The sequence below is a fragment of the Bradyrhizobium sp. RDI18 genome, from assembly GCF_043203335.1.
GTDB lineage: Bacteria > Pseudomonadota > Alphaproteobacteria > Rhizobiales > Xanthobacteraceae > Bradyrhizobium > Bradyrhizobium retamae.
The window spans coordinates 1-56,374 of the sequence record NZ_JBICRN010000009.1 but is presented as its reverse complement, the minus strand read 5'-3'; the positions used below and the strand labels follow the sequence as shown (position 1 = coordinate 56,374).

Here is a 56,374-nt window from a genome sequence, read left to right as displayed (position 1 = left end):
GCGAATTGATTTTCAAGTAGTGTCGCGTCTGAACCTCCGCACTTCGGTGCGGAGGTTCTGTTTTTCAGCCCTTGGTCGATCTCGTTCCACGCTAGGCACGCTTATCTCGTGGAACGCGCTATCTCATGCAAACCTGGCTATTCAAATCCGAGCCCGACGTTTTTCCTGGAGCGACTTAATCGCTGCGTGGGACTAAAGGCGAAGCCTGGGACGGCGTCCGCAATTATCAGGCCCGCAACAATATGCGCGCTATGAAGATTGGCGATCTCCGGGTTCTTCTACCATTCCAATGAAGGTAAGGAGATCGTCGGCATCGTGCGCGTCATCGCTTCCGCACATCCCGAAGCAAAGGACGAAACTGGCAAATGGGAATGCGTCGACGTCGCAGCTGTGGTGCCGGTTCCCTCGCCCGTAGGCCTTGACGCGGTCAAGGCCAATCAGCTGTCCGGTATGGTTCTCGTTAACAATTCCCGGCTGGCGGTTCAGCCGGTCGCCGCCGACGAATGGAAAAGAAATCTGCAAGATGGGCGGCGTCGACTTGAAGAACCTTAAGGGCTCATGACCGGCGGCAAACTCGATCTCACCGATCCGCGCGACGCCGGGCGTTTCATCCTTGAAAATACCAGACCGATCGCCCCGCCTCTGGTCCCCCGAAATCACACTGCGGCTCGCGGAAGAATCTTTGCCGATTTGGCAGAAGACCGAGGACGAACTGGGCGAATTGAACGTTCCGCCGCCCTATTGGGCGTTCGCGTGGGCCGGCCGACAGGCCGTCAGCCGGTACCTTCTCGACAATCAGGACGTCTGCCGCGGTTTTGCCCGTGCTCGATCTCGGTAGCGGGTCAGGCATCTCGGCGATCGCTGCCGCCAAAGCCGGGGCATCCCACGTCGTGGCAGCAGACATCGACCTGCTCGCGCTCGCGGCATGCGCCGTCAATGCGGCCGCCAATGCGGTGACGCTTTATACCACCGATCGCGACATGCTGTCGGCGGCGCCACCAGAAAAAGCATCATCATTGTCGGCGATCTTTTCTACGAGCGAGAACTGGCCAGCCGCGTGCTGCGCTTCATCGACGATGCCAAGAACGAGGGATGCTCCGTCTACCATCGGGGACCCTCGCCGCAGTTACTTTCCGGAAGGAAAGTTTACGCCGCTTGCCGAATACCAGGTACCGGTAACCCGCGAGCTTGAAGACTTCGAAATCAAACGGACCACCGTCTGGCGGGCTTAAGAAAATCATGTCGCGGTGCGAGATTGATTTCGATCATTTTGGTTGCGAACCCCCTTCCCCCACCATCGAGCATGTTGTGGAGCGGGGCTCGTCGCCGCATAATGGCAGTAAATGGCCGCAACTCAGATGGCCAAACGGAGGTGCGCTCTATGTCGGATAAAGTTTATGCCGTCCCCCAGGCGTGGGCGGAGCGGGCGTACGTCAATGAACAGTCTTATGACGCAATGTATCAGCGGTCGGTCAGCGACCCCGAGGGCTTCTGGTCGGAAGCCGGTAAGCGGTTACACTGGATCACACCCTATACGCGCGCCAAGAACACGAGCTTCGCGCCGGGCAACGTTGACATCCGCTGGTTCGAAGACGGGACGCTGAACGTCTCGGCGAACTGCATCGACCGTCACGTTGAATCGCGCGGCGATAAGGTTGCCATCATCTGGGAAGGCGACAACCCAAACGAGAGCGAGCAAATCACCTACCGCCAGCTCCACGAGCGGGTTCAGCGTTTCGCCAACGTTCTAAAGAAGCTCGGCGTCAAGAAAGGCGACCGCGTCACCATCTACCTGCCGATGATCCCTGAAGCAGCCTATGCCATGCTCGCCTGCACGCGGATCGGCGCCATCCATTCGATCGTGTTCGGCGGCTTCTCGCCCGACAGCCTTCAGAACCGGGTTGAAGACGCCAGATCGAAGCTCATCATCACGGCCGACGAAGGCCTCCGCGGTGGCAAGGCCGTTCCGCTCAAAAAAATTGCGACGCGGCGCTGGCGAAATGCAAGGGTGACGAGAAGTTCTCGTTGTCCGCCGCACCGGCAATCCGTGCCTTGGACGCCGGGCCGCGATTTCTGGCTGCACGAAGAGCTCATCACCGTCCCAGCGGAGTGCGAGCCGGAGGAAATGCGCGCCGAGGATCCGCTGTTCGTGCTTTACACATCGGGCTCGACGGGTAAGCCGAAGGGCGTCGTCCACACGACGGGCGGCTATCTCGTCTACGCTTCGATGACACATCAATATGTGTTCGATTGCCGCGACGACGATGTTTACTGGTGCACCGCCGACGTCGGCTGGGTCACCGGCCATAGCTACATCGTCTACGGCCCGCTCGCGAACGGCGCCACGACGCTGATGTTTGAAGGCATCCCGACCTACCCATCGGCTTCGCGCTTCTGGGACGTTGTCGACAAGTGGAAGGTCTCGATCTTCTACACCGCGCCAACCGCCATCCGTTCGCTGATGGGCGCGGGCAATGATCTTGTAAACAAATCGAACCGTGCATCGCTGCGTCTGCTGGGTTCGGTCGGCGAGCCGATCAACCCCGAAGCTTGGGAATGGTATCATAACGTCGTCGGCGAGGGCCGCTGCCCGATCGTCGATACGTGGTGGCAAACGGAAACCGGCGGCATTTTGATTGCACCGCTTCCCGGCGCCACGCCGCTAAAACCTGGCTCTGCTACGAAGCCGTTCTTTGGCGTGAAACCGGCGCTTGTCGATGACAAAGGCAAGATCCTCGAAGGCGACACGCAAGGAAACCTCGTCATCCTCGATAGCTGGCCGGGCCAGTCGCGCACCGTCTACGGCGATCACGATCGCTTCGTGCAGACCTACTTCTCGGCTTATCCCGGCATATACTTCACGGGCGACGGCTGTCGCCGCGACGCCGACGGCTATTGGATTACCGGCCGCGTCGACGACGTCATCAACGTGTCGGGCCATCGCATGGGCACGGCGGAAGTCGAAAGCGCACTCGTTTCGCATCAAAGGTCGCGGAGGCGGCTGTCGTGGGCTACCCGCACGACCTCAAGGGCCAGGGCATCTACTGCTATGTCACGCTCAACACGGGCGAAAATGGCGATGACGCTTTGAAAAAGGATCTGGTCGCTCACGTTCGCCGGGAAATCGGCCCGATCGCATCGCCCGATCTCATCCAGTTCTCACCTGGTCTGCCGAAGACGCGCTCGGGCAAGATCATGCGGCGTATCCTCCGCAAGATCGCCGAAGACGATTACAGTAGCCTGGGACACATCGACCCTCGCCGATCCGGCCGTGGTCGACGACCTCATCACAAACCGTCAGAACCGGCGCATGATCTGACCGCGAACGTTAACTCTGTCGTCCTGGGCGTCGGCGCTTTCCGGCGCCCAGGATGTTGTCGCGTTCGCCGGCACCTCGATTTCACTGACGCCGAACAACCGGCTGACGGTCATCGCGACCGTCCTTTCGCGCCCACGGTAACTGTATGAGCTTCACGGTCGATCCGGATGGTGGGCGGATCGATTGTCCCAACATGACGAGCGAACGTCACGTCCTTGTCGAAATGAGACAACGCTGTTGTCTCGATCTGGACATCCCCTGGCGTGCCATCGCGCACCGCTCCGGCGCCTGCCTCGGACGCAGCCCGGACCGCCGCTTCGACACCTTCCCGCATGTTCGCAACCCGCGCATAGTCAAGCGCAGCGCCTGCTGCCAAGACCAGGGCGACGATCATCGATACGAAGATGACAATTGCTGAATATTGTTCACCGTGGTCGAACGGTAGAACGGCCGCGGTTCGTCGCTTGAGCATCTGTCCCTCCTTGAAACACCCCTTCCCGATTACGAGTGCGGCCATGCAACTCGGATGCCGGAATAAAAAAGGCGTTCCGTGGGCGGACAGTTCGATCAACACGTAATTAAAAACGCATCGCCCGGAACGGAGGTCGGGACAGGGAATGACGCTCAGAAATCGGACGTAATGCCGCCCTTCTCCCAATCGCCGAAACGCGTCGGTTCCGGCCCCTCGCGACCGCCGACTTCGGCAGGACGTGCCTGCGCAGCATCACGCCCCTTTCGACGCGCCTCAGCCTCGGCGAGCGCCCGCTGCGCCTCCGGCGTCAGGACACGCGGAAGAGGCTCGTTATCGGTCACAGTGTCGTCTTTGGCGGTCATCGCACGTCGGGACTCCAGGGGGCAATCGCTACCTTTTTCGGCGCGTCACCTTTATGAATGGTTGGGACACCATATACGCGGCTGCAAGGTTGTAGACCAGTTGACGGACCAAGTGTCGCGAGTAACCCCATGCCCATGAACTACCTCAAGACTGCAATGCTGCTTGCATTGCTGACCGGCATCTTCCTTGTGCTCGGTGCGCTTGTTGGCGGCAAAACCGGCCTCGTGTTCGCGTTTTTCATCGCGCTTGCGACGAACGCGTTCAGCCTTTGGAAGTCCGACAGCGTCGTCTTGCACATGTTCAACGCGCGGAAGTGACCGGCGCCACTGCGCCCGAACTCGTCGGCATCGTCCGCGATTTGGCGCACCGTGCCGAACTGCCGATGCCCCGCGTCTACATCATGAACAATCCGCAGCCGAACGCCTTTGCAACCGGCCGCAGCCCATCCCACGCCGCTGTCTGCGCCTCGACTGGCCTGCTGGAATCTCTCGACCGGCGAGAATTGTCCGGCGTCATCGCGCACGAACTCTCGCACATCAAAAATCGCGACACGTTGACGATGGCCGTTGCAGCGACCATCGGCGGCGCTGTTTCGATGTTTGCGCAATACATGCAGTTCGGCATGATTTTCGGAGGCAATCGCGATGGCGACCGCGGCGGCCTCGGCATGATCGGCACGCTTGCGGCGATCATCATCGCACCGATGGCCGCAGGTCTCGTGCAGATGGCGATCAGCCGTTCGCGCGAATATCAGGCCGACCGCATGGGCGCGATGATCTGCGGTAATCCGCTTTGGCTTGCATCTGCGCTTCGTCAGATTGATGGCGCCGCCCGCCGCATTCCGAACGAAGAAGCGGAAGCGATACCGGCCGCTGCGCATATGTTCATCATCAATCCGTTGAACGGCCACGGCGTCGATAACCTGTTCTCCACCCATCCGAACGTCGAAAACCGCATCGCGGCGCTTGAAGCGCTGGCGCGCGAGATGGGTGTCAGGAGCTGAAATTCCGGCATGACGAGCGCGCCGGGTTCCGCGCCAAGTGGCGGCGCGACAGGAGAAGTCTGGATCGGCGGCAAAAACTATACTAAGCCTCCGAGCCCTTGGGGCTAACGTGCAAGATCATACAAAATCAAAAATTCCGCGCCGCGACCGCCTCGTGCGCGCGCCGGCGGCCGTCGTCGCCCCGAGGCGGCGCATCCCGTCCCCGACCGGCGCAAAGCCCGGACGGGCTGAAAACGCGCGACGTCGCCGTCTCCGCGCTCTACACTGTGCTTGTCGAGCGGCGCCCGTTTGACGACGCCTTTGCGAGAGCCGCCGCAGCGCGCGATCTCCCGGGCCGCGACCGCGCTTTCGCGCGTCTCATCGCCACCACGGCGCTCCGGCATCGCGGATCGCTGCAAGCCGTCCTCAGCACCTATCTCGCCAAGCCGCTGCCCGAACGCATGGGCCGCCTCGACGAGATTTTGCTCGCAGCCGTGGCGCAGCTTCTGCTGCTGCAGACGCCGCCGCACGCCGCAATCTCGCTCGCCGTCGATCAATGCCGTGCGGACAGCTCCGCCAAGCGCTTCGCCAGCCTCGCCAACGCCGTTCTGCGCCGCGTCAGCGAAAGCGGCCACGGCCGCCTGGCCGACCTCGATAATATCGCGCTGACCTTTCCCGATTGGCTGCTGACGCGTTGGAGCGACGCATACGGCGCGGCCGCCGCCCGCCAGATCGCCCGCGCGTCCTCGCTGAGCCCGCCCTCGACCTGACGGTCAAATCCGATCCCGAGCGGTGGGCAAAGAGATTGGTGCCGTTGTCCTGCCGACCGGCTCGATCCGTTGCGCGCAGGCCGGACGTATCGAAGAGCTGCCCGGCTATCTCGACGGCGCCTGGTGGGTGCAGGACGCTGCCGCCGCGCTCCCCGTCAAGCTGATGGGCGACGTCGCCGGATTGTCGGTGCTCGATCTTTGCGCCGCGCCCGGAGGAAGACGGCCCAGCTTGCGACCACCGGAGCCGACGTCACCGCCGTCGATAAATCCGCGGGCCGTCTCGGCCGCTTGAGCGAAAACCTTGCGCGCCTCGGGCTAGTCGCGACCACCGCCGTTTCCGACGCCTTGACCTTCAGCGCCGACCGGCAATTCGACGCCGTCCTTCTCGATGCCCCCTGCACGGCGACCGGCACGATCCGTCGTCATCCCGATATTCTCTATCTGAAGCGGCCCGAGGATGTCGGTGCGCTGGCGGCCCTCCAGAAACGGCTCCTCGACCACGCGGCTAGCCTTGTGAAACCCGGCGGCATGCTCGTCTACTGCACCTGCTCGCTCGAACCGGAAGAAGGCGGGAAATGCAGGTCGAAGCCTTCCTCGAGAGCCACCCCGATTTCGTGCGTCGCCCGATTACCCTCGACACCGACACGATCCCGATGTCGTGGCGCACGCCCGCCGGCGACCTGCGGACGCTGCCGACGCAATTTGCCGATTTACCGGAAGGACTTCAGGGCCTTGACGGATTTTTCGCGGCATCTCTGGTGAAGACCTGTTGAGCGCTAGTGCGTGTGACGCCTGTCCGCCTTGTTTTGACTGAGGTCGGGGGCTAGTCCATTCTGAGGTGGTACGACCATCTCTGGACGGGGAGCCAGACTTTGAGTCTCAATGTTTCGGAACGGCTGAAAATCCGCTCGCTCTCGGTCGAGCGATTGCGCCGTCGTGCCGTGACGTTGACGCTCTCATCCCCATTCCTGCGGTGGCGATACGCCGGCAACGGCGCCGATCAGATCCTGATCGTCCCCCAGGAACTGCGCGCTGCCGATCCAAGCTTCTGGACCGAAGTTTCACACGGCTACTTTGGACTAGCCGCTGAGATTGCGGATCTCAAAGGCGCGTCCGTCTTTCGCATCACGCCGCCCAGCGTCGCTTGGGAACGTGAACTGCATGGCTTCGGTTGGCTTCGTCACCTCGCCGCAACCGAAGAGGACGAAGCCGCAGCCGCCGCACGTGGGCTTGTGCTCGAATGGATCGCCCTCAAGCGCATTTCTCACGGCATCGCCTACGAGCCCGAGGTCGTCGCCCGCCGCCTGATCTCCTGGATCTCGCAGGCAAACATGCTGCTCGAAGACCTCGACGCGCGCCTACACCCAGATCATGTCCAGCATCGGCCAGCAGATCGGCGCGCTGCGGACGACGTGGCGCAATGCACCCGACGGCGTACCGCGCATCGTCTGCCTGATCGCACTCGTGCTGACAGGTCTCGCCATCTCCGGCCACGACAAACAGTTGAAGGATGCCGAGGCCGCGCTCATCGTTGAGTTGAAGCGGCAAATCCTCGAAGACGGCGGCCACATCAGTCGCAGCGCCAGCGTGCTCGAAGATGTCGTTCTTGATCTGCTGCCGCTCGGTCAGTGCTTCGGCTCGCGGGCCCTCGTCGCGCCGGACGAGATCAACGCAGCGGTGAGAAAATCGCTGCGTTTCTTGCGTTTTATGCGTCTTGGAGATGGCATGCTGGCCCGCTTCAACGGCGTCAGCACGGGTTCACCGGCCGCCCTCGCTACCGTGCTGGGCTACGCCAGCGGCGGCGATTTTGATATCATGCCGGTGGCTCGCGCCTCCGGCTACGCCCGCCTCGAACGCGGCACCACGATCGTTATGACTGATGTCGGCTCGCCGCCACCGCTCGAACTTTCAACGGAAGCGCAGGCGGGCGCGCTATCTTTGAAATGACGTCGCGCCAGTACCTGATCTTTGCCAACGGCGGTTTCCCGGTCCGGCAGATCACGACTGGGATTCGGTCGCCCGCGCCACCGCCAGCCACAACACGCTCTGCCTCACTGAGACATCATCCTCGCGCCTGATCCGCCACGAACAATTGGAATCGATGGTCGCCGGCCTGCCGATCCGCGGCCCCGACACCGTTTCATTCGAATTCCACGACAGCCCGTCACAGGCAGAAATCACCGCAACGCACGACGGCTATCTGAAACGCTTCGGCTTGATCCACGGCCGACGCTTGGCGCTTGCGCCCAAAGGCGACAAACTCGAAGGCGTCGATACGCTCGAGCCGCCCAAGGGAACGCTGCGACTGAAGCAGGACCTCCTACGCAATCCATTTTCATCTGCATCCGGATTGCCGCTGTCAGTCCGTGGGCCACGGTCAATGCCGCCTCACCCTTCCCGACGGCGAGGTCTGGATTTTCGCCGCCGACGAGACGGCACAGATGTCGATCGAGGAAAGCCTTTACTTTGTCGACAGCGCCGGACCGCGTCCAAGCCTGCAAATCATGCTGCGCGGCACGACATTCGGCGAGACGTCTGTTCACTGGTCCGTGCGAGCCGAAGCGGCTGAGTCCGCCCCGAATTCGTAAATAACCAAATCCTCTTGCGCGTCACAATCGCGCGCTCGTCCTGACGCGGGATGGCCACGCCCGGCGCGCCGTGATAACGGCCAAACCGAAAAAAGCTGGGGTGAACATGGCTGACCAACGCATACGCCGAGCACTTCTCTCGGTCTCCGACAAAACCGGGCTCATCGACTTCGCCGCCGCACTAAAAGCCCGTGGCATTGAACTCGTCTCGACTGGCGGCACCGCTGCTGCGCTGAAAGCCGCAGGCCTCGCGGTGATGGACGTTTCCGAACTGACCGGCTTCCCCGAAATGATGGACGGCCGTGTGAAAACGCTGCATCCGAAAGTCCACGGCGGGCTGCTCGCCATTCGCGGCAACGCCGTCCACGACAAGGCGGCAAGCGAGCACGGCATTCTGCCCATCGATCTGCTGGTCGTGAACCTCTACCCCTTCGAAGCAACCGTTGCTAAAGGCGCAACGTATGACGATTGCGTCGAAAACATCGACGTCGGCGGCCCGGCGATGATCCGCGGCGCTGCGAAAAACCACGACGGCGTCACGGTCGTCGTCGAGCCCTCGGATTACGAACGCGTGCTGAGCGAAATTGCAGCTAACGATGGCGCAACGACGCTCGCGACCCGCAAAGCGCTTGCCGCCAAGGCGTTCGCCCGCACCGCGGCTTACGATGCCGCAATCAGCAACTGGTTCGCCCGCGAGCTTGACAACAATGCTCCGGAATGGCGCGCCTTCGGTGGGCACCTCGGGCAAGCGCTACGCTATGGCGAAAACGCCCACCAGACGGCGGCACTTTACCTCTCTGCGGACACGCGCGTCGGCGTCGCGACGGCGAAACAGCTTCAGGGCAAGGAATTGTCCTATAACAACATCAACGATACCGACGCCGCTTTCGAGCTTGTCTCGGAATTCGATCCGAAGACACCCGCCGTTGCCATCATCAAGCACGCGAACCCATGCGGTGTCGCAGTGAATGCCTCTCTCGCCGAAGCCTATCGCCAAGCCCTAGCCTGCGATCCCGTCAGCGCCTTCGGCGGCATCATCGCGCTGAACAAAACGATCGACGCCGCCACCGCCGAGGAGATGACGAAGATCTTCACTGAGGTCGTCATTGCGCCCGACGCGACCGATGAAGCCAAAGCCGTCTTCGCCACAAAGAAAAACCTGCGCCTTCTTTTAACGGGCGGACTCGCCGATTCACGCGCGCCGGGCCTCAACTTTAAATCCGTGGCGGGCGGCTTTCTCGTCCAGTCGCGCGACGCCAGCAACGCCGACGATCTCGATCTGAAAGTCGTCACCAAGCGCGCGCCGAGCGAGCAAGAACTGAAAGACCTGCGCTTTGCGTTCAAGGTCGCAAAGCACGTCAAGTCGAACGCCATCGTCTACGCCAAGAACGAAGCAACCGTCGGCGTCGGCGCCGGGCAGATGAGCCGCGTGGAGTCATCGCGCATCGCGGCATGGAAAGCTGCCGAAGCCGCCAAAGCGCTCGGCCTCGACAAGTCGCTGACGATCGGTTCGGTCGTTGCCTCCGACGCCTTCTTCCCCTTTGCCGACGGCTTGATTACGGCGGCGGAAGCAGGCGTTACGGCGGTCATTCAGCCGGGCGGTTCGATGCGCGACGACGAGGTCATCAAAGCCGCTGACGAACGTGGCCTCGCGATGGTCTTCACCGGCGTCCGCCACTTCCGCCACTGAGGCAGCCACCCGTCATCGCGCCGGGCGCGTCCGCACGAACATCATCATCACGACGCCAATGGCGAGGAAGGCGAGAACGGCGGCCATGCCGATGCGCTGGCTGCCGGTCTCCTGCGTGATGAGCGCCACGCAGAACGGCGCCAGGAATGCCGTGACCTTGCCTGAGAAGGCGAACAGCCCGAAAAACTGCGTGATCTTGTCGGCGGGCGCGATGCGCGCCAGCAACGACCGGCTGGCGGCCTGAACCGGCGCCGACACGACGCCGACCAAAATCGCAAACGCTAAAAAAACCTGCTCGCCCGGCGCTGAAAACGGCTTTGACCCGACAATCTTTTCCGCCACCTCGGTCGTGAAGAAGATGTGCGTCTTGTCGACTGAAAGAATGCCGAGCGCGCCGACGATCAAAGCCAGAAGCGCCAGGATGATCACCGCTTTCGGGCCGATGGCGTCGTCAAGCCAGCCGCCGAACAGCGCACCGAACGCGCCGACGAGCGTCAGGATGATGCCGAACATGCCCAGTTCGAGCGGACCCCATCCGAACACCGATGCGCCGTAGATACCGCCGAACGCGAAGATCGCCGACAACCCGTCCGTGAACAGCATCCGCGCGACGAGAAAGATCAACAGGCTCGGCATCGACGGCAGCGACTTGATCGTCTCCCAAAGTTCCGCCGCCGCGGATCGCTCCGGATGTGCCGTCGATGCGCGGTGCCGGTCCGGCACGAACAGGAAGAACGGAATAATAAAGATCGCAAACCAGATCGCCGCAAACGGCCCGGTGATGCGATCGCTCTGATGCGTCGCGCCGTCGAGATGCAGAAGCGGCTCAAGCCCCAGCAGAGTTTTTGGCTCGCCCGGCATCGGCACCAATAGTCCCGCGACCACCGCCAAGCTGACGAGTCCGCCGAAATAGCCGACAGCCCATCCGGTGCCGGAAAGCCGCCCGAGTTCCTCCTTTGGCGCCAGGCCCGTCATGATGGCGTTTGAGAAGACGCTCATCAATTCTGCAGCGAGCGTCGCACCGACGAATCCAGCAAGCACGATAAGGATCGTCGTCATGTTGGCATCGGGAACGCCAAGCCACAGGCTCGAAAGGCTTGCGAGAAAGAGCAGCGACAACATCGCCATCCACGGCTTGCGCGATCCGCGTCCGTCGGCCGCCGCACCAAGTAGCGGACTGATAATCGCAATCAGAAGGCCCGCCACCGCAGCTGCATAGCCCCATAGCGCCTGCCCGCAGGCCGCTTTCTCACTTCCGGCAGCAAGTCCGCAAACCGGATTCTGCACAATGGCGTTGGCGAAGTAGGGTCCGAATAAGAAGGTCTGCACCAGCGTGTAGTGCGGTTGCACCGACCAATCGAACAACATCCAGGAAACGCGAGCGCGGAGCGGCGCGCGCTTGACGGCGCCGTCGGTCGCCATTGCGGCTTGCTCGGCGCCCTCGCCGATGTCCAAGGTCGACATGCCTTCCCCCTTTTCGTGTGACCGTCTCGTCGCGCCAGCGAGATAATCAGCTTCGCAAGACGATAAGATGATCGGGCAATTCGTTGGGATCGACAGCGCCCGGCGGAAAATGCTGCGCGAGCAGATCCCCGATCCGCGCAATCGCCCGCTCGAAACCGTCCGCCACCCGCCCGGCGCCGATATCGGCCGTGAAATCGTTGACGATCTTCTGCCAGACGCCTTTTTCAACGAGCGCGTCGATGCTGCTGTCGGCGATGATCTCGACGCGCTTTTCCGCAACGGAAACGAAAATCAGCACGCCCGTTCGGCCGGTTGTCGTGTGTAAATTCTGCGCGAGAAATTGCTCGCTGGCACGCCGCCGCGTGTTGGCATGAAGGATCGACTTCGGAACGAGCGATATTCGCACCTTGGGGTGCCAGGCGAGCGCCAACAGCCCGAGGAAGACCAACAGTTGAATAAGAAAGATCCACTGCACCTTCATCCACGTGAAGTGGATGAGCGGCCACGGAATGACCAGCGCCAGCAGCGCCGCCCACATGAACGGAATGTGCTGATACCGGCTGCTCTGATCGGCGACGACGGCCACGATCTCACCCGAGGTATTGCGCTCGGCCTTCGTGATCGCCGCCGAAATCCGCTCGGCGTCCTGGGCGCTGATGAAGCTCATCGTTGAATGCCGCCTGCTTGCGTTGATCTCGACATTGCTACCACCCTCCCGATGCGCCCCCGCCGCCGAAGTCCCCGCCGCCGCCCGACCAGCCTCCGCCGCCGCTATCGCCGCCACCGCCTGACCACCCACCGCCCCAGTCGCCCGATCCGCCCGGAATAACGACGATGCCACCCCGGCGTCGCGGCGCGCCCGGCATGCCGGCCCGCATCGCCTGCGCGTTGCGATAATTGACCCAGATGATGAAGGCTACGATCGCGAGAAACAGAATGATGTGAAAGATCACCGTCGGATCGTTTTCCGGCGTGCGCGGTCCGGCAGCGCGCCGCTTCACCTCCTCGGCATCACCAAGCACCACCGACTTGATATCGCGGACGCCATCCTTGATACCGCCCGCATAATCGCCGCGCCGAAACTTCGGCAGAATAGCATTCTGAATGATGAGCGCCGCCATCGTGTCGGTCATGAACGGCTCAAGCCGGCGCCCGACTTCGATGCGCACCTTGCGATCGTTCGGCGCGACGATCAGCAGAATGCCGTTGTCCTTGCCCTTCTGGCCGATCCCCCACTTGCGCGCGAGGCCGATGCCGTAATCCTCGATGGAATAGCCCTGCAGCGACTTGACGGTCACGACCGCAAGCTGATCGGTCGATGTCTGCTCAAGTGAGGCAAGGTCGCCTTCGATGTCGGCCTTCTCGGCTGGCGTCAGCAGTCCCGCTTCATCCGTGACGCGGCCGGCCAATTCCGGATAGACGGGATCTGCAAAAGCCACGGAGAAATGCGCCGACAGCACAAGAACAAGCGTCGCCAGCAAACCCGGCAGCGCCTGCGCCATGCCGCGCCATGGCGAAACCTGAGCGGCGTTGATGGCGCCAGCCATATCAAAGGCTCCCGGCCAAAAGCGATGCGCGCCGCGGTTCAAGGCTTGCTGAAATCGACTTTCGGCACCTTCTGCTCTTCAGGCGAAATGTCGAACGTCGCCATGTCTTTGGCCTGCGGATAAAGCACCGTCTTCCAAAGCCGGCCAGGAAAGGTGTTGATCTCGGTATTGTACGACTGCACCGCCGTGATGTAGTCGCGCCGCGCGATGGCGATGCGGTTCTCGGTGCCCGCAAGCTCGCTTTGCAGCGCCAGGAAGTTCTGCCCGGACTTGATATCGGGATACCGCTCGACGACCGCCATCAACCGCCCGAGCGCGCCCGAGAGCGTCGCCTGCGCATCCTGGAATTTCTTCATCGCATCGGGGTTCGTCAGGATATCGGGCGGCAGTTGAATGTTCGTCGTCTGCTCGCGGGCTTTCGTGACTTCCGTCAGCACGCTTTTTCCTGATCGGCAAAACCCTTCACCGTCTCGACGAGATTGGGAATGAGATCGGAGCGGCGCTTGTACTGGTTCAGCACCTCGCTCCAAGCGGCTTTCGCCTGTTGCTCCTTCGTCGGAATTGTATTGACGCCGCAACCCGCCATCGACAGGGCAGCGACGACGATCGCAAGGAATGCGATCGGGCGAACAATGAGAGTTTGCATGCTGGCGGTCATGGCGCTGGCGATCCTCATGTCTGGTCCGTAAGCGGTGCAGGATTGGAAAGCGAAGAGAGTGCCCTCAGGAATCGGACGTCTGTGGTATGATTTTCATCTGTGACGTTCAAGCGACGCCTTCGCCGTTCGTCGCAATTCGGTGGCCAACCGACCGCGATCTCAGGGCTGATCGATTTCGATCTGAGGAATTGCCGACCGGAATTTTTCTGCGCGAAATGGAATTGTTGTGAAGAGATAAACACCTCATTCACCTGGCGTTCATTTTATCGGCAAGTGTTAAAAATTTCCGGCTGCGAATTTGGTTTGTGCCGCGCATACAAACGTATCGAACCCGTTCGTATTCGTACTTAAGGTCTGGCGCAAAACGTCCTTCCAAAGACCAAATCCAGGCGTGTCCCTCGCTTGCAAAGTGCCGGGGCGAAAGCTGCCCCACGCATAAAAATCCCATGAAATGCGGTCGTTTTTGAAAGACGCCACCCCGCTCCGCGGTCAGTGTTTGCATCGCACACGCGACGGACCAAGCGACGGCAAAAGGGCTCGACCTGCCATGCGCAATTGGCAGGAGGACGTTGGAAACGATGTTTAGTGACACCACGTTATAGCCACCGGCGGTCGCGCAGAGAGACGCGATTTTGTTTCGTATGGAGCACAAAATGCAGAATTGGAAAAATGCGGTGGTGAGCGCTCTCGCAGCCTTAGCCGTGGGCGGTTTCTCCGCAGCCGCTGAAGCTCATGGCGGCGGCTTTCACGGTGGCGGAGGCTTCCACGGAGGCGGCTTCCACGGTGGTGGTTTTCACGGTGGCTTTCGTGGTGGCGGCTTCCGCGGTGGTCACTGGGGCGGCGGTCGCTTTGCGGGCGGCCACTGGGGTGGCCGCGGCTGGCACGGCGGCGGATGGCATGGCCACGGTCATCACTGGCGCGGAGGCTACGGATGGGGCTGGGGTCCTGGCATCTATTACGGCGGGCCGTACTATGACGACTACGCGTACGACGATGGATACCTCTGCGGCGACTATTGGTATCGTCGCCATCATCCCTATTGCTACTACTGACAAGCAGTCCGACACCGGCCCCTCACGGGGCCGGCTTCGTTTTTGGGGTTACGGAATAAGTGGAGCGACCGCGCCGTCAGCGTGTTGCGGCGCCGTCAGCGGGCGGTCCGGACTAGAGAACGAAATGCCGAGGTGGATTGGCGTCGAAGCCATGACAACCGGAATGCTGAAGATCAAAGCTACCAGGATTGTGCAGGCAAGTGCCGCCTGAAGAAACTGCACGAAGCGTTTCAAGTGAGTTGCACCCTTTCAAAGTCCCAGCCGGGTGCAATTATTCTCCCCGATGGCGGCATCGAGTCTGAAGCGCGGCGGCGCTGCGTCAAATGCCGCAGAATGCGATACGGCGCCCGCTTGGGCGCCGCAAAACACTTCACCACCAGCGGCAGAAACGATGGCCATGCCGCCACCAGCAATGGCGGTGACGATGATGCCAACGGCGCCAATAAACATCCTGTGCCGCCGAAGAGTGAGCCGTAAGCAATTTCAGCGCATGCACATCGCTGCTGACCGTCGCTGCGTTCGCGAAGCCAGCGCCCAGAACCACCGCCGCAGCGGCGATGGCCACTCTCAATGTCGTTTTCATGAGGTCTCCCCCTTGCTTGTGAGAACAAAAATCACGCCAAGTGAGGGCACACCTATAGTCGGGGCTAATCGGGCGCCGTCCATACCATTTCGTAAAGGCAGGGTCTACGCCATATAGGCGCGTCGAGTGTTGCGGAGAATCCGCCGAGGGCACCGATCTCAAGAAGGAATGGCCAGTCCGCCGAAGCGGCCTTTGGCCGAGACGATTTCAGGAGGTAACTGAAATCCGATTGGTGCCTGGAGCGGGCGAAGGGATTCGAACCCTCGACCCCGACCTTGGCAAGGTCGTGCTCTACCCCTGAGCTACACCCGCATGTCCAGAAAGCTTACGCCGCCTTGCGGCGGCGGAAGACCCGCCTTATGGCGCAAGTGATCGCCCAATGCAAGCCCCTCAATCAAAGCGGCGAAAATGTCCAATCGCCCTTATATATCAGGGGCGGCCAGGGTATGGATGCGCCGCCCCCCGACAGGAAAGCCGGAGAAAAGCCTCGACCGATGCCCGTAACGCGCCAACAGCTCTTTCAGACCCTCACCGATCTTGGAATTGAGACGGAAACGATCGACCATCCGGCCGTTTTTACCGTCGCGGAAAGCGACAAGGTCGAAATTGCCCTGCCGGGCGCCCACACCAAGAATTTGTTCCTGAAGGACGACAAGGGCGCGCTTTTCCTCGTCATCGCCAACACCGAAACTCGCGTCGATCTCAAAGCCTTGTCGAAACGCCTGGGCGCCGGGCGATTTTCCTTCGGCAAGCCCGAGTTGCTGATGGAAACGCTCTGCGTGACGCCGGGCTCCGTCACAGCCTTTGCAACGATCAACGATACCGGCAATCGCGTGAAGATCATCTTCGACGAGGCTCTGATGGCTGCCCCTTCGGTCAACTGTCATCCGCTTGAAAACACAGCAACAACAAACATTGCACGCGACGACCTTTTGCGGTTCATTCGGTCCACCGGCCATGAGCCTCAGGTCATGGTATTGACCGCATCTTGAGGTTCGAACGGCGAGGAGATTGGTCCAATGGAATTTGGCGCTAAAGGCACGGAGTTCGGTGCACCCGGTGCCGCCGACATGATCAAGGACGCGACCACCGCATCGTTCAAGGCTGACGTTCTCGATGCCTCGAAGACGGTTCCCGTCATCGTCGATTTCTGGGCGGCCTGGTGCGGCCCTGCAAGCAGCTCACGCCCGTTATCGAGAAGGTCGTACGCAGCTACAGCGGCAAGGTCCGCCTGGTGAAGGTCAACGTCGACGAGAACCAAGCGATCTCGGCGCAACTTCGCATCCAGTCGCTGCCGACCGTCTACGCCTTCCGCGACGGCCAGCCGATCGACGGTTTCGTCGGCGTGCAGCCCGAAAGCGCGATCAAAGCTTTCGTTGATCGCCTTGTTGCCGACGACGCCGAGATCGGCATCGCCGAGGTTCTGAAAAACCGGCGAAGAACTGCTGGAGCAGGACGATCTGCAAGGAGCAGCTGAAGTTTTCGCGAGCATCCTCCAGGAAGATCCGGCCAACGCCGAAGCCATCGCGGGTCTGACTTCCTGCTATATGAAGAGCGGCGACATTGCCCGCGCCAAGCAGACACTGGCGCTCGTGCCGCCGGACAAGCGCGAGCTTGCTGCCGTCAAAAGCCTCGAAGCAGCGATCGAGCTTGCGGAAAAAGGCGCCGACACCGGCGAACTCGATGCGCTCAAAAAACGCGTCGCCGAAAACCCCCAAGATTTTCAAGCCCGTCTCGATCTCGCCGTCGGCCTCGGCGCGAACGGCGACCGGCAGGAGGCACTTGAGCTTCTGCTTGATCTCATCAGGACGGACCGCAAATGGAACGACGAAGCCGCACGCAAGCAGCTTCTGCAGTTCTTCGACGCGTGGGGCCCCAAGGAACCTCTGGTGGCCGAAGGGCGCCGGAGGCTATCATCCATCCTGTTCAGCTGATCCAGAAACGATCCTTAGCGGAGATTTTTTCTTTTGATACTCACGGAGCGCTATCGACGCCCGGCCGATTTGCCCTCGAGGATTCCCGTTTTCCTCTTCGCGGCGCGATTCTCCTGCCGCGCGCCACATTGCCCCTGAACATTTTCGAGCCTCGCTATCTAGAAATGATCGATAATGCGATGTCAGGCGCGCGCATCATCGGCATTTTGCAACCTGTCGTGTCGGGCGATGACGATCAGGAAAGCCCGATCGAAAAAACGGCCGAGTTGCGCTCCGTAGGCTGTGCCGGCCGCATCACGTCGTACCAGGAACTGGACGACGGCCGGTTGATCATCACGTTGACGGGAATCACGCGCTTCGAGTGCGTCGGCGAAGCCGAAACCGAGATGCCTTACCGCATCATGACTGTGAGCTACGACAAATTTGCCAGCGATTTGACCGAAGGTCTCGGCGAAGAGCTGGTCGATCGGCAAAATCTCTTGCGCGTCTTGAAAACCTATCTCGAAGCCAACCGCCTGAAAACCGATTGGTCGACAATCCAGCGCGCATCGAACGAATTTCTCATCAACGCGCTGTCGGTGATGTGTCCTTACGGACCGGAAGAAAAGCAGGCACTGCTCGAAGCCAAGGATCTGCGGTCGCGCGCCGAAGTTCTCGTTGCGCTCGCCGAAATCGATCTGGCGTCGAACGGCAGCAGCGGCACGACACTTCAGTAATATCGGAAAAAGCCATGACCGATGATGCTGACGACAGCGCTCCAGACGACGCCAACGCCGTCGACCCGCAGCTGCTTGAGCTGCTCGTCTGTCCTTTCACCAAGACACGTCTGATCTATGATGCGAACAAGCGCGAATTGTTGAGCAAAGCTGCAGGCTTGGCATTTCCGATCCGCAATGGCGTACCGTTGATGATCGAAGATGCAGCCCGCAAGCTGACCGACGAAGACCTGCGCCGGCTGTAATGAACATCTGAGCGGCCTGCGATTGCGACAGCAGATTTGATCGCCGCCACTGTGCGCTTAACCACGTCTCTTTAGACTCTGTAAAAGTGCACTGGCCGACTGTGCCCCGGCATTTAGGGGCCAAAGAAATTGTTTCGAAAACTGATTTACTCGCGACCTGCCCGGGAGCGTATGGACATGCAGCCATCGCCAGGCGGAAACAGGCGAGCGACTTGGACATGGCGCGTATGCGCGTCTACGGCAGCTATCATCGGCACGCTTTTGCTTGTCCTTGGCCTTGTCTCGAGCGCCGTGACATTCGATAGCGGCCTCACCGCCGCTTTTCTCGGCGTCGCGGTCCTGACCGCGGCCGCGATCCTTGGCGTCGCGCTGCCCTGGAAATTGTGGCGTCAGAAAACGCCCGTCGCGCAATGCGATACAAGGCGTGCCGACGATGAGATCGAAGACCTCAAGGATGCGCATTGGCGCCTATCCGACAACGCCGTCCGCTATCGCCAATTTTTGGATTCGCAGCGCGACTTCATCGTCCGCCGCGCAAAAGACGGCCGTCTTGTCTTTGCGAACACCGCGTTCCTCGAAGCCTTTGGGGTGCGCGGCGAGGACGTTCTCGGCTCGCGGTTTCGGCCGCATATCCTGCGCAGCGGATCCACGACCGGCATGTCGGCCACCAACTTGCGAACGATTGAGCTTCTGCCTACGCGGCGCGGCAAGCGCTGGATCGCCTGGGACGAAACGGAAGTCTTAACTCAGGACGGCGCCATCGAAATCCAGAGCGTCGGCCGCGACATCACCGTCGAGCGTGAAATCGAAGAGCGGCTGCGCGGCGCCTGCGATCGCGCCGAAACGGCCAATCGCGAGAAGTCCCGCTTTCTCGCCGCCATGAGCCACGAAATCCGCACACCGATGAACGGCATCATCGGCATGATCAACTTGCTGCGCGATACTCAGCTTGATCCGGAGCAGAGGACCTATGCGCGCGTTGCGGAAGATTCCGCCCGCGCCCTTCTCGGTCTGATCGACGGCATTCTCGATCTCTCCAAAATCGAGGCGGGCAAATTCGAACTGGCGAATGAGATCTTTTCGCTCCGGAACTGCATGACCCAGATGATGCAGCTCATGGCACCCGACGCTACTGCCAAGAAGTTGACGTTGAATTTGGCGATATCGGACGCAGTGCCCGAGTGGGTTCGCGGAGACGAAATCCGTCTGCGCCAAATCATCCTCAACCTGTTGTCGAACGCCATAAAAGTTTACCGACACGGGCAGCATCTCCGTCAGCATCTCCATCGCGAATGACCCCCCTGCCAATCCCGACGCCGTGCGCATCGCTATCGAAGTCGCCGATTCCGGCATCGGTTTCTCGCCCGACGCGGCCCGCCGCCTCTTCAACGAGTTCGAGCAAGACGCAAACGCGATGAACCGCAATCCGGCTGGCACCGGCCTCGGCCTCGCGATTTCGAAACGCATCGCCCAGGCCATGTCCGGCGACATCGTCGCTTCTGCCGGCCCCGATCAGGGTGCCGTCTTCACCGCCCGGCTGGAACTCCACGCGGCCGGCGCGCCGCCGCTCACGGCCGGTTCGCTCGTGTCGGAGGAAAGCGGACGGGGCGGCTCCGAAACAGCCCTCCGCCGCGCCCCTTGCCCGCCGTTTCGCGTCCTGGTTGCCGAGGACAACCAGATCAATGCCCTGCTCGCCTGCAAAATCATCGAACGCGCCGGCGGCTCGGCGACCGTGGTCGAGGACGGGCGGTCCGCAATCACGGTGATGTGGGAAGTGCTGGAGCGCAAACGTCCTGCGTTCGACCTCGTGCTGATGGACGTTCTGATGCCCGAGATCGACGGCATCATGGCCACCAAATCAATCAAAGCGCTCTATCGGGAACGCAAGGACGCGGCCCTCTCGTGTCCGCCGATCATCGCGCTGACAGCCAACGCCTTCGCCGAGGACCGCGACCGTTGCCGCGCCGCCGGAATGGACGACTACCTCGCCAAACCCTTCGACGCCCGCAATCTCCACGACCTGCTTCTCAGGTGGGCGCCCCAACCCGCCCGCGCAGCCCCACCTGCCGCTTGATCAGCGGACGTTTCGATCTAAAAACTGTCACGGAATCGTGCTAGCGGCGTGTGCTAGAGCACCGTGGGGATTTCCATCCGATGTGGCAGGCAATTGCAGACCGAAGCAAACGTAAGCCCGGCCGTCTCGGAAAGCTCCCGGCGGGCCTTGCCGCCATCGAAGCGTTGAGTGCTCCCGCCCGCCGTCTCAAGGGCTTTGCCCGCGACATCGAGCCGAAGGTCTACGGCCGCGTCGGCAATCTGGAAGTGCGGTTGGCCCGTACCTGGGCCGAAATCAAACTCGCGCAGCGTCTGCGCTATCAGGTCTTTTCGAAGAAATGTCGGCGGTACCCAGCCGCCTCGCGCAATTCCGCCGTCGCGATGAGGACGCCTACGACGCGCTCTGCGATCATCTTCTTGTCGTCGATCTTGATAAGACGATGCCAGGACGCGCCGGCCGTCCGGAACGTCCGAAAGTCGTCGGCACCTACCGCATTCTTCGCCAGGAAATCGCCGAGCAAGGCCCCGGCTTTTATTCCGCCGGCGAATACGACATCACCCCCTTCTCAAAAGCAAGGCGGCGACCCACCGCTTCATGGAGCTTGGCCGCTCGTGCGTGCTTACCCCCTATCGCAGCAAGCGATCGGTCGAACTGCTGTGGCACGGCCTTTGGACTTATGTCCGCGAAAACCGCATCGACGTGATGATCGGCTGCGCCAGCTTCGAAGGCATCGACCTCGAAGATCACAAGATGGCGCTGAGCTACTTGCATCACAAAGCCTTGGCGCCGCTCGAATGGCGCGCCAGCGCCCGCGACCCGCTCGGCGTCTCGATGAACCTGATGCCGATGGCCGACATCGATCAGAAGGCAGCGCTGAAAGCCATGCCGCCGCTGATCAAGGCTTATCTGCGCTTAGGTGCCTATTTCGGTGACGGCGCCGTAATCGACCGGCAGTTCGGGACGACCGACGTGCTCGTCATCATGCCGGTCACAAAAATCGATCCGCGCTACTTCGATCACTACGGCGCTCCGGCCGAAACCAAAAGCCGGATTGCCGTCGACGCCTGATCGACTCCCACCTCAAAATTCCCTCACCCTGTTGGGAGAGGGTAGGGTGAGCGGGCAGAAATAGTCCGCTATTCCTTCGCAGCACCATAAGCGGCCAGCGCCGCCATGTTGACGATGTCCGCGTCCGTCGCGCCGAACGTGCAGATCTGCACCGAATGCGACAGTCCGGTAACGATCGGCCCGATCAGCGTTGCGCCCGCCAGCTCCTTGATCATCTTCGTCGAGATCGACGCTGCGTGGAACGCCGGCATCACCAGAACGTTTGCAGTGTCCGACAACCGGCAGAACGGATAGTGCTCCATCAGGCTGCGATTGAGCGCGACGTCGGCCGCCATGTCGCCGTCGTACTCGAAATCAACGAGACGCTCATCGAGAAGCCGCACGGCCTGGCGCACCTGCTCCGAGCGCTCGCTTTTCGGCTGCCCGAACGTCGAGTAGGCAAGCAGCGCCACCCGCGGCTCGATGCCGAAATATCGCGCGGCCCGCGCCGCTTCGACGGCAATATTTGCTATCTGCTCGCCTGTCGGCAAGTCGTGGATGCTGGTGTCGGCGATCAGCACGGCGCGGCCGCGGATCAGCACCAGCGACACGCCGATCACGTGGCGGCCGGGCTTCTCGTCCATGACCCGATGTATGTCGGCATAGACGCTCGTCCAGTTGCGGGTCACGCCTGAGACCAGCGCATCGGCATGCCCGTGTACGACCATGAGCGCTGCGAAAACATTTCGCTCATTGGTAACCAGACGCTCGCAGTCGCGCTTCAGATACCCGCGCCGCTGCAATCGCGCATACAGGAACTCGGTAAACTCATCGAGGAACGGTGACTCGCTCGTGTCGATCAGTTCGAATTCCCGGCGAAGCGGAATGCCGAGCTCGCGGAAGCGATCGGTGACAACTTTCTTCCGCCCGATCAGGATAGGCTGTCCATAGCCCTGCTGGAAGAATGTATGCGCCGCTCGGATAACGGCAGGCTCCTCGCCTTCGGCAAACACCACGCGTTTAGGATCGTTGCGAACCGCGTCGAACGTTGATTGCAACCAGCCCTGCACCGGATCGAGCCGCGCATTGAGACGTGCAACGTAGCCTTCCATATCGACGATCGGATTGCGCGCAACGCCCGAATCCATTGCCGCTTTCGCGACAGCGGCGGAGACGTGCGGCAGCAAGCGTGGATCGAACGGCGCTGGAATGATGTATCCGGGACCAAACGTCGGCCGCTCACCGAGAAACGCCGCCGCGACCTGATCCGGCACCTCGGCACGCGCCAGCGCCGCAATCGCTTCGGCAGCCGCGATCTTCATCGCATCGTTGATCGTCGTCGCATGCACGTCGAGCGCGCCGCGGAAGATGAACGGAAAGCATAGAACGTTATTGATCTGGTTCGGGTAGTCCGAACGGCCGGTCGCCATGATGGCATCGGTACGTACCGACCTCACCTCTTCCGGCGTGATCTCGGGGTCCGGGTTGGCCATCGCAAAGATGAGCGGCTTCGGCCCCATCTGCGTAACCATCTCTCGCGACAACACACCCGCCGCCGATAGGCCAAGAAAAATATCGGCGCCGCCGATGACATCGCTCAGCGTCCGAGCGTTCGTCTTCTGAGCGAAAGGCGCTTTGTAGGGGTCCATCAGCTCTTTGCGACCCTCGTAGACGAGACCTTTGATATCGCAAACGTAGATGTTCTCGCGCTTGAGACCTATCTTCACGAGCAAGTTGAGACAGGCGAGCGCCGCAGCACCCGCACCGGCGCACACGAGCTTCACGTCGCCGATCTCCTTTTCGACGACGCGCAATCCGTTCAGCACGCCTGCTGCAACGACGATGGCCGTCCCGTGCTGATCGTCATGAAAAACGGGAATATCGAGCAGCTCTTTGAGCTTCTCTTCGATCACGAAGCAATCGGGCGACTTGATATCTTCCAGGTTCATGCCGCCGAAAGACGGCCCGAGATAGCGCACCGAATTGATGAATGCTTCCGGATCGGGCGTATCAACAAGCAGATCGATGGAATCGATGTCGGCAAATCGCTTGAACAGCGCCGCCTTGCCTTCCATCACCGGCTTTGCTGCCAGCGCCCCGAGATTTCCAAGCCCCAGAATGGCGGTGCCATTCGACACCACGGCGACGAAATTGCCCTTGCTCGTGTAGGCGTAAGCATCGCGCGGATTCTCGGCGATAGCCTGAACGGGAATGGCAACGCCCGGAGAATATGCCAAAGACAAATCGCGCTGCGTCGCCAACGGCTTCGTTGGCGTAATTTCGAGCTTGCCGGGCTTGCCGTTGGCATGGAATGCAAGCGCTTCTTGAGCCGTCACGTGGGCTGCGCGGTGAAGGGAGGGCATGATGTTGACCGTTCAGGATTTCGTGCGCCAGGGCAGTGTTGCCCAAACACACATCAGGGGATAAGGGCCGGCACGATAGGTTGCGGGAGCCGGGACGGCAACCTATGCATATCCAGCGCTTGGATGGGGCGGCGAGACGTTCCTTTTCGCCTTTCGTAAAGCCGAACAGGGCAATTTGAAACGTAATCTCTTGATGTCCAGAACCGACGAGCCGCGCAAGAGCAGGCGGCCAGAATCGGCGCCTCCGGCGCCTGCCGAAGTGTCGCAGAGCAGCACTACGCCCGAGGCCACGCCCTCCATGGCGCAATACCTAGAAATCAAAGCGGCCAATCCCGATAGTCTCCTTTGGTATCGGATGGGCGATTTTTATGAGCTTTTTTTGACGATGCGGTCATCGCCTCCGAGGCGCTTTCGATTGTTCTGACCAAGCGGGGCAAGCACCGGGGCGAGGACATCCCGATGTGCGGCGTCCCCGTGCACCGCGCCGACGAATATCTACAAAGGTTGATCAAGCAAGGGCACCGCGTCGCGGTTGCGAGCAGCTCGAAGACCCGGCCGAGGCGCGGAAAAGGGGCGCCAAGGCCGTCGTCAAACGCGACGTCGTCCGGCTCGTGACCCCCGGCACGCTGACCGAGGAAGCCCTGCTCGACGCCAAGGCGCGCGCAACTACTTGACGGCCGTTTTCCTCGCCACTCCGGCTGAGTTGGGTCTCGCATCCCCCGACGCCCGCGTCGCGCTCGCCTCAATCGATATTTCGACCGGCGAATTCGAGGTCTCGGAAGTGTCAGGCGTCGATCTTTCAGGTGAGCTGATCCGCTTGGCATCGAGCGAAGTTCTGGCTGCCGACACGCTCGTCGGCATGGAAACCTTCATACGAACGGTCGATTATTCCGGCGGCAAGACGACGCCCATTCCATCCGCCTATTTCGACAGCGCTTCCGGCGCACGTGATCTCAAAGAATGCCTTGGCGTCGCCGATCTCGCCGGTTTCGGTTCGTTTTCACGCAGCGAGTTGGCCGCGGTCGGCGCCGTTCTGAAATACGTCGACCTGACGCAGAAGGGCAGAAAACCGCTGCTGCAAGCGCCGCGCCGGTCGGGGAGTGCGGCCCTCTTCATCGATGCGGCCAGCCGCGCCAGCCTCGAACTCGTAAAATCGACGTCGAGCGACAAATCCTCGACCTTGCTTGCCGTGATGGATCGCACCATTACCGGCGGCGGCGCACGTGAGCTGCAGGCACGAATTGCCAGCCCCCTGATCGCGCCCGCTCCCATCGAAGCCCGTCTCGACGCTGTGTCCTTTCTCGTCGACAACCGGCGTCTTATGGACGACCTCCGTGACTGTCTGCGCGGCACGCCCGATCTTGCGCGTGCCCTGCCGCGACTGACGTTCGGCCGTGGCGGCCCGCGCGACCTTGCCGCCGTGCGCGATGCCATAGACGCAGCATCCAACGCCGCGAATATGCTGAACCGCGCCGCAACCCCGCTCCCGTTACCGCCCGAGCTGCAATCCATCGGTACGCGTCTTGAGGCCGTTCCGGCAGCCCTTGCGCACGCGTTGAAGAATGCCCTTGTCGACGATCCGCCGCTGCTTCGCCGAGACGGCGGTTTCATCCGCGAAGGCTACAATTCAGATCTCGACGCGGCACGCGCTCTGCGCAACGACAGCCGCCGTGTCATGGCCGAGCTTGAGACCCGCTACATCGAAGAAACGGGCATCAAGACGCTCCGTGTGCGCCATAACAACATTCTCGGCTTCTACATCGAGGTCACGCAGCTCAACGCCAAGCCGCTGATGTCGCCGCCGCTATCCGATCGATTCCGTCACCGCCAGACGATGGCAAATGCGGTACGCTTCGCGACCTCCGAACTGCTCGAAACCGAAGGCCAGATTGCATCCGCCAGCGAACGCGCACTCAATCTCGAGCAGGAAATCTTCACGTCGCTGACGGAAAACATCGCCGCCGCAACGGACGCGCTCGGCGCAGCGGCCGCCGCGCTTGCCGAACTCGACGTTTACGCGTCTCTGGCATCGCTCGCGCTGGAACAGGGCTATGTGCGCCCATCCATCGACGAAACGTCCGCCTTCGAAATTCGCGGCGGCCGCCATCCCGTCGTCCAGCAGGCGCTGGCGAAACAGGGCGGGACCGCCTTCATCGAGAATGATTGTATTCTCGGCCGCAGCGGCACCCCGAAGCGCATCCCGACGAAAACGAACTTCCCGATGCCCGCATCTGGCTCGTCACCGGTCCGAACATGGCCGGCAAATCGACCTTCCTGCGCCAGAACGCGCTCATCACCGTAATGGCGCAAATGGGCTCTTACGTGCCCGCACGCTCGGCTCACATCGGTGTCGTCGATCGGCTGTTTTCGCGCGTCGGCGCCTCCGACGATCTGGCGCGCGGCCGATCGACCTTCATGGTCGAAATGGTCGAAACGGCAGCGATCCTCAATCAGGCGACGAAACGCTCGCTCGTCATCCTCGACGAGATCGGCCGTGGCACCGCAACCTTCGATGGTCTTTCGATTGCGTGGGCGACAGTCGAATATCTCCACGGCGTAACGAAGGCCCGCGCCCTCTTCGCCACACACTACCATGAGCTGACCGCACTCGCCCGCCGTCTCGACGACATCGCCAACGTCACGATGGACGTCGCCGAATGGCACGACACCATCGTTTTCCTGCATAAAGTGAAGCCCGGCGCGGCCGACCGTTCCTACGGCATCCAGGTGGCAAAGCTCGCAGGCCTTCCCGATCCGGTCGTCGCCAGAGCGCGCCAGGTGCTCGCCCGCCTCGAAAAAGCCGACCGCCGGCCCAAAGCCGGGGACGAAAGTATTGATGATTTGCCGCTATTCTCTGCGGCGCGGCCCAAAGGCGCATCAAGCGCCGCATCGGCCGGCCAAGAGCCCTCAGCCGTTGAAAAGCTGCTCTTGAACATGCATCCTGACGATCTCTCGCCCAAAGCGGCGCTCGAGAAGCTCTATGAACTCAAGGCTCTGGCCGAAAATTTAAAGAAGACGAAGCCTTGACCGACGATACCGTGAACGTCCTCGTCCCGCCGCCCTATTTTGACCGGCTCGCCGCCCGCCGCGAGTTAACGGGGTATTTCAATGCCAGCAATGCCTCCCACGCGGAAGCACGCCCCAAGGTGCTGGAAAGCCTGAAAGGCCTCGTCAAGAATGCGCGCAAATCTGCCCGCACGGCGCTTGAAGCCGACGGCAACGGTCGCCGCTGCGCCGCGGGCCTGAGCTTGTTTCAGGACGAGTTGCTGCGCCTCATCTACGATTACACGGTGACGCATGTTTATCGCGCCACCAATCCCTCCGATGCCGAACGTATGGCGATCGTGGCGACAGGCGGCTACGGCCGCGGACTGCTGGCGCCCGGCTCCGACATCGACCTGCTGTTTCTGCTTCCCTACAAGCAGACGCCGTGGGGCGAGTGTCGTCGAATACATGCTCCTGATGCTCTGGGATCCTGGGCTTCAAGGTGGGGCATGCGACGCGTACGGTCGATCAATGCCTGAAGCTCGGCCAGGCCGACATCACCATCCGCACCGCGCTGCTTGATGCCCGATTGATCCTCGGCGACACGCAGCTCTTTGCCGAATTCGAGGATCGCTTCCGCGCCGAAGTCGTCAAGGCACCGCCCGCCAGTTTATCGACGCCAAGATGGCCGAACGCGATGAGCGCACGCGCCGGGCCGGCGAAAGCCGCTACAAGGTCGAGCCCAATATCAAAGACGGCAAGGGCGGCCTGCGCGATCTGCATACACTACAGTGGCTGTCGAAATACATCTTCAACCAGGAGGTCGGCGCGGCTGCCGTCGAAGCTGGTATCTTCACGCCGGAAGAAGTCCAGACATTCCGCCGCTGCGAAGATTTCCTCTGGCGCGTGCGCTGCTTCCTGCATTTCCTCACCGGCCGCGCCGAAGAGGTTTTGTCGTTCGAAGTTCAGCCCGCGATGGCGAAGAACCTCGGCTATACCTCGCGTGAAGGTCTCCGCGCTGTAGAACGCTTCATGAAGCATTACTTCCTGATCGCAAAGGACGTCGGCGACCTGACGACGATTCTGTGCGGTGCGTTGGAAATGCAGCAGCTGAAAACGTCACCCGGATACAAGCGCCTGCTAAGTCCGCTAAGCTGGAAAACGCGCCGCGAAGTCCGCGAGAAAACCGATTTCCGCATCGACAACGATCGGCTCAACGTCACCGACCGCGAGGTTTTCGCGCGCGATCCGGTCAATCTTATTCGCTTCTTTGCGCAGGCCGCGAATACCGGCGCGTATCTTCATCCCGACGCCATCCGGCTGCTACGCAGCTCGCTGCGCCTGATCGACGACAAGCTGCGCCAGGATCCCGAGGCCAACGCCATCTTCCTTTCGCTGCTGACGGCGAAGGGTAATCCCGAAGCCTCACTCCGGCACATGAACGACGCTGGCGTCCTCGGCCGTTTCCTGCCGGAATTCGGCCGCATCGTCGCGATGATGCAGTTCAACATGTATCATCACTACACGGTCGATGAGCACCCTGCTGCGCACGCTCGGCAACATCGTTGCAATCGAGCGCGGAGAGCTTGCGAGCGAGTTGCCACTTTGCACGGCGATCTTCTCCTCGATCCAAAAACCGCCGCGCCTGCTCGTCGCCGCATTCATCCACGACATCGGCAAAGGCCGGAAGGAAAGCCACTCGATCGTCGGCGCCTCATCGCGCGCAAGCTATGCCCGCGTCTTGGGTTGACAGCAGCCGAAACCGATCTCGTCGCCTGGCTGCTCGAAGAACATCTGACGATGAGCAACTTTGCGCACTCGCGCGACATTTCCGATCCCGACACCATTCGCGCCTTTGCTGATATCGTGCAAAGTCCAGAGCGCCTGAAGCTTCTGCTGGTGTTGACTGCTCCGACATTCGCGCCGTTGGGCCTGGCGTCTGGAACGGTTGGAAGGGCCAGCTTTTGCGCACGCTGTACCACGAAACCGAACCGCTCGTGGCGGGCGGCCACACCCAGATTCCGCGCGACGAACGCATCGACAAAGCGCAGGCGGCACTCCGTCAGGCGCTCGTCGATTGGCCAGCGGACGTCGTCGACGACTTTATCGACCGCCATTATCCGAACTATTGGCTTCGCACCGATCTTCGACGCAGATCGCGCATGCGAATGTCCTGCGCGATGCCATGCAATCGCGCGGCAAGTTTGCGACCAACATCAAGACCGATGCCTTCACTGCCATTACCGAGCTGGACGGTCTTCGCGCCAAACCATCCCCGTCTTCTCGCTGGTTGCAGGTGCATGCGCCGCAGCGGGCGCCAACATCGCCGGCGCTCACATCACGACCACCCGCGACGGCTACGCGCTTGATACCTTCCTGCTCAATCGCGAATTCCAGGACGACGAGGATGAGCTGCGCCGGTCTCGCCGCATCATCAACACCATTGAAAGCCTGCTCAACGGCAAGGAAACGGCTAGCGTCGCTCCTGAAGAAAAAGCGCATCGGCTCACGCGGCGTCGAAGCCTTCACGGTCGAGCCCGAAGTCGTCATCAACAACGCGCTGTCGGATCGCGTGACCGTGCTCGAAGTGTCCGGGCGCGACCGCCCCGGCCTTCTATGAATTGACGTCGGCACTGTCGGACCTTTCGCTCGACATTTCCTCCGCGCACGTGACGACGTTCGGCGAAAAGTGTCGACGTCTTCTACGTCACTGACCTCCTCGGCAAGCAGGTCGTCAACGAGACCAGGCAGGCCACGTTGCGGTCGCGCCTCCAGATCAATCCTCATCGGCCCGCCCGAAAAGTCCGACCGAGCCCGCCAGGGTTTGATGCTTGTGCCGGCGCGTGACTTCACGGCCACGGCCCACAAGGCAGCCGCCGGGACATCAAATTGCCGGATGTCTACGGCCTGGAAGCCGGTTTAAGAGGGCAAATCTGCTGGTGGCACAACGCGAACCTTTTCGATGAAACCTTTATAAATCGTTTGCCACCGTCGGCGGCCTGACGCTACTGCCGCGTCTTCGGCTTCATGCGCGATATCCTGATCGCCGCCACGCTTGGATCGGGCTGGTCGCGGACGCCTTCGTCGTCGCGTTTCGTTTCCCCAATCTCTTCCGCCGCCTCTTCGGCGAGGGCGCATTCAATTCGGCGTTCGTGCCGATCTTCGCGAAAAACTCGAAGGCGACGGACCCGAAGCTGCCCGGCGCTTCGCCGAAGACGCGATGGCGGGCCCTTTTTCGTACTGCTGATCGTTACGATCGTCGCTGAAATTGCGATGCCGTTTCTGATGTACGGGTTGGCGCCTGGCCCCGACGCCAGGCCAGAGAAATTCGATCTCTCCGTGCTGCTAACCCGCATCACGATGCCATACCTGCTCTGCATGTCGCTCGTCGCGCTGATGTCGGGCGCATTGAACTCGGTCGGCCGCTTCGTCGAAAGCGCGTCCGTCTCGATCGTGCTCAACGGCGTGATGATGGTCGCGACGCTGATGTCGATGTGGATGGGCTACAAGGCCGAACCGGAAGCCGGCATCAACCAGGCTTGGGCCGTCTTCGTCGCCGGTTTCCTACAGCTCGCCGTGCTGATATGGGGCATGCACCGGGTAGGAATGCGCCTCGGCATCGCCGACCGCGACTGACGAACGACGTTCGCCACCTTGTCGGGCTCGGCATCCCGGGGTGTCATTTCCGGCGGCGTAACCCAGCTCAACATCGCCATCGGAACGATCATCGCATCGCTTCAGCCGGGCGCCGTGTCCCACCTCTATTACGCTGATCGCATCTATGAATTGCCGCTCGCGATTGTCGGCATTGCGGTCGGCATCGTGCCGTTGCCGACGTCGCGCGCCAGCTCAGAGCCGGCAACACGGCGGCCGTAATGGATAGCCAAAACCGCTCGCTCGAATTCGCGCTGCTGCTGACGGTCCCCGCAGCCTTTGCGCTCGCCGCGATCCCGACCGACATTGTCCGCGTGCTGTTCGAGCGCGGCGCTGGCCCGAAAGATACCCACGTCACCGCGTCTGTGTTGGCGATGTTTGCGCTCGGCCTGCCCGCATTCGTGATGATCAAAGTTTTTTCACCGGCCTATTACGCCCGCGAAGCCACCAAAACACCGATGCGCTACGCCGTGATCAGCCTGACGGCAAATACCATCGGCTCAATCGGACTGTTTTTCCTGTTCCGCCATCTCGGCACGCTGCCGCAGCTCGGCATCGCCATCGCGACGGCAATCGGTGGCTGGCTGAACGCCTATCTGCTGGGGCCACGCTGAGCCGACACGGCTATTTCGTCGCCGACAGCCGCATCAAGCGCAACGTCCTCTCATCCTGTTGGCCAGCGCGGTCATGGTCGCGGCCCTCCCTCGCCATCAGCCACTGGCTGTCGCCGCATTATGGGCACGATACAGGGTTTTTGGTAAAAAGCCTCGATTCCGGATCGAGATCGCGCCGGCCTGGTCATTTACGCCCTAATCATCTGGCAACCGGCGTCATGACGGTCAGTCAGCTCGGCCGTCTGGCGCGCAACAGGTTAGCAAATGCGCAACACTTGCGCGGCGGCCGCATGCACGCGATAAGGCCGCCAAATCATTTCAACCCCGGTACGGATCCCATGAAAATCACGCCGCGCGTCTTCGGGCATGCAGCCGACGGGCAGCCTGCATCTCGGCAACTATCTCGGCGCGATGGTCAACTGGATCAAATGCAGGACACGCACGAGTGCGTCTATTGCGTCGTCGGTCTGCATGCGATCACCGAGTGCAGGACCCGGCCGAGCTTCGCACCGCCATCCGCCAGGTCACCGCCGCCTATATCGCCGCCGGTCTCGACCCGAAGAAGAGCATCCTCTTCAACCAGTCGCAGGTCTCGCCCCCGCCGAACTCGCCTGGATCTTCAATTGCGTCGCCCGCTTGGGCTGAGCTGCATGACCTCACAGCCCAGGGCAAGAAGGCCGGCGAGATCGCGAGCAGGCCTCCGTCGGCCTATATGCCTATCCCAACCTGATGGCCGCCGACATTCTCGCCTATCGCGCGACGCACGTTCCCGTCAGGCGAAGACCAGAAGCAACATTTGAACTCGCCCGCGACATCGCGCAGAAGTTCAACAACGACTATTCGGCTTCGATCATCGAGAACGGCTTCCCGCGGGACGGCATTTTCTTCCCCAAACCTGAGCCCGTCATCACCGGGTCCTCGACGCGCGTCATGAGCCTGCGCGACGGCACAAAAAATGTCGAAGTCTGACCCATCCGGCCTCTCGCGCATCAACATTACGGATGACGCCGATACGATCGCAAAAAAGGTCCAGAAAAGCCAAACCGATCCCGAGCCGCTGCCGCGAGCGACGAGACGGGTTTCCGCAGGCCGCCCAGAAGCCGAAAACCTGGTCGGCATCTACGCGACGCTTTCGATAAGCCCGTCGATGCCGTTCTCGCCGAGTTCGGCGGACAGCAGTTCTCGTCGTTCAAGAAGGTCCCTGGCGGACGCGCTCGTCGCCCGCATCGAACCCATTGCAATCGAGATCAAGCGGTCAGCCGATCCTGCCGAGATCGACCGCGTCCTGGGTGACGGCTCGGCGCGCGCCCGCGAGATCGCGTCGCCGATCATGGACAAGGTCAAGGATATCGTCGGCTTCATCCGCAGCTGATCGCTTACCCACACGTTCCCTCGAAGTTGCATATGGCGGCAGCACTTGCCGCCATTGCGGCCGCAGGGCGGGAGTGGCAGCATCCGGACCATGAAACCGCGTCGCTCATTCGAAGAAGGCCATCGCCGCAAGTTCCTGATCGTCGTCGACGAGAGCCAGGAGTCGAAAGCGCGCTCTATTACGCTGCGAGCCGCGTCCAGCGCTCTTCGGGCATGATCATCATGCTTTACGCCATCGAGCCGAGCGAACTACAGAACTGGGCGGGCGTCCGCCAGATGCAGATCGAAGAAGAGACGACGAAAGCCAAGGCCCTATTCCGCCTCTTCCGCCGTAAGCTTGCCCACGCCGGCTTCGAGGCCGTCGAAACCGAAGACGTAATCCGCGAAGGCCGCACCGCCGAAGAGGTCAACAAGCTCATTGCCGAAGACGAAGACATCGCGATCCTGGTGCTTGGCGCGTCCATCGACGCCCCTGAACCCCTTGGTCGCCACCCCCTGGCGGCCCAGGCCGTGCGGTGGCGGATTTGCGGTTCCCGTAACGGTCGTGCCGGGCCAACTTTCACTCGCGGAAATCAAGGCATTAGCCTAAATTGGCCGCAGAATCCGCGCCGGGCGATAACCTCGACACGGCCATTTGGCGTACCTATATTAGAAGCCTTCCAATCACCTGACGGCGGGCGATGCTCGTTCGGCATCGGACACGAAGTGAGGCCAGCATGTTTATTCAGACCGAAGCCACGCCAAACCCGGCAACGCTGAAGTTCATCCCCGGCCGTGACGTCCTCGCTGACGGCACCGCTGATTTCCGCTCGAAAGGCGACGCTGTAGCCTCGCCGCTTGCAGCCCGGCTTTTTCGCGATCGACGGCGTCACGGCGTGTTCCTTGGCTCAGACTTCATCTCGGTGACCAAAGGCAACATCGAGTGGCAGCACCTGAAGCCGATGGTCCTCGGCGCGATCATGGAACACTACATGTCCGGCGCCACGGCCACGGACGAGGAAGACGCCAAACGACAGCAGCGCCGAAAATTACGATCCGCAGGACGAATCGATCGTCGCCACGATCAAGGAGCTGCTCGAAACCCGTGTACGCCCTGCTGTCGCACAGGATGGCGGCGACATCACCTTCTCAGGGCTTCCGCGACGGTGTCGTCTACCTGCACATGCGCGGCGCCTGCTCGGGCTGCCAAGCTCGACCGCGACACTGCGGAACGGCATCGAAAATCTCCTGAAGCATTTCTTGCCGGAAGTGCAGGCCGTAGAACCGGTCTAAACCGAGAATTTCTTCCTTTGAACCCCGCCTCGGCGGGGTTCTTCGTTTCTGGACCTAAAAACAACCACGGAAATAGAAATGACCACACCACTCGATCATGCCGCATTCGATCAATTGTTTGATAAGGCCCGCACAAACAATAAATGGCAGCCGCGCGACGTGCCTGACGATCTATTGAAGCAGATTGTCGAGCATATGAAATGGGGTCCAACGAGCGTCAACTGTTCGCCCGCTCGAATTGTTTTCGTGAAATCGCCGGAAGCGAAAGAGCGTCTAAAACCGCACCTCAGCCCGGAAACGTCGATAAAACAGTGGCCGCACCTGCGACCGCGATTATCGCCTACGACTTGAAATTCTACGAATATCTGCCGCGCCTCTATCCGCCGGCCGATGCCAAAAGCTGGTTTGTCGGCAAAAAGAGCACGCCGATACGACGGCATTTCGAAATGGCAGCCTGCAAGGCGGCTACTTTTATTCTGGCAGCCCGCGCGCTTGGCTTGGATTGCGGGCCAATGTCGGGCTTCAACAATGCCGCCGTCGACGCCGAGTTCTTCGCTGGAACCGACATAAAGTCGAATTTCCTATGTAATCTGGGATATGGCGACCCGGCGGTATTTATCCACGTTCGCCACGATTTAGCTTCGACGAAATGGCATCAATCGTATAAAAAGCCGCCCGAAATGAATATTCTTTCGCTCGATACCTGTTTTGATGCCTGCTCCGTCGCGGCGGGCCGGGGCTTCGTTCGCTCACCCCCGGCATTTCGTTCGCATTCGAGTGTATGCAGCGCGGCCATTCCGAGCGATTGATGCCCATGATCGAAATGGTCATGGTCGAAGCAGGCCTGAAATTCAAATCGCTTGACCGCATTGCGGTCACGTTTGGACCGGGCACATTTACAGGCACGCGCATTTGCGTTTCTGCAGCGCGCGCGCGCTTGCTCTCGCGACAGGTGCTCAATTCGTCGCGATTTCGAGCCTCAAGCTTATGGCGATGAGTCCGAGAATACCCGCAGCGCCGACTCCCCATGTCGCTATCGCAACCGACGCCCGGCGCGGCGAAGTTTATATTGAGGTTTTCGATCGCCATTCGCTGCAAAGCGTTGCCGCTCCGCAATGCCTTGCAATCGTTGACGCGGTAAAAGCCTTAGGGACAGCGCCCATCGTCGTCGCCGGTTCCGGCGCTGAAGCGCTTGCCGCAGCCGCCCGCCGCGAAAGCATCGAGGCGACGGCGATCCTGCCGGACTTGCTGCCCGATGCCCTCGATCTTCTGTTTCCGGCCTGCGAGATGCCGGTAACGGACAGCCTCCGTCCGCTTTATCTCCGACCGCCCGATGCCAAGCCGCCTGCCCCAAGCCCGTTCCTCGGAGCCGGTGCATGACGAACGTCACGCCGTTTCGGAACGTGAAACACGCAAGCATGCTTTGGGCGTCGCCGGATCGAGCAGAGGAAATCGCGGCGCTGCACGCTAAACTTTTCAATCCGGCCTGGGACACTGATGCGATCAAGGGCCTACTCGAACACCCCGCCGCCACCTCGTTGATCGCCGTCGCCGGCGGCCAGAAAAATCCGTCATTGCCTTTGTCATCGGTCAGCTCGCAGCCGATGAAGCCGAAATCCTTTCCATTGGCGTCTCGCCCGATTGGCAGCGGGTCGGCCTCGCCACCGGTCTGCTGGAGGGCTTGAGCCGGGCCGCCCGCCGCGGCGGCGCCAAACGCATCTTCCTTGAAGTTGCAGAGGACAACGAAGGCGGCATCGCGCTTTATCGCAAACTCGGCTTTACCGAAGCCGGACGCCGCAAGCGTTATTACGAACGCCCCGGCAGCACAGCCGTCGATGGTTTGACGCTCGTTCTCGATCTCGACGCGGCGAAAGCCTAGCGTCGATATAGACGCGAAGCCTTGCCACAGCCTATATGGCCACCATACTCGGGCGACGAGGAATCGTCTTCAGCCAAAGCTTGATCGTCATGACCGCACCTTCGGCGAAGTCCGAGACATCCATCGAAAAACGATGCACGGAGTATGGCCTGCGCATGACCGGCCAGCGGCGCGTCATCGCCCAGGTCTTGTCGGCAGCAACCGATCATCCCGACGTCGAGGAAGTGCACCGGCGCGCCGTCGCCGTCGACGCACGAATTTCGCTTTCGACGGTCTACCGCACGCTGAAGCTTTTCTCGGAAAAGGGCATCCTGGAGCGCCACGACTTCGGTCATGGCCGCGGCCGCTACGAACCGGCGCCCAGAGAGCACCACGACCATCTGGTCGATATCGAAAACCGGCCGCGTGATCGAATTTTCCAACCCGGCGATAGAGGCGCTGCAGGAGCGCGTCGCGCGTGAGTTGGGCTACGAGCTTGTCGGCCATCGCCTGGAGCTCTACGGCATGCCGCTCGGAAAAAAGAAGTCGTCCGCCCGGAGAGGCTAGGCCACGATGGCACAGGGATCGCTCCGCGCTTCGGCAGTTCTGGCAGGCTTCTTCGGCTTCACGCTGCCGCTGATGCCGGTGCAGGCGCTGCTGCTTAAGGTTTCGCCCGCCGCCGCCCGCCGCTTTCCCAATTGGTATCATCGCAACGTCTGTCGGATTCTCGGCGTCAAACTGAAAATCGAAGGACAGGTCGTTGACGACAAGCCGGTGCTGCTCGTTTGCAATCACACCTCCTGGCTCGATATTCCGGTGCTCTCTGCCGTTGCTCCGGTGTCGTTCGTCGCCAAGCTTGAAGTCGGTAGCTGGCCGTTCGTCTCGGCGCTCGCGCGGCTTCAGCGCTCCGTCTTCGTCGATCGCACGCGGCGACAAGCAACCGGCGACGCCGCAACCGAAATCATGCAGCGCCTGAAGCTCGGCGATACGATCGTGCTGTTCGCCGAAGGCACATCGAGCGACGGCAACCGCGTACTGCCCTTCAAGACATCCCTCTTCGGTGCGGTCTCGGGCCAGGGCGCGACGGGCAACGGCGACGTCGTCGTACAGACCGCCGCCGTCGTCTACACCCACCTCCCGCGGCGTCCCCCGACCCGCGCCGACCGCCCGCGCATCGGTTGGTACGGTGACATGGAAATGACCTCGCATGCCTGGGGGTGCTCAAATCCGGACCGATCACGGCAACGATCAAGATCAGCCCGCCCGTCCCGCTTTCGGAATTCAAGGATCGCAAGGACCTGGCGCTCAAGACCGAACGCGCCGTCCGTTCCGCAGTCCTCGGCATTCTGCGCGGCCGCCCCGATGACCCGGCTCTCATCCCCGTCGAGCCGAGCCAGGAAATCCGCCGTCAGAAACTGGGCTTGCCTGCGGCCCGCAGCGAGAAATGGACATAGTCGGCCTATTCTGTGCTATGCGCTTGCCTCTCAGGAAGCCTGAGGCAAAACCCCAAATCTTAATTGGCCCATCGACGTGCAGCGCCCGAACACCAAAAAGCTATTATCTGAAGACCTTCGGTTGCCAGATGAACGTCTACGACAGCGAGCGTATGACGGAAGCACTGGCGCGCGACGGCTATGCCGCGACGGAAGACATCGCTAGCGCCGATCTCGTCATCCTCAATACCTGCCACATCCGCGAGAAAGCCGCTGAGAAAGTCTATTCCGATCTTGGCCGCATCCGCGACATGAAGGATGCACGAAAGCGCGACGGCAAGGAAACCGTGATCGCCGTGGCAGGCTGCGTGGCGCAAGCCGAAGGCCGCGAGATCATAACCCGTCAGCCTGCGGTCGATCTCGTTATCGGTCCGCAAAGCTATCATCGTTTGCCCGAACTGATCGAACGCACCGCGAATACCCGCGAGCACATCGTCGAAACCGAATTCCCCGGCGACGAAAAGTTTGAGCGCATGAAAGCGCCACGCCGCGTGTCGTCGCCATCCGCATTTCTGACTGTGCAGGAAGGCTGCGATAAGTTCTGCACCTTCTGCGTCGTGCCCTACACGCGCGGCGCTGAGTTTTCGCGCTCGCTCGTAAAGCTCGAAGCCGAAGCCCGCGAGCTGATCGCGGCAGGAGCCAAAGAGCTTGTGCTGCTTGGCCAGAACGTCAACGCCTATCACGGCGAAGGCCCTAGCGGCCGCACGATCGGCCTCGCCGAATTGATCCGCAGGCTGGCGGATATCGAGGGCGTCGAGCGCATCCGCTACACGACGAGCCACCCGCGCGACATGGACGCCGATCTGATCGCCGCCCATGCCGAAGTTCCCCAGTTGATGCCGTTCCTGCACTTGCCCGTGCAGTCGGGCTCCGACCGCATGCTGGCTGCCATGAACCGCAAGCATCGCGCCGAGGAATATTTGGACCTCATCGGCCGCCTGCGCTCTGCCCGCCCCGACCTCGCGCTATCGAGCGATTTCATCGTCGGCTTTCCCGGCGAAACCGACCAGGATGCCGAAGACACCCTTTCGCTCATCAGGGCGGTTAGTTTTGCTCAGGCCTTTTCTTTCAAATACAGCCCCGCCCGGGAACCCCGGCTTCAACCCACGAGGGTCAGGTCGCCGAAGAGGTCAAATCCGAACGTCTCCAGCGCCTTCAGGCTCTGCTGGACGACCAGCAGGCCGACTTTAACGCCCAGGCCCTCGGCATGACCGTTCCGGTGCTGTTTGAACGCCGTGGCCGCCAGCCGGGTGAATTTGTCGGCCGGACACCCTATCTACAGCTCGTTCACGTGGCCGCCGAGGGCGACCTCGTGGGGCGCACAGCAAACGTGGCCGTGACCGATGCCCGCCGCGTCAGCCTGTCGGGTGTCATCGCGGCAGCATAATCGGAAGATAGGGGTGGGGCCGCACTTGTTGTGCGTTAACCACACCTCGCTGTGCCGAAGGCATATTCCGCATGCTAACGTTGCTTCTACGGTCGATTTGATTTTGACTTCTGAGCGTAGAAAAATCGCAACCAAAGGAGGTCAGGATTGGCAGCATTCCGCGGGTCCTCCGCGTCAGCATCGAGACGGCCCAGCCCCGCCGGCAAGGCCGAACTTGAAACTGCTCGCGTCGTTGTACCCTTTGAAGACAACCGGCTGCTCACCCAGCTGCTTGGGGAATACGATAGCCACCTGGCCCTGATTGAAGACCGATTAGGCATTGATGCCCACGCTCACGGCAACGTCGTCATCCTGACTGGCCCGGCCGCCGCCTGTGACATCGCCCGAAACGTTCTGGAACGCCTCTACGCCCGCATCCGCAAAGGCGAGACCGTCGGCGCTGGCGATATTGACGGACTGATCCGCCACGCCCGGACCGAAGGCTCTGACACCGACGGGCAGGCCCAGATCGCAACGCGCCGCAAGGTACGTGGCGCCCGCACCCCGACGCAAAGCGATTACATGCGCGCGATCCATAAAGAAGGATCTCGTGTTCGGCGTCGGCCCGGCCGGTACCGGCAAAACCTATATCGCCGTCGCATTCGCCGCCCATTGCCTTGAGCGCGGCCTCGTCGAACGCATCATCCTATCTCGGCCCGCCGTTGAAGCCGGCGAACGCTTAGGCTTCCTGCCCGGCGACATGCGCGACAAGGTCGACCCCTATCTTCGCCCGCTTTACGACGCCCTGTACGACGTCCTGCCGCCTGAAAAGGTCGAGCGCGACATCGAAACCGGCGTCATCGAAGTGGCGCCCCTCGCCTTCATGCGCGGCCGTACGCTGTCGAATGCCTTCGTCATCCTCGATGAAGCGCAGAACACGACCAGCATGCAGATGAAGATGTTCCTGACCCGTATCGGCGAGGGCTCGAAAATGATCGTGACGGGGGACCCGTCCCAGGTCGACCTGCCGTTCGGGACCAAGTCCGGCCTCGTCGAAGCTGTCGAGCTGCTCGCAGGAGTTGACGACATTTCCATCATCAACTTCATGGCTGGCGACATCGTCCGTCGGGACCTCGTCGCCAAGATCGTCGACGCCTACGAAAAGCCGAAGTGAACCAATGCCTGCGTCACCAAATGCGGCTAAGCCCGTCTTCGAGGTCGAGATCGTTGAGGACGACGGGGACTGGTCGCAGATTTCCGATCTCGATCATTTGATCGAGACCGCTGCCCAAGCTGCCGTTGCGGCAACCGAGGGACAAATCCCGGTTTCGTTTCCGTCGCCCTGTCTTCCGACGCAATGGTCGCCGACCTCAATGGACGCTTTCGCGGCAAGCCTAAGCCCACGAATGTCTTATCTTTTCCGGCTGGGGACGGAGCGCCTGACGGTCAGATTGGCGACATAATCCTCGGGCTTGAAACGGTCGAGCGAGAAGCCGCCGAGCAAGGCGTCCCGATCGCGCATCATCTGCAGCATTTGGTCGTCCATGGCGTGCTGCATCTTTTAGGCTATGATCACGAAACCACGGCAGATGCGGAACGCATGGAAGCCATTGAAATAAATATACTTTCTATATTAGGCATCGCAAATCCCTACACGGGCGAGCTGGAAACCGGTACAAGTGAGTGACCGGGTTTCAACCCATGACCATGACTGACAACACACAAGATAAGCCTCTGTCCGACAGTTTAGCCGACGAGGCTCGGGCATTCGGTTCCCTGGGCTGGCTTCACCTGCTGCGGTCGAAGCTGGGCTTGGTGGTCCCGCAGAACGTTCGCGACGCGCTCGAAGGTGCGTTGAAGACCGGCGGCACCGACAATTTCACGGAAGCCGAGCGCAAGATGCTGGAGCGGCTGCTCCAGTTCGGCTCCAGCCGCGTTGCTTCGCTGATGGTGCCGCGCGCCGACATCACGGCGCTCGATGAGAACGAGCCGATCTCGGAGCTGCTGCAGACCTTCAACGAGGCAGGCGTCTCGCGCATCCCGCTGTTCCGCGAAACGCTCGACGATCCGCGCGGCATGATCCACATTAAGGATGTGCTGCGCTGGCTGATGGCCGAAGCGACCGGCCAGTCGTCGAAAAACGGCAAAGTCGATCCCGACGCTCCGGTTCCGGTGAACCTGTTCGACCTGCGCGCCATAGACCTCAACAAACCGATCACGACGGTGAAGATCCGCCGGCAGATCCTCTATGTGCCGCCGTCGATGCCGGCCGTCGATCTTCTCATCCGCATGCAATCGACGCGCATCCATATGGCGCTCGTCGTCGATGAATATGGCGGCACCGACGGCCTCGTCACCATCGAGGACTTGGTTGAGCAGGTCGTCGGCAACATCGAAGACGAACATGACGACGACGACGAAACGAACATCGTCGTCGATCCGAAACTCGGCATCGTCGCCGTCGCCCGCACGCCCATCGAGGAACTCGAAAACATCTTGGCCTGAAGCTTGTGCCGGACGACGAAGAAACCGACGTCGATACGATTGGCGGCCTCATCTTCTCGATGCTCGGCCGCGTGCCGGCGCGCGGTGAGCTGATCCGCCACCCGACCGGCGTCGAGTTCGAAGTTCTCGACGCCGACCCGCGTCGCGTCAAAAAACTGAAAATCCATCCGCCGCGTCCGCCTCTGACCAACACCAAATCGTTGCCCGAAGCGCCGAAGGCGTGATGGACGCTGTCCCAGCCATCGCGCCGGAACAACCGCCGCTGGTCGCGCGTATGCGCGAGAAAATCATGGCGCTCCGCGGCTGGCGGCGCGCGCTACTTGCAATAGCGGCAGGCGGCCTTTCGGCCTTGGCGTTCGCGCCGATGTTCGTGACGCCCATCCTATTTCTGACGCTTCCTGTCTTCATCTGGCTGATCGACGGCAGCTCAAATTGGCGGCGTGCCTTTAGCGCCGGCTGGCTGTTCGGCTTTGGATATTTTTTCTGCAATCTCTTTTGGATCGGCGAAGCGTTCCTCGTCGAAGCCGATAAGTTTGCCTGGCTCTTGCCTTTCGCGATTACGCTCCTGCCTGCCGGGCTTGCGCTGTTCTGGGGCGTCGGCGCCGCGGCGGCGCGGCTGTTTTGGAGCGACGGCCTTTCGCGTGTTTTCGTCTTTGCCATCGCACTCTCAATCGTCGAATGGCTGCGCGGACATGTCCTGACAGGCTTCCCCTGGGACCTGCCGGGCTACGCGCTGACCTATCCGTTGCCGCTGATGCAGAGCGCGGCGCTCTTTGGTGCCTACGGCCTCACCGCGATTGCGTTGTTTGTCTTTCCCGCCCCGCTCGTCGCCCTCAGCGACAGGCACGAACACCCGACCCCGCGGACGATCTCTGCCGCCTTGCTTCTCGCCGTCGCGCCGATCGGCTTGCTGTGGGCTTACGGTGTCTGGCGTCTGCAATCGCCGCAAGAGTTCGTCCCGAATGTAAAAATGCGCATCGTGCAGCCGAGCGTTCCCCAGCGCGAAAAATGGATGGCGGAGTACCAGCGCCGCATCTTCGATGATCACGTCGCGCTGTCGCTGACGAACCCGTCAGGCAAAATGGATCGCTGCAGGAATCACGCATGTCATTTGGCCCGAAGCGGCGATGCCGTTCTTCCCGCTTGAGGCCCCTGTCGCGCTCGACATTCTGGCCAATATCCTGCCGCCCGGCACGACGCTGATCACCGGTGCGCTCCGTCACGATCCGACGCTGCCGCCCGGTTCGCCGATCACGCCTGAGACGCGCACGCTCAACAGCATTCTGGTGCTGAACGAGAAGGCCCAGCCAATTGCGACCTACGACAAAACCCATCTGGTGCCGTTCGGCGAGTACCTGCCCTATGAGAAAACGCTTTCGGCCATTGGCATCGAAAAACTGACGCAGGGCCGTGGCTCGTTCGGCACCGGCCCCGAGCCGCGCCCGCTGATGCACATTCCCGGCCTGCCGCCGGTCTTGGGCCTCGTCTGCTATGAAGCGCTCTTTCCCGGAATGTCGTTCAGGGTCACGAGCATCCCGGCGTCATGATCAACGTGACCAACGACGGCTGGTTCGGCGAGACGACAGGGCCGTATCAGCATTTCCATCAGGCCCGCGTCCGTGCCGTCGAAGAAGGCGCTCCGCTCGTCAGGGCCGCCAATAACGGCATATCCGGCGTCGTCGATCCCTTCGGCCGTGTCCTGGTGTCCCTGGCCTCGATGTCCGTGGCCAGATCGACAGCACCCTGCCGAAAGCCGTGCCGCTACCCCTATGCGCGCTTCGGTGACTGGCTCCTTGCCGCCATTCTCGCGCTTTTTGCCGTCTTGGCTGCCGGGCTCAGGAAAAAGGCCGTTAATCAAAGTCTTGAAGTCAACTTGTCGCGGAAGCGCTCGGTCATTGACGCCTTGCGCCCGTGCACCTACGAAGTGCAAAGCCTTTGCCTTTGGAACTGCTGGCTGTACGAGTGATGGTGGATCAAATCTCTATCGAAGACGATCTGAGCGAAGAAGCCCCGAAGGGGTCTCGCCGCGCTAACCCCATGGATGTCCATGTCGGATCACGCGTCAGGTTGCGGCGCATGCTTCTCGGCATGAGCCAGGAAAAGCTTGGCGAGCATCTGGGACTGACGTTCCAGCAGGTTCAGAAATACGAAAAAGGCGTCAATCGTATCGGCGCCAGCCGCCTCTTCGACCTCGCCAAGGTCTTGGGCGTCCCGGTTCAATTCTTCTACGACGAAGCCCCTCTGGCGCCCAAAGCGCCGGCGCTGCGACGCCGGGCTTCGCCGAACAACCCGACGAAAGCTACGTCGTCGATTTTCTCGGCACCCGCGAAGGCCTCGAGTTAAACAAGGCTTTTGCCCGCGTCACCGATCCGAAAGTTCGCCGTTCGATTGTCGAACTCGTTCGCGCGCTTGCCGGCGAGGAAAGCTGAAGCCTTGCTGTTTTGTGACGGATTGGCTCGCCTCCGATAAAACGGAAGGGCGCTAGGTCGCGGCCCATTTCGCGTCTCTCGGCGCACCTCGGCTTGACCGAGCCCAACAAGATTGCGACAACCCGGCGCCTTTCGTCGGTTTGAAATCCGCACAGTGTTGCGGCGTTCGTCCCGCAAATCTTCAAAACATGGGGGCCAAAGTGGCGCGCAAGTCCTTCCTTTTCACAAGCGAATCCGTCTCCGAAGGCCATCCCGATAAAGTCTGCGATCGCATTTCCGATGAGGTCGTCGATGCGTTCTATCGCGAAGGCGCAAAGGAAGGGCTCGATCCCTGGACGATCCGCGCCGCCTGCGAAACACTCGCGACGACCAACCGCGTCGTGATCGCCGGTGAATCGCGCGGCCCCAAGGGCATCACTGTCGCAGCCATCGAAGACCTGACCCGCAACGCCATCAAGGACATCGGCTACGAGCAGGACGGCTTCCACTGGGCCAACTGTAAGCATCGAAGTTCTGCTGCACTCGCAGTCGGCCGATATCGCAGCCGGCGTCGATGCCCTGCAGCCGACGAACCAGGAAGAAGGTGCGGGGCGACCAGGGCATCATGTTCGGTTATGCCTGCAATGGGACCCCGGAACTGATGCCGGCGCCGATCTACTACGCACACAAGATCCTGTTCGATCTTGCGGCCGCACGTAAAGGCAAGGTCGGCGACGCCGCGAAGCTCGGCCCTGACGCCAAGAGCCAGGTCACCGTCCGTTACGAAAACGGTAAGCCGGTCGGCGTGACGCAGATCGTCGTCTCGCACCAGCACATCGTCGAAGATCTGAGCTCGCGCCAGGTCCGCGAGATCATCGAGCCCTACGTCCGCAAGGCACTTCCTGAGGGCTGGATCGGCAAAGACTGCATCTGGCACATCAATCCGACGGGTAAGTTCTTCATCGGCGGCCCCGATGGCGACACCGGTCTCACCGGCCGCAAGATCATCGTTGACACCTACGGCGGCGCGGCTCCCCACGGCGGCGGCGCGTTCTCCGGCAAGGACCCGACCAAGGTTGATCGTTCCGCAGCTTACGCAGCCCGCTATCTCGCCAAAAACGTCGTCGCATCCGGAATTGCCGATCGTTGCACGATCCAGCTCTCTACGCCATCGGCGTCGCCAAGCCGTTGTCGATCTACGTCGACACCTACGGTACCGGCAAAGTCGATGAAGCCGTCATCGAGAAAGCTCTCGGCGAGGTCATGGATCTGACGCCGCGCGGCATTCGCAACCAGCTCGACCTCAACAGGCCGATCTACGCGCGCACCGCGGCTTACGGCCACTTCGGCCGTCACGCCGAAGCTGACGGCGGTTTCTCGTGGGAGCGCACCGACCTCGCCGATAAAATCGCGAAGGCCGTCGCCTAAGGCCGCACTTACGAATTGAATTTCGGAAAACGGCTGCGAAAGCGGCCGTTTTCTTTTACCGGATTTTGTTTCAACTAGCGCCGCGTCGGCGCGCGCGGAATGCGTATCGCCAATGCCGACGCGAAAGCCTGCAAAAACCGCTGTTTTCTTCTGGTAACGCATCGTGTCCGACAGCGAACACGAGCTGAGATCGTTTGGACGGCGCCGCGGCGCAAACCGAGCGCGTCAATCGGCACTGCTTCTCCATGATCTACCGCGCCTCTCGTTCAATCCTGCAGCTCCGCCCGAAGGCTTTGCTCAGACATGGCTCGAAATCGGCTTCGGCGGCGGCGAACACTTGCTCTGGCAGGCACGGCGCAATCCGGGTGTTGCGCTGATCGGCTGCGAGCCGTTCGAAGACGGCATGATCAAGGTCCTGACGGCCGTCACCGAAGAGAATTTGAAAAATATTCGCCTGCACATGGACGACGTGCGCAACATCCTGCGCGCCGCTCAGTCAAACAGTAGATCGCGCCTTTATCCTGTTTCCGACCCCTGGCCGAGACGAAAGCATCGCAAGCGCCGCTTGGTTAATAATTCGTTACTGTCGCTGCTCGCGAACGTGATGCGCCCCGGCGCTGAGCTGCGCATCGGCACGGACATTGGCGACTATGCCCGCACGATGCTTGAAGCTTTCGCCCAGGAACCGCGCTTTATCTGGCAGGCCGCAAGTCCCGAAGACTGGCGCATTCGCCCCGCCGACTGGCCAGAGACGCGTTACGAAGCAAAGGCCGTTCGTGAAGGCCGCAAACGCTATTATTTCCGATTTCTGCGGGCCTGACGCCGCCGAAGCCTTGCGCAAAAGGCCAAAGTCGCCTATTTAGCTGCTATTCCAATAACACGACGCACTGATTGGAGAGTGGACCGCAGGGCCCGCTCCGAACGGACTTTAAACTCAGGAACGCCATTGCAAGACACGGTTGCCAACGATCAGGATCAGGCTTCGCCTGCAGAGAACGCCGATACGACGCGTTTTTTGCGCGAGACCGGCATTGCGGCTGAAATAGCTGCCATTGTCGAGCCGGTGCTTGCCGATCTCGGCTTCCGCTTGGTGCGCGTGGAAAATTCAGGGCGACGGCCGCGACCGCATCGTGCAGTTGATGGCGGAACGGCCGACGGCTCGATCACAGTCGATGATTGCGAGACGATCTCCAAGGAGCATTTCTCCGGTCCTCGACGTCGCCGACCCAATCTCCCGGCGCCTACCGGCTCGAAGTCACTCGCCCGGCATCGACCGTCCGCTGGTCCGCCCGAGCGACTTTGAAGACTGGTCCGGCCGCACAAGATCGAGCTGAAAGAAGCCGTTGACGGCCGCAAGCGTTTCAAGGGCATTCTCGAAGGCTTCGAAGACGGCGAGGTCCGCATCAAAGCCGATACCGGCGAGCAGGGCATTCAGCACTTAGGGCTGCCCGTTCATCTCATTTCGGATGCCAAGCTCGTTCCTAACCGACGAATTGATCCCGCGAAGCGCTGCAACGCGCCAAAGAGCGCCATTCAACCCGGCCCGGTGACGGTGCCGAACTCGACGAAGACGATCTGGAGGATTGATCCCATGGCCATGCAGGCATCAGTGCCAACCGCCTTGAGCTTCTGCAAATTGCAGACGCCGTCGCCCGTGAAAAGACGATCGACAAGAAGATCGTCATCGAGGCGATGGAAGACGCCATCCAGAAAGCCGCCAAGTCGCGTTATGGCGCAGAAAACGACATCCGCTGCGAAATCGATCCGAAGACCGGCGAAGCCAAGCTGACGCGCGTGCTCGCCGTCGTCGATGAAGTCGAGAATGACGCCACACAGATTACCGTCGAAGACGCCAAGAAGCGCAACCCCGATGCCAAAGCCGGCGACATGATCGCCGAAACGCCGCCTCTCGAATTCGGCCGCGTTGCCGCTCAGAACGCCAAGCAGGTTATCGTCCAGAAGGTGCGTGAGAAGCTGAGCGCGACCGTCAGTTCTCCGAATTCAAGGACCGCACCGGCGACGTCATCAACGGCACCGTGAAGCGCGTCGAATACGGCAACGTTATCGTCGATCTCGGCCGCGCCGAGGGCATCATCCGCCGCGATGAGATGATCCCGCGAGAAAACGTCCGCCTCGGCGATCGCATCCGGGCCTATATCTACGAAGTCCGCCGCGACCAGCGCGGACCGCAGATTTTTCTTAACGCGCGCCCGCCCCGAATTCATGTCGATGCTGTTCCGCGCCGAAGTGCCGGAAATCTACGATGGCGTGGTCGAGATCAAATCGGTTGCCCGCGATCCTGGCTCCAGAGCGAAAATCGCCGTCATCTCGAAGGATTCCTCGATTGATCCGGTCGGCGCCTGCGTCGGTATGCGCGGCGCTCGCGTCCAGGCTGTCGTCAACGAATTGCAGGGCGAAAAGGTCGACATCATCCAGTGGAACCCGGATGCTGCGAGCTTCATCGTCAACGCGCTCGCACCGGCCGAAGTCACCAAGGTCGTGCTCGACGAAGATTCAAACCGCATTGAAGTCGTCGTTCCCGAAGCCCAGCTTTCGCTCGCGATCGGCCGTCGCGGCGGCCAGAACGTGCGGCTGGCCGCAGCTCACCGGCTGGGATATCGACATCCTGACCGAGCAGGAAGAAAGCGAACGCCGCCAGAAGGAATTCGCCGAGCGCACGCAGCTTCTCATGGATTCGCTCGACGTCGACGAGGTCATCGCACAGCTTCTCGTCACCGAAGGCTTCGCAACGATCGAAGAAGTTGCCTATGTCGACATCGCGAAATCGCGCACATCGAAGGCTTCGACGAAAACACCGCCGAGCAGATCCAGAGCCGCGCCCGCGAATACCTCGAACAGCAGGAAGCCGAACGTGATGCCAAGCGCCGCGAGTTGGGCGTTGCCGACGACATGGCCGAAATCCCTGGGCATCACGACCGCAACATGGCCTGCGCCGAGGACCTGGCGTCAAAACCGTCGAAGACCCTCGCCGATTGCGCAACCGACGAACTGATCGATGGACCGAGCGCAAGAAGGAAAAAGATCTAGAGGCTGTTCGTCACAAGGGCTATCTCGACGGTTTCGAGCTGTCGCGGACCGACGTCGAAAGCATGATCATGGCGGCGCGTGTGCATGCGGGCTGGATCAAGGCCGAAGATCTCGAACAGCCTGCTGAGGCTGAAGGCGAAGCCGAAGCTGCTGATGCCGACGGCGTCAGCGCCGAAGGCTAACGGGAATGACCGAAGGACGACAAACGCGCGATGGCGAAGCGACAACAACGGTCGATGCTGGACGACACGGAGCTGGATTCCGGCGTCGGACCGAAGCGCCTATGCGCCGTCACGCGGGAAAGCCGTGACGCGGGCGAGCTGATCCGCTGGTCCTGTCGCCTGGACGGCATTGTCGTTCCCGATCTCGATCGCCGCTTGCCTGGACGTGGCGTCTGGGTTGGTTGGTGACAGAAAGCTGGTGAAAGGCCATCTCGACGCAGGCCTTTTCAAAAAGCCTTAAAACGAAGGCCGAAGCGCCTGGCGACCTTGCAGATCTCGTCGACGCCTTTATCCTTAAGCGCGTGACCGGAACGCTGTCGCTCGCCAATAAGGCCGGGCTCGCAATCGCCGGTTTCGAAAAGGTTTTTTGCGGCTCTTGAGAAGGGGCCGGTCCGCGTCATCCTGCATGGCGCCGATGCTGCTGCCGCCGACGGCCGCTCGAAAATTGATCAGGCCATAAGGCTATTCAGGCAGATCGTGGCCAACCGGCTGCCATCGTCAATGTCTGACGATCGCGCAAATGAGCTTGGCCATTGGGCGCGGAAGTGGTACATGCTGCGCTCATACCTTTCGGAGGACTGTCGGATCGGTTTCTGGAAGAAGCGGAGCGGCTTACCCGCTACCGGCGCTCCACGATTGAAGCCGCCCCCGAAACCGCCCCTGGGGCGGCCGACGATATTTCTGGAACTTTCAGTGAAGGCTGAACGGATAACGCATGACGGATCTGAAACGACCAGACCGATGGGCAACTTCATCCAGTTTGAGCGCGAAGCCGCTATCGCTGCAGCGAACGGTCGAAAGTCTGGCCACGTGCGGCAGAACTTCAGCCACGGGCGGTCCAAATCCGTTGTCGTCGAGAAAAAGAAGACGCGGCGATTGGGATCCGAGGGGGAGGGCACTGCGCCTCCCGCTCCCAGCGCTGTGACGATCGAGAAATCTCAGGCACCGCACGTGCCACCGGCGCCGCCGAGCCGAACGTCCGCGATTCCGTTCCGCTGGCCGCGTCCTTCGAATGTCGAACGCGCCGCGCGCGAGCGCGCGTTGCTGCAGCCCGCGCCGAAGACATCGAGCCGCACACCAGAAGTCGAACCGGTTCGCTTCGAGCCTGTCGCTCGACCGCCCGAGCCGCAACCGCGCGCAGAGGAACGGCCGCCGACGGCGCCGAGCGAGCAGCCCGCAGTGGCCGCACGCGCCGCTCCCGCACCCGAACAAGCTGCGCGCAGGTATCAGCTCCGGCAGCAGCCGCCGCCTCAGCTCCGCTTCCAGCTCCGACGCCGCCGCCTGCCGGACGTGGGCCGCGCCATGAAGGCCGCCGCGATGGTGGACGTGAGGGCGGTCGCGACTCTGGGCCATGCGCCGCGCGGCGATGGCGGTCGTCCGCACCAACCGCGGCCTACGTCCGTCGGGCAACACCTCGCATTCATGCCGCGTGAAGCCAGTCGCCCGCGCGAGATCGAAGCTGCCGATGCCGGCCCGCCGTGGCGCGTCCGCAGGACCAGCCGATGCGACGACGATTGAAAAGCCGTCCCGCCCGGTGCGTCCCCTCGGTGGTTCGCGAGCAGGTCGAAGACGATGATGCTCGCAAGCGGCCCCGGCGGCGTCAAGGTTCCGCGCCCGGCCGTCAAAACCAACGATGATGGCCGCCAGCGCCAGAAGCTGACGATCACGAACTTCGATCGCGAAGCCTCAGGTCCGCTCGCTCGCATCCTTGAAGCGCAAGCGCGAGAAGGAAAAGCTGAAAGCCATGGGCATTCAGCAGACGCGCGAAAAGATCGCCCGCGAGGTCGTCATTCCTGAAGCCATCACGATTCAGGAACTCTCCAACCGTATGGCCGAGCGTGCCGTCGATCTCATCAAGTATCTGATGCAGCAAGGCGCGATGCATAAGATCACCGACGTCCTGGATGCGGACACGGCCGAGCTTATCGTCCAGGAATTCGGTCACACGTCGGAAGCGCGTTTCGGAAGTGGACGTTGAAATCGGCTTCGTTGGCGACAAGGATGTCGACGATTCCTCGCTTGAACCGCGCGCGCCGGTCGTCACGATCATGGGTCACGTCGACCACGGCAAGACGCGTCCTTGCTGGACGCGATCCGTCAGGCCAACGTCGTCTCAGGTGAAGCCGGTGAAGTGGTATCACGCAGCATATCGGCGCCTATCAGGTCACGGCGCCGGACGGCAGCAAGATCACGTTCATCGACACGCCGGGCCACGAAGCGTTCACCGCTATGCGTGCCCGAGGCGCGAAAGTGACCGATATCGTTGTCCTCGTCGTTGCCGCTGACGACGGCGTCATGCCGCAGACGGTCGAAGCGATCAATCACGCCAAAGCCGCGAACGTGCCGATCATCGTCGCGATCAAGATCGACAAGCCGCAGGCTGATCCCAACCGCGTCCGTACGGAATTGCTGTCGCACGAGATCGTCGTCGAAAGCATGGGCGGTGAAACGCTTGAAGTGCCGGTCTCGGCGCTGAAGCACACCAACCTCGACAAGCTGCTCGAAGCGATCCACCTGCAGTCCGAAATCCTCGACCTCAAAGCCAACCCGAGCCGAACGGCTGACGGCGTTGTCATTGAGGCGAAGCTGGAGCGTGGCCGTGGTCCTGTCGGTACGGTGCTCGTTCAGCGCGGCACGCTGCACGCACGTCGGCGATATCATCGTCGCCGGTACGGCCTGGGGCCGCGTCCGTGCACTCCTCAACGATCACGGCGCCAACATCCAGTCGGCTGGTCCCCGGTTCCCGCCGAGGTCCTGGGCTTCGACTCGGCACCGGAAGCTGGCGATCAGTTTGCGGTCGTCGAAAACGAAGCCCGCGCACGCGAGCTGACGGACATCGCGTCAGGAAGCGTCGCGAGACGCTGGCTCTGCCGGTACGAAGAGTACGCTTGAGCAGATGATGCAGCAGCTCAAGGACGCTGGCCGCAAGCGAATTCCCGCTCGTCGTCAAGGGCGACGTGCAGGGTTCTGTCGAAGCCATCGCCGGTGCGCTGAAAAAGTCGGTAACGAGGAAGTCGAAGCCCGTCTCGTGCACTGGGCGTCGGTGGCATCACCGAGTCCGATATCGCGCTGGCAGCTGCCGCCAAGGCCGTCGTCATCGGCTTTAACGTCCGCGCCAACGCGCAGGCGAAGCAGCTCGCCGACGTACGGCGCCGAAATCCGCTATTGCCAACATCATCTTTACGATCTCGTGGATGAAGTGAAAGCGGCGAAGATGTCGGGACTTCTGGCCTCGACCTCGGCGCCGAGGTCTTCCTCGGCTACGCCACGATCAGCAGGTCTTCAACATTTCGAAGGCAGGCAAGGTCGCCGGCTGTATCGTTACCGAAGGCAAAGTCGAACGCGGCGCCAAGGTCCGTCTGCTCCGCGACAACGTCGTCATCCACGAAGGCACGCTTGCGATCCTCAAGCGCTTCAAGGATGACGTCAAAGAAGTTGTCTCCGGTCAGGAATGCGGCATGTCCTTCGCCAACTATCAGGACATTCGCGAAGGTGACCAGATCGAGTGCTTCCAGGTCGAGACGATTGCTCGATCGCTCTAAGCATTTAACCCAGCGATCCCGCGCGATTATTCATCGCGCGGGCTTGCGCGGATGTGAGGCGATCCGCTACTCCCTGGTCACCGTAACCTATTTCTATCAAGAGGCCGCGCGCGGTCCCATCCCGCGGCGGATAACGAATGGCAAAGAAACCAGCCCCATCGGGCGCCAAAGGCCCGTCGCAGCGTATGCTGGTGCGTCGGCGAACTGATCCGTCACAAGCTTTCCGAACTGCTCTCTCGCGGAGAAATCCACGACGACGTACCGCGTCGCATGTCATCACCATTCCGGAAGTGCGCTCGCCGGACCTGAAGCTCGCAACGGTCTACGTCATGCCGCTCGGCGGCAACGATGTGAAACCCGTCATCGAAGCCCTCACGCGGAACAAGAAATACATCCGGTGCCGAAGTCGCGCACACGCTGAACCTGTGTTGTGCGCCCGACCTTCGCTTTCGCGAGGACGAAACCTTCGAAGAAGCAACCCGTGCATTGACCGCCTTCTCGATAGCGAGCGCGTTCAGCGCGACATCAAGAAATAACAGACATGGCACGACGCAAAAAAGGCAACGCCGTTCACGGCTGGCTCATTCTCGACAAGCCGATCAACATGACCTCGACGCAGGCTGTTGTGCGGTTCGCCGCGCCTTCAACGCGCGCAAAAGGCCGGACACCTGGCACGCTCGATCCGCTCGCAACAGGCATCCTCCCGATCGCGCTCGGCGAAGCCACGAAAACGGTTTCGTTCGCGGTCGATGGCGAAAAGCTTACCGCTTCACCGTACGTTGGGGCGCTGAAACTGAGACAGACGATACCGAAGGCGCTGTCTCGAAAACGAAGGACAGCGCCCCGAACGCGCGGAGATCGAAGCTCTACTGCCGCGCTTCACGGCGAGATCATGGAGAAGCGCCCGCCTATTCGGCGATCATGATCGACGGCAATCGCGCCTACGATCTGGCACGCGACGGCGAAACGGTCGTCCTTGAACGACCCGTCGTGATCGAGAGCCTGAGACTCGTCGACATGCCGGATGACGCAACAAGCGTATTCGAAGCCCGCTGCGGCAAGGGCACCTATGTCCGCGCCCTGGCCCGTGATCTCGACGACTGATGGGCTGCTATGGCCACAACATCGCGCTGCGCGTACCGAAGTCGGCCCCTTCGATGAAGCTCGCGCCATCAGCATGGACACGCCCCGCGGCCGCGCAGTTCCGAAGATCCGGGAGAGATCGCCAAGTTGCTGCTGCCTGTTGAGGCGGCCCTTGCCGATCTCCCCGAACTGCTCGTCTTCAAAGCGACGCCGCTGCTGGCGCGCGGCCAAACGGTCATTCGTGCCGTGACGCGCCGATCATGACCGGCCCGCTCTACGCGACCTCGAAGGGTCGCCTGATCGCGCTCGGCGAGCTTGCCAAGGGCGCGCTGCACCCGACACGGGTCTTCAACCCGGCTAATTTTCGTTAATTCCTTAAAGAAAATAACGAAATTTCCCGCGAAATCCGCCTCGCCTTTGGCTGAGGTTCGTGTATAAGTAGCGCACCCGCGCGGGCCTCGTTCCCGCGCGGCTTTCGTTTGCGACCCTGCTGGACGACATCCCGGCCGTGGCCGCTTTCCTCAAACTCCCAATTTCGAAAGGAGCATTCGATGTCGCAGATCGCACTCACCGCCGTGAGGCCAAGACGGCTGTCATCAAAGACAATGCCAATGGTCCAACGACACCGGTTCGCCGGAAGTCCAGATCGGCCATCCCGACGCGACCGCATCAACGAGCTGACCGAGCACTTCAAGGCGCACAAGAAAGACAACCATCCGCGCCGGGCTCGCTCAAGATGGTCAGCCAGCGCCGCCAGCTCCTTGACTACGTCAAGGCCAAGGACAACGCCCGCTATCAGAAGATCATCGAGAAAACGGCATCCGCCGCTAATTGCGCGCTCGCAAGAGCGTCCAAGACAGGACGGCCCCGATGGCCAGTCACGCGATCTACTGAACAAGAAGAACGTCGGCGCCTCGATCGGTGCCGCGATACGCGCTCTCCCGGCATGAGGCCGTTTGAGCGACCTCAGTTCGGTTCGGAAAGCGAAAACGAAAGATCAAACATGTCGGACATCCATCGCGCCGAAATCGATCAGCGGCTACGCGTGCCGAAGCTTGAAACTGGCCATTACGCCCGCCAGGCTGACGCCGCCGTCATGGCGCAATATGGCGACACCACGGTGCTCGCAACCGTCGTCGGCGCCCGTTCCGCCAAGCCCGGCATCGACTTCTTCCCCCTGACCGTCAACTATCAGGAACGCACCTACGCTGCCGGCAAGATCCCCGGCGGCTACTTCAAGCGCGAAGGCCGCCCGAGCGAAAAGGAAACGCTGGTCTCGCGCCTGATCGACCGACCGATCCGCCCGCTTTGTTGATGGCTTCCATGAACGAAACCCAGGACGTCGTGACGGTCATGTCGCACGACCTCGAAAACGATCCCGACATTCTCCGGCATGGCGTCGCGGCCTCCGCCGCACTGACGCCTGGTCTGCCCTTCCTCGGCCCGATCGGCGCCGCCCGCGTTGGCCTCATTGGCGGTGAGTTCGTCTTGAACCCGATGATCGACGAGATGGCGGAAACCGCCTTCGACCTCGTCGTCGCCGGCACGACCGACGCCGTGATGATGGTTGAATCGGAAGCCAAGGAACTTCCTGAATCGCAGATGCTCGAAGCCGTCATGTTCGGCCACAAGCACATGCAGCCGGTCATCCAGGCGATCATCAAGCTCGCCGAAAAAGCCGCGAAAGAGCCGTGGGACATCAAGATCGCCGACAAGGCGAAGTACTCGGCCGACGTCAAAAAGCTCGCTGAGAAGACGCTGAAAGAAGCTTCTCGACGAAGGAAAAAGGCAAGCGCCAGAACCTCGTCTCCGAAGCCAAGAAAGTTGTCATCGAAGGCATCGCCATTCCGGCCGACGACCCGAACGAGAAAGTCCTGCTCGGCGACGCCTTCAAGTCGCTTGAAATGGATATCATGCGTGGCGACGTCCTAAAGACGAAGCGGCGCATCGACGGCCGTGATCTGACGACGGTTCGTCCGATCCTTTCCGAAGTCCACGTTCTGCCGCGCACGCACGGTTCTGCTCTTCACCCGCGGTGAAACGCAGGCCCTCGTCGTCGCAACCCTCGGCACGGGCGAAGACGAGCAATTCATCGACAGCCTCGAAGGCACGAAGAAAGAGCGCTTCCTGCTGCACTATAACTTCCCGCCCTACTCGGTCGGCGAAGTCGGCCGGATGGGTTCGGCCGCCGCGAATGGCCACGGCAAGCTCGCATGGCGCGCGATCCATCCGATGCTGCCGAGCCAGGAAGAGTTCTATACGCTCCGCGTTGTCTCCGAAATCACCGAGTCGAACGGCTCCTCGTCGATGGCGACGGTCTGCGGTTCGTCTCTCGCGCTGATGGACGCCGGCGTGCCGCTGAAGTCCCCGTCGCCGGTATCGCGATGGGCCTGATCAAGGAAGGCGATGACTTCGTCGTTCTTTCCGACATCCTCGGCGACGAAGATCACCTCGGCGACATGGACTTCAAGGTGGCAGGCACGGCCAACGGCGTGACCTCGCTGCAGATGGACATCAAGATCACCGGCATCACCGAAGAGATCATGCGCGTCGCTCTCGAGCAGGCGCATGAGGGCCGCATCCACATCCTCGGCGAAATGTCGAAGGCGATCACGGGTGCGCGTTCGAGCTCGGCGAGTTTGCGCCGCGCATCGAGACGATCAAGATCCCGGTCGATAAGATCCGGGAAGTCATCGGTTCGGCGGCCGTTGGTCATCCGTGGGAACGTCGCGAATGGGCGCTAAGATCGACATCGAAGACGATGGCACCGTGAAGATCGCTTCCGCTAACCGTGAATCGATCGAGAAAGCCCTCGACCGACCAGGTACGTCGGAGCCCGAGGTCGGCCAAGCATCTACAAGGGCAAGGTCGTGAAGGTCATGGAGTTCGGCGCGTTCGTGAACTTCTTCGGCGCGAAGGACGGCCTGGTCCACATCTCGCAGCTCGCGCAGGGCCGTCCCGAGACGGTCGGCGAAGTCGTGAAGGAAGGCCAGGAAGTCTACGTGAAGCTTTTGGGCTTCGACGATCGCGGCAAGACGCGTCTGTCGATGAAGATCATCGATCAGGCGACGGGCCAGGAAATCCCGCGCGCTGAAGGCGAGCCGGAAGAAGTCTTCGAGAGCCGTCCGCCGCGCCGCGAAGGTGGCCGTGGCGGACGCGGCCCGCGCCGTGAGCGCGGCTGAGCCCTCGCCTCATTGCTGAAATGACGAAAGCCGCCGGAAACCCGCAGTCCGGCGGCTTTTTTTACCCCGCCTGTTCCGTATCGCGGACGCCCGCCCCGCACCGGGACGCCGCAAAATTCCCGATCAATACCAGCGGCAGCGGCGAATACCCCAGCTGTTGCGCCAGCATTTGCGCGCAGTGCACTGCACACGGCCGACGCCCGGCACCCACTTGTGATAGCCACCGATGCCCCATCGGCAGCGATTCCAGTAGCCCACTTTTTGAACTGTGGTCCCCTGAGCGGCAGCCACGGCCTTCAGGCTGCCGACGGCTACGCTCGCATTCGCGATGCTTGGTCCGCTTGCAAACATCACACCCGCAGCGATCACAACGGCAGCGAACGGAAACTTTGTTGTCATCGGGCCTATCCTCTCCCCTATGCTCGGCACCCCGCCGGAGTTGTAGACACCATGACGTCTACCAGCGGGTAACTCTTCCGCCAACGGATCAATGACAAA

Annotated in this window: 48 protein-coding genes, 1 tRNA gene and 27 pseudogenes; 64 read left to right on the top strand and 12 right to left on the bottom strand. The window is 61.4% G+C overall.

Annotation, left to right across the window (positions count from 1 at the left end; genetic code table 11):
• The first annotated feature begins 125 nt into the window (after positions 1-125).
• The 4 genes and pseudogenes from ACFXS9_RS43340 (at position 126) to ACFXS9_RS43325 (ending at position 3,468) form a co-directional block, all read left to right on the top strand.
• A pseudogene (locus ACFXS9_RS43340) lies at positions 126-562 on the top strand (EVE domain-containing protein).
• A 259-nt stretch (positions 563-821) separates the two neighbouring features.
• Complete coding sequence (locus tag ACFXS9_RS43335; RefSeq protein WP_392700465.1) at positions 822-1,232, top strand: 50S ribosomal protein L11 methyltransferase; 411 nt, start codon at positions 822-824, stop codon at positions 1,230-1,232.
• 149 nt (positions 1,233-1,381) lie between these two features.
• Positions 1,382-3,091: an acetate--CoA ligase gene (acs, locus tag ACFXS9_RS43330; RefSeq protein WP_392700463.1), complete on the top strand. Its 1,710-nt coding sequence runs from the start codon at positions 1,382-1,384 to the stop codon at positions 3,089-3,091.
• On the top strand, positions 3,007-3,468 hold the full coding sequence (locus ACFXS9_RS43325; protein ID WP_392700461.1) for a hypothetical protein: 462 nt from the start codon (positions 3,007-3,009) through the stop codon (positions 3,466-3,468). The genes acs and ACFXS9_RS43325 overlap by 85 nt, the downstream gene beginning before the upstream one ends.
• On the opposite strand, the gene ACFXS9_RS43320 is transcribed toward ACFXS9_RS43325, so the two are convergent.
• Both ACFXS9_RS43320 and ACFXS9_RS43315 read right to left on the bottom strand, forming a co-directional pair.
• Entirely contained in the window at positions 3,429-3,791 is a 363-nt protein-coding gene (locus tag ACFXS9_RS43320; protein WP_392700458.1) for a hypothetical protein, read from the bottom strand. The genes ACFXS9_RS43325 and ACFXS9_RS43320 overlap by 40 nt on opposite strands.
• Before the next feature lie 152 nt (positions 3,792-3,943).
• Complete coding sequence (locus tag ACFXS9_RS43315; RefSeq protein ID WP_392700456.1) at positions 3,944-4,153, bottom strand: DUF1674 domain-containing protein; 210 nt, start codon at positions 4,151-4,153, stop codon at positions 3,944-3,946.
• 135 nt (positions 4,154-4,288) lie between these two features.
• Between ACFXS9_RS43315 and htpX the strand changes: the two are divergent.
• The 9 genes and pseudogenes from htpX to purH form a co-directional block, all read left to right on the top strand.
• Positions 4,289-5,151 (top strand): annotated as a pseudogene (htpX, locus tag ACFXS9_RS43310) (zinc metalloprotease HtpX); the annotation flags it as partial.
• A gap of 104 nt (positions 5,152-5,255) precedes the next feature.
• Positions 5,256-5,906: a transcription antitermination factor NusB gene (locus tag ACFXS9_RS43305; RefSeq protein WP_392700454.1), complete on the top strand. Its 651-nt coding sequence runs from the start codon at positions 5,256-5,258 to the stop codon at positions 5,904-5,906.
• Between the two features lie 22 nt (positions 5,907-5,928).
• Complete coding sequence (locus ACFXS9_RS43300; protein ID WP_392700452.1) at positions 5,929-6,198, top strand: hypothetical protein; 270 nt, start codon at positions 5,929-5,931, stop codon at positions 6,196-6,198.
• A pseudogene (locus tag ACFXS9_RS43295) lies at positions 6,105-6,416 on the top strand (MFS transporter); the annotation flags it as partial. The gene ACFXS9_RS43300 and the pseudogene ACFXS9_RS43295, both read left to right, overlap by 94 nt.
• Before the next feature lie 65 nt (positions 6,417-6,481).
• Positions 6,482-6,679, top strand: a complete 198-nt coding sequence (locus ACFXS9_RS43290) for a hypothetical protein (RefSeq protein WP_392700488.1) — start codon at positions 6,482-6,484, stop codon at positions 6,677-6,679.
• Positions 6,680-7,277: 598 nt separating this feature from the next.
• Complete coding sequence (locus tag ACFXS9_RS43285; protein WP_392700451.1) at positions 7,278-7,853, top strand: heparinase II/III family protein; 576 nt, start codon at positions 7,278-7,280, stop codon at positions 7,851-7,853.
• A gap of 109 nt (positions 7,854-7,962) precedes the next feature.
• Positions 7,963-8,142, top strand: a pseudogene (locus ACFXS9_RS43280) (heparinase); the annotation flags it as partial.
• 91 nt (positions 8,143-8,233) lie between these two features.
• The gene (locus tag ACFXS9_RS43275) at positions 8,234-8,494 is read left to right on the top strand and encodes a heparinase II/III family protein (RefSeq protein ID WP_392700484.1); all 261 of its coding nucleotides are present in this window, start codon (positions 8,234-8,236) and stop codon (positions 8,492-8,494) included.
• 106 nt (positions 8,495-8,600) lie between these two features.
• Complete coding sequence (gene purH, locus ACFXS9_RS43270) at positions 8,601-10,184, top strand: bifunctional phosphoribosylaminoimidazolecarboxamide formyltransferase/IMP cyclohydrolase (RefSeq protein ID WP_392700449.1); 1,584 nt, start codon at positions 8,601-8,603, stop codon at positions 10,182-10,184.
• A 12-nt stretch (positions 10,185-10,196) separates the two neighbouring features.
• On the opposite strand, the gene ACFXS9_RS43265 is transcribed toward purH, so the two are convergent.
• From ACFXS9_RS43265 to ACFXS9_RS43250, 4 genes and pseudogenes are all read right to left on the bottom strand, one after another.
• Complete coding sequence (locus ACFXS9_RS43265) at positions 10,197-11,648, bottom strand: MFS transporter (protein WP_392700448.1); 1,452 nt, start codon at positions 11,646-11,648, stop codon at positions 10,197-10,199.
• A gap of 46 nt (positions 11,649-11,694) precedes the next feature.
• Positions 11,695-12,315, bottom strand: a complete 621-nt coding sequence (locus ACFXS9_RS43260; protein ID WP_392700447.1) for a TPM domain-containing protein — start codon at positions 12,313-12,315, stop codon at positions 11,695-11,697.
• 37 nt (positions 12,316-12,352) lie between these two features.
• A complete protein-coding gene (locus tag ACFXS9_RS43255) occupies positions 12,353-13,195 on the bottom strand; it encodes a TPM domain-containing protein (protein ID WP_392700445.1) in 843 nt (280 codons plus the stop codon).
• A gap of 38 nt (positions 13,196-13,233) precedes the next feature.
• Positions 13,234-13,781: pseudogene (locus ACFXS9_RS43250) on the bottom strand (LemA family protein).
• Positions 13,782-14,506: 725 nt separating this feature from the next.
• Between ACFXS9_RS43250 and ACFXS9_RS43245 the strand changes: the two are divergent.
• Positions 14,507-14,905 carry a hypothetical protein gene (locus ACFXS9_RS43245; RefSeq protein ID WP_392700443.1) on the top strand — a complete coding sequence of 133 codons (399 nt, stop codon included), beginning with the start codon at positions 14,507-14,509 and terminating at the stop codon, positions 14,903-14,905.
• A 48-nt stretch (positions 14,906-14,953) separates the two neighbouring features.
• On the opposite strand, the gene ACFXS9_RS43240 is transcribed toward ACFXS9_RS43245, so the two are convergent.
• The 3 genes from ACFXS9_RS43240 to ACFXS9_RS43230 form a co-directional block, all read right to left on the bottom strand.
• Positions 14,954-15,139 carry a hypothetical protein gene (locus tag ACFXS9_RS43240; RefSeq protein ID WP_392700442.1) on the bottom strand — a complete coding sequence of 62 codons (186 nt, stop codon included), beginning with the start codon at positions 15,137-15,139 and terminating at the stop codon, positions 14,954-14,956.
• A gap of 136 nt (positions 15,140-15,275) precedes the next feature.
• Positions 15,276-15,488, bottom strand: coding sequence for a hypothetical protein (locus ACFXS9_RS43235; RefSeq protein WP_013950392.1), 213 nt, complete (start codon positions 15,486-15,488; stop codon positions 15,276-15,278).
• Between the two features lie 237 nt (positions 15,489-15,725).
• A tRNA-Gly gene (locus ACFXS9_RS43230) sits at positions 15,726-15,800 on the bottom strand.
• 47 nt (positions 15,801-15,847) lie between these two features.
• Here ACFXS9_RS43230 and ACFXS9_RS43225 point away from each other — a divergent pair.
• The 9 genes and pseudogenes from ACFXS9_RS43225 (at position 15,848) to ACFXS9_RS43185 (ending at position 21,504) form a co-directional block, all read left to right on the top strand.
• On the top strand, positions 15,848-16,480 hold the full coding sequence (locus ACFXS9_RS43225; protein ID WP_392700441.1) for a prolyl-tRNA synthetase associated domain-containing protein: 633 nt from the start codon (positions 15,848-15,850) through the stop codon (positions 16,478-16,480).
• Between the two features lie 27 nt (positions 16,481-16,507).
• A pseudogene (trxA, locus tag ACFXS9_RS43220) lies at positions 16,508-16,965 on the top strand (thioredoxin).
• Positions 16,931-17,074, top strand: a pseudogene (locus ACFXS9_RS43215) (tetratricopeptide repeat protein); the annotation flags it as partial. The pseudogenes trxA and ACFXS9_RS43215, both read left to right, overlap by 35 nt.
• 6 nt (positions 17,075-17,080) lie before the next feature.
• A complete protein-coding gene (locus tag ACFXS9_RS43210) occupies positions 17,081-17,422 on the top strand; it encodes a tetratricopeptide repeat protein (protein ID WP_392700439.1) in 342 nt (113 codons plus the stop codon).
• Positions 17,423-17,455: 33 nt separating this feature from the next.
• Positions 17,456-18,138 (top strand): annotated as a pseudogene (locus ACFXS9_RS43205) (LON peptidase substrate-binding domain-containing protein).
• Positions 18,139-18,152: 14 nt separating this feature from the next.
• On the top strand, positions 18,153-18,383 hold the full coding sequence (locus ACFXS9_RS43200; protein WP_013950388.1) for a Trm112 family protein: 231 nt from the start codon (positions 18,153-18,155) through the stop codon (positions 18,381-18,383).
• 291 nt (positions 18,384-18,674) lie between these two features.
• Positions 18,675-19,679: a histidine kinase dimerization/phospho-acceptor domain-containing protein gene (locus tag ACFXS9_RS43195; protein ID WP_392700437.1), complete on the top strand. Its 1,005-nt coding sequence runs from the start codon at positions 18,675-18,677 to the stop codon at positions 19,677-19,679.
• Positions 19,651-20,457, top strand: a complete 807-nt coding sequence (locus ACFXS9_RS43190) for a response regulator (RefSeq protein WP_392700482.1) — start codon at positions 19,651-19,653, stop codon at positions 20,455-20,457. Before ACFXS9_RS43195 ends, ACFXS9_RS43190 begins: the two co-directional genes overlap by 29 nt.
• An 80-nt stretch (positions 20,458-20,537) precedes the next feature.
• Positions 20,538-21,504, top strand: a pseudogene (locus ACFXS9_RS43185) (GNAT family N-acetyltransferase).
• A 68-nt stretch (positions 21,505-21,572) separates the two neighbouring features.
• On the opposite strand, the gene ACFXS9_RS43180 reads toward ACFXS9_RS43185, so the two are convergent.
• Positions 21,573-23,846, bottom strand: a complete 2,274-nt coding sequence (locus ACFXS9_RS43180) for an NADP-dependent malic enzyme (RefSeq protein WP_392700434.1) — start codon at positions 23,844-23,846, stop codon at positions 21,573-21,575.
• A 193-nt stretch (positions 23,847-24,039) separates the two neighbouring features.
• On the opposite strand from ACFXS9_RS43180, the pseudogene ACFXS9_RS43175 reads away from it, so the two are divergent.
• From ACFXS9_RS43175 to ACFXS9_RS42995, 37 genes and pseudogenes are all read left to right on the top strand, one after another.
• Positions 24,040-24,520 (top strand): annotated as a pseudogene (locus ACFXS9_RS43175) (hypothetical protein).
• 107 nt (positions 24,521-24,627) lie between these two features.
• A pseudogene (locus tag ACFXS9_RS43170) lies at positions 24,628-24,858 on the top strand (hypothetical protein); the annotation flags it as partial.
• Positions 24,859-26,126, top strand: a pseudogene (locus ACFXS9_RS43165) (DNA mismatch repair protein MutS); the annotation flags it as partial. It lies immediately after the preceding pseudogene.
• Entirely contained in the window at positions 26,100-26,873 is a 774-nt protein-coding gene (locus ACFXS9_RS43160; RefSeq protein ID WP_392700432.1) for a hypothetical protein, read from the top strand. The pseudogene ACFXS9_RS43165 and the gene ACFXS9_RS43160, both read left to right, overlap by 27 nt.
• Positions 26,870-29,678, top strand: a pseudogene (locus ACFXS9_RS43155) ([protein-PII] uridylyltransferase). Before ACFXS9_RS43160 ends, ACFXS9_RS43155 begins: the two are co-directional and overlap by 4 nt.
• Before the next feature lie 152 nt (positions 29,679-29,830).
• On the top strand, positions 29,831-30,097 hold the full coding sequence (locus tag ACFXS9_RS43150; RefSeq protein WP_392700480.1) for a lipid II flippase MurJ: 267 nt from the start codon (positions 29,831-29,833) through the stop codon (positions 30,095-30,097).
• A gap of 7 nt (positions 30,098-30,104) precedes the next feature.
• Positions 30,105-31,099, top strand: a pseudogene (gene murJ / locus ACFXS9_RS43145) (murein biosynthesis integral membrane protein MurJ).
• A gap of 484 nt (positions 31,100-31,583) precedes the next feature.
• Positions 31,584-31,829 carry a hypothetical protein gene (locus ACFXS9_RS43140; RefSeq protein ID WP_392700486.1) on the top strand — a complete coding sequence of 82 codons (246 nt, stop codon included), beginning with the start codon at positions 31,584-31,586 and terminating at the stop codon, positions 31,827-31,829.
• Positions 31,829-32,068, top strand: coding sequence for a hypothetical protein (locus tag ACFXS9_RS43135; protein ID WP_392700430.1), 240 nt, complete (start codon positions 31,829-31,831; stop codon positions 32,066-32,068). Before ACFXS9_RS43140 ends, ACFXS9_RS43135 begins: the two co-directional genes overlap by 1 nt.
• Entirely contained in the window at positions 32,055-32,471 is a 417-nt protein-coding gene (locus tag ACFXS9_RS43130; protein WP_392700428.1) for a hypothetical protein, read from the top strand. Before ACFXS9_RS43135 ends, ACFXS9_RS43130 begins: the two co-directional genes overlap by 14 nt.
• A 212-nt stretch (positions 32,472-32,683) precedes the next feature.
• Positions 32,684-33,229 carry a universal stress protein gene (locus ACFXS9_RS43125; RefSeq protein ID WP_392700426.1) on the top strand — a complete coding sequence of 182 codons (546 nt, stop codon included), beginning with the start codon at positions 32,684-32,686 and terminating at the stop codon, positions 33,227-33,229.
• Positions 33,187-33,742: pseudogene (locus ACFXS9_RS43120) on the top strand (NifU family protein). The gene ACFXS9_RS43125 and the pseudogene ACFXS9_RS43120 overlap by 43 nt, the downstream one beginning before the upstream one ends.
• Before the next feature lie 78 nt (positions 33,743-33,820).
• A pseudogene (locus ACFXS9_RS43115) lies at positions 33,821-34,551 on the top strand (malonic semialdehyde reductase).
• Positions 34,524-34,739, top strand: coding sequence for a hypothetical protein (locus tag ACFXS9_RS43110; protein WP_392700425.1), 216 nt, complete (start codon positions 34,524-34,526; stop codon positions 34,737-34,739). The pseudogene ACFXS9_RS43115 and the gene ACFXS9_RS43110 overlap by 28 nt, the downstream one beginning before the upstream one ends.
• On the top strand, positions 34,730-35,122 hold the full coding sequence (locus ACFXS9_RS43105; RefSeq protein ID WP_392700424.1) for a hypothetical protein: 393 nt from the start codon (positions 34,730-34,732) through the stop codon (positions 35,120-35,122). The genes ACFXS9_RS43110 and ACFXS9_RS43105 overlap by 10 nt, the downstream gene beginning before the upstream one ends.
• A 193-nt stretch (positions 35,123-35,315) precedes the next feature.
• Positions 35,316-35,621, top strand: a complete 306-nt coding sequence (locus ACFXS9_RS43100; RefSeq protein ID WP_392700478.1) for a GNAT family N-acetyltransferase — start codon at positions 35,316-35,318, stop codon at positions 35,619-35,621.
• An 89-nt stretch (positions 35,622-35,710) separates the two neighbouring features.
• A pseudogene (locus ACFXS9_RS43095) lies at positions 35,711-36,167 on the top strand (Fur family transcriptional regulator).
• Between the two features lie 6 nt (positions 36,168-36,173).
• The gene (locus tag ACFXS9_RS43090) at positions 36,174-37,097 is read left to right on the top strand and encodes a lysophospholipid acyltransferase family protein (RefSeq protein ID WP_392700422.1); all 924 of its coding nucleotides are present in this window, start codon (positions 36,174-36,176) and stop codon (positions 37,095-37,097) included.
• An 85-nt stretch (positions 37,098-37,182) separates the two neighbouring features.
• A pseudogene (gene miaB, locus ACFXS9_RS43085) lies at positions 37,183-38,480 on the top strand (tRNA (N6-isopentenyl adenosine(37)-C2)-methylthiotransferase MiaB).
• Positions 38,481-38,627: 147 nt separating this feature from the next.
• Positions 38,628-39,633: pseudogene (locus ACFXS9_RS43080) on the top strand (PhoH family protein).
• Positions 39,634-39,637: 4 nt separating this feature from the next.
• Positions 39,638-40,146, top strand: a pseudogene (ybeY, locus tag ACFXS9_RS43075) (rRNA maturation RNase YbeY).
• Between the two features lie 128 nt (positions 40,147-40,274).
• On the top strand, positions 40,275-40,964 hold the full coding sequence (locus tag ACFXS9_RS43070) for a CBS domain-containing protein (RefSeq protein WP_392700475.1): 690 nt from the start codon (positions 40,275-40,277) through the stop codon (positions 40,962-40,964).
• Positions 40,965-40,969: 5 nt separating this feature from the next.
• Complete coding sequence (locus ACFXS9_RS43065; protein WP_392700420.1) at positions 40,970-41,188, top strand: transporter associated domain-containing protein; 219 nt, start codon at positions 40,970-40,972, stop codon at positions 41,186-41,188.
• Positions 41,188-42,111, top strand: coding sequence for a hypothetical protein (locus ACFXS9_RS43060; protein WP_392700418.1), 924 nt, complete (start codon positions 41,188-41,190; stop codon positions 42,109-42,111). Before ACFXS9_RS43065 ends, ACFXS9_RS43060 begins: the two co-directional genes overlap by 1 nt.
• Positions 42,092-42,511, top strand: a complete 420-nt coding sequence (locus ACFXS9_RS43055) for a hypothetical protein (RefSeq protein WP_392700416.1) — start codon at positions 42,092-42,094, stop codon at positions 42,509-42,511. Before ACFXS9_RS43060 ends, ACFXS9_RS43055 begins: the two co-directional genes overlap by 20 nt.
• Positions 42,508-42,930 (top strand): nitrilase-related carbon-nitrogen hydrolase, encoded by a 423-nt coding sequence (locus ACFXS9_RS43050; protein ID WP_392700413.1) that lies wholly within the window; start codon positions 42,508-42,510, stop codon positions 42,928-42,930. The genes ACFXS9_RS43055 and ACFXS9_RS43050 overlap by 4 nt, the downstream gene beginning before the upstream one ends.
• A gap of 71 nt (positions 42,931-43,001) precedes the next feature.
• Positions 43,002-43,393 (top strand): annotated as a pseudogene (locus tag ACFXS9_RS43045) (helix-turn-helix domain-containing protein).
• Positions 43,394-43,581: 188 nt separating this feature from the next.
• Positions 43,582-44,800 (top strand): annotated as a pseudogene (gene metK / locus ACFXS9_RS43040) (methionine adenosyltransferase).
• A 163-nt stretch (positions 44,801-44,963) separates the two neighbouring features.
• Positions 44,964-45,620, top strand: a complete 657-nt coding sequence (locus ACFXS9_RS43035) for a tRNA (guanine(46)-N(7))-methyltransferase TrmB (protein ID WP_392700412.1) — start codon at positions 44,964-44,966, stop codon at positions 45,618-45,620.
• Positions 45,621-46,106: 486 nt separating this feature from the next.
• Positions 46,107-46,223, top strand: a pseudogene (locus ACFXS9_RS43030) (hypothetical protein); the annotation flags it as partial.
• Positions 46,224-46,405: 182 nt separating this feature from the next.
• Positions 46,406-48,030, top strand: a pseudogene (gene nusA / locus ACFXS9_RS43025) (transcription termination factor NusA).
• A gap of 54 nt (positions 48,031-48,084) precedes the next feature.
• Complete coding sequence (locus tag ACFXS9_RS43020; protein WP_392700409.1) at positions 48,085-48,258, top strand: DUF448 domain-containing protein; 174 nt, start codon at positions 48,085-48,087, stop codon at positions 48,256-48,258.
• Positions 48,259-48,810: 552 nt separating this feature from the next.
• Complete coding sequence (locus ACFXS9_RS43015) at positions 48,811-49,587, top strand: translation initiation factor IF-2 associated domain-containing protein (protein WP_392700407.1); 777 nt, start codon at positions 48,811-48,813, stop codon at positions 49,585-49,587.
• Positions 49,588-49,777: 190 nt separating this feature from the next.
• Positions 49,778-50,047, top strand: a complete 270-nt coding sequence (locus ACFXS9_RS43010) for a translation initiation factor IF-2 N-terminal domain-containing protein (protein ID WP_392700406.1) — start codon at positions 49,778-49,780, stop codon at positions 50,045-50,047.
• A 158-nt stretch (positions 50,048-50,205) separates the two neighbouring features.
• A complete protein-coding gene (locus ACFXS9_RS43005; RefSeq protein ID WP_392700472.1) occupies positions 50,206-50,961 on the top strand; it encodes a translation initiation factor IF-2 in 756 nt (251 codons plus the stop codon).
• 65 nt (positions 50,962-51,026) lie between these two features.
• Positions 51,027-51,176 (top strand): hypothetical protein, encoded by a 150-nt coding sequence (locus ACFXS9_RS43000; protein WP_392700404.1) that lies wholly within the window; start codon positions 51,027-51,029, stop codon positions 51,174-51,176.
• Positions 51,118-51,267 (top strand): hypothetical protein, encoded by a 150-nt coding sequence (locus ACFXS9_RS42995; RefSeq protein ID WP_392700470.1) that lies wholly within the window; start codon positions 51,118-51,120, stop codon positions 51,265-51,267. Before ACFXS9_RS43000 ends, ACFXS9_RS42995 begins: the two co-directional genes overlap by 59 nt.
• Positions 51,268-51,329: 62 nt before the next feature.
• Here the strand turns inward: ACFXS9_RS42995 and ACFXS9_RS42990 are convergent, their stop codons facing one another.
• Positions 51,330-51,455, bottom strand: coding sequence for a hypothetical protein (locus ACFXS9_RS42990; RefSeq protein ID WP_392700402.1), 126 nt, complete (start codon positions 51,453-51,455; stop codon positions 51,330-51,332).
• Here ACFXS9_RS42990 and ACFXS9_RS42985 point away from each other — a divergent pair.
• The 4 genes and pseudogenes from ACFXS9_RS42985 to pnp all read left to right on the top strand — a co-directional run bounded on the left by ACFXS9_RS42985 (position 51,429) and on the right by pnp (position 55,876).
• Positions 51,429-51,611, top strand: a complete 183-nt coding sequence (locus ACFXS9_RS42985; protein WP_392700467.1) for a hypothetical protein — start codon at positions 51,429-51,431, stop codon at positions 51,609-51,611. The two genes, ACFXS9_RS42990 and ACFXS9_RS42985, sit on opposite strands and share 27 nt — an antisense overlap.
• Before the next feature lie 137 nt (positions 51,612-51,748).
• Positions 51,749-52,147 (top strand): annotated as a pseudogene (gene rbfA / locus ACFXS9_RS42980) (30S ribosome-binding factor RbfA).
• A 5-nt stretch (positions 52,148-52,152) separates the two neighbouring features.
• Positions 52,153-52,715: pseudogene (locus ACFXS9_RS42975) on the top strand (hypothetical protein).
• A 982-nt stretch (positions 52,716-53,697) separates the two neighbouring features.
• Positions 53,698-55,876, top strand: a pseudogene (gene pnp / locus ACFXS9_RS42970) (polyribonucleotide nucleotidyltransferase).
• A gap of 123 nt (positions 55,877-55,999) precedes the next feature.
• Here pnp and ACFXS9_RS42965 read toward each other — a convergent pair.
• On the bottom strand, positions 56,000-56,374 hold a 375-nt coding region (locus ACFXS9_RS42965; protein ID WP_392700400.1), incomplete at its 5' end, for a hypothetical protein.

Excerpts from the sequence above, each read along its gene's own strand:
- acs (WP_392700463.1), top strand. The coding sequence starts at position 1,382 with ATGTCGGATAAAGTTTATGCCGTCCCCCAGGCGTGGGCGGAGCGGGCG.
- ACFXS9_RS43320 (WP_392700458.1), bottom strand. The coding sequence starts at position 3,791 with ATGCTCAAGCGACGAACCGCGGCCGTTCTACCGTTCGACCACGGTGAA.
- ACFXS9_RS43315 (WP_392700456.1), bottom strand. The coding sequence starts at position 4,153 with ATGACCGCCAAAGACGACACTGTGACCGATAACGAGCCTCTTCCGCGT.
- ACFXS9_RS43290 (WP_392700488.1), top strand. The coding sequence starts at position 6,482 with ATGCAGGTCGAAGCCTTCCTCGAGAGCCACCCCGATTTCGTGCGTCGC.
- ACFXS9_RS43285 (WP_392700451.1), top strand. The coding sequence starts at position 7,278 with ATGTCCAGCATCGGCCAGCAGATCGGCGCGCTGCGGACGACGTGGCGC.
- purH (WP_392700449.1), top strand. The coding sequence starts at position 8,601 with ATGGCTGACCAACGCATACGCCGAGCACTTCTCTCGGTCTCCGACAAA.
- ACFXS9_RS43265 (WP_392700448.1), bottom strand. The coding sequence starts at position 11,648 with ATGTCGACCTTGGACATCGGCGAGGGCGCCGAGCAAGCCGCAATGGCG.
- ACFXS9_RS43260 (WP_392700447.1), bottom strand. The coding sequence starts at position 12,315 with ATGAGCTTCATCAGCGCCCAGGACGCCGAGCGGATTTCGGCGGCGATC.
- ACFXS9_RS43255 (WP_392700445.1), bottom strand. The coding sequence starts at position 13,195 with ATGGCTGGCGCCATCAACGCCGCTCAGGTTTCGCCATGGCGCGGCATG.
- ACFXS9_RS43245 (WP_392700443.1), top strand. The coding sequence starts at position 14,507 with ATGCAGAATTGGAAAAATGCGGTGGTGAGCGCTCTCGCAGCCTTAGCC.
- ACFXS9_RS43235 (WP_013950392.1), bottom strand. The coding sequence starts at position 15,488 with ATGAAAACGACATTGAGAGTGGCCATCGCCGCTGCGGCGGTGGTTCTG.
- ACFXS9_RS43225 (WP_392700441.1), top strand. The coding sequence starts at position 15,848 with ATGGCGCAAGTGATCGCCCAATGCAAGCCCCTCAATCAAAGCGGCGAA.
- ACFXS9_RS43200 (WP_013950388.1), top strand. The coding sequence starts at position 18,153 with ATGACCGATGATGCTGACGACAGCGCTCCAGACGACGCCAACGCCGTC.
- ACFXS9_RS43180 (WP_392700434.1), bottom strand. The coding sequence starts at position 23,846 with ATGCCCTCCCTTCACCGCGCAGCCCACGTGACGGCTCAAGAAGCGCTT.
- ACFXS9_RS43160 (WP_392700432.1), top strand. The coding sequence starts at position 26,100 with ATGGCCGGCAAATCGACCTTCCTGCGCCAGAACGCGCTCATCACCGTA.
- ACFXS9_RS43135 (WP_392700430.1), top strand. The coding sequence starts at position 31,829 with ATGGCCGCCGACATTCTCGCCTATCGCGCGACGCACGTTCCCGTCAGG.
- ACFXS9_RS43130 (WP_392700428.1), top strand. The coding sequence starts at position 32,055 with ATGTCGAAGTCTGACCCATCCGGCCTCTCGCGCATCAACATTACGGAT.
- ACFXS9_RS43125 (WP_392700426.1), top strand. The coding sequence starts at position 32,684 with ATGATCATCATGCTTTACGCCATCGAGCCGAGCGAACTACAGAACTGG.
- ACFXS9_RS43110 (WP_392700425.1), top strand. The coding sequence starts at position 34,524 with ATGCAGCGCGGCCATTCCGAGCGATTGATGCCCATGATCGAAATGGTC.
- ACFXS9_RS43105 (WP_392700424.1), top strand. The coding sequence starts at position 34,730 with ATGGCGATGAGTCCGAGAATACCCGCAGCGCCGACTCCCCATGTCGCT.
- ACFXS9_RS43090 (WP_392700422.1), top strand. The coding sequence starts at position 36,174 with ATGGCACAGGGATCGCTCCGCGCTTCGGCAGTTCTGGCAGGCTTCTTC.
- ACFXS9_RS43060 (WP_392700418.1), top strand. The coding sequence starts at position 41,188 with ATGGACGCTGTCCCAGCCATCGCGCCGGAACAACCGCCGCTGGTCGCG.
- ACFXS9_RS43055 (WP_392700416.1), top strand. The coding sequence starts at position 42,092 with ATGCCGTTCTTCCCGCTTGAGGCCCCTGTCGCGCTCGACATTCTGGCC.
- ACFXS9_RS43050 (WP_392700413.1), top strand. The coding sequence starts at position 42,508 with ATGATCAACGTGACCAACGACGGCTGGTTCGGCGAGACGACAGGGCCG.
- ACFXS9_RS43020 (WP_392700409.1), top strand. The coding sequence starts at position 48,085 with ATGCTGGACGACACGGAGCTGGATTCCGGCGTCGGACCGAAGCGCCTA.
- ACFXS9_RS43015 (WP_392700407.1), top strand. The coding sequence starts at position 48,811 with ATGGGCAACTTCATCCAGTTTGAGCGCGAAGCCGCTATCGCTGCAGCG.